General features: G+C 45.3%; 69 protein-coding genes, 14 tRNA genes and 4 rRNA genes (2 of these 87 running past the window's edge). 4 read left to right on the plus strand and 83 right to left on the minus strand.

Features of this window, described 5'->3' with window-relative positions; translation table 11 throughout:
- From MHI32_RS27340 to MHI32_RS27425, 18 genes are all read right to left on the minus strand, one after another.
- Positions 1–209 carry the 5' end (the start) of an XkdW family protein gene (locus MHI32_RS27340; RefSeq protein WP_340011427.1) on the minus strand. 232 nt of this gene lie to the left of the window's left edge, so only the first 209 of its 441 coding nucleotides appear in the window; its start codon is at positions 207–209; its stop codon lies off the left edge, out of view.
- Positions 210–230: 21 nt separating this feature from the next.
- Positions 231–1,754 (minus strand): hypothetical protein, encoded by a 1,524-nt coding sequence (locus MHI32_RS27345; RefSeq protein WP_076186579.1) that lies wholly within the window; start codon positions 1,752–1,754, stop codon positions 231–233.
- 11 nt (positions 1,755–1,765) lie between these two features.
- On the minus strand, positions 1,766–2,377 hold the full coding sequence (locus tag MHI32_RS27350; protein ID WP_076186581.1) for a putative phage tail protein: 612 nt from the start codon (positions 2,375–2,377) through the stop codon (positions 1,766–1,768).
- 3 nt (positions 2,378–2,380) lie between these two features.
- Positions 2,381–2,716 (minus strand): hypothetical protein, encoded by a 336-nt coding sequence (locus MHI32_RS27355; protein WP_076099872.1) that lies wholly within the window; start codon positions 2,714–2,716, stop codon positions 2,381–2,383.
- 11 nt (positions 2,717–2,727) lie between these two features.
- The gene (locus MHI32_RS27360; protein ID WP_076186584.1) at positions 2,728–3,750 is read right to left on the minus strand and encodes a DUF2793 domain-containing protein; all 1,023 of its coding nucleotides are present in this window, start codon (positions 3,748–3,750) and stop codon (positions 2,728–2,730) included.
- A 1-nt stretch (position 3,751) separates the two neighbouring features.
- Positions 3,752–4,165: a hypothetical protein gene (locus tag MHI32_RS27365; protein ID WP_036681259.1), complete on the minus strand. Its 414-nt coding sequence runs from the start codon at positions 4,163–4,165 to the stop codon at positions 3,752–3,754.
- Between the two features lies 1 nt (position 4,166).
- Positions 4,167–5,225, minus strand: coding sequence for a baseplate J/gp47 family protein (locus MHI32_RS27370; protein WP_036681258.1), 1,059 nt, complete (start codon positions 5,223–5,225; stop codon positions 4,167–4,169).
- Complete coding sequence (locus MHI32_RS27375; protein WP_076186586.1) at positions 5,218–5,649, minus strand: DUF2634 domain-containing protein; 432 nt, start codon at positions 5,647–5,649, stop codon at positions 5,218–5,220. Before MHI32_RS27375 ends, MHI32_RS27370 begins: the two co-directional genes overlap by 8 nt.
- On the minus strand, positions 5,646–5,942 hold the full coding sequence (locus MHI32_RS27380) for a DUF2577 domain-containing protein (RefSeq protein ID WP_076099903.1): 297 nt from the start codon (positions 5,940–5,942) through the stop codon (positions 5,646–5,648). The genes MHI32_RS27375 and MHI32_RS27380 overlap by 4 nt, the downstream gene beginning before the upstream one ends.
- 5 nt (positions 5,943–5,947) lie before the next feature.
- A complete protein-coding gene (locus tag MHI32_RS27385) occupies positions 5,948–6,910 on the minus strand; it encodes a hypothetical protein (RefSeq protein ID WP_076099867.1) in 963 nt (320 codons plus the stop codon).
- A 9-nt stretch (positions 6,911–6,919) separates the two neighbouring features.
- Positions 6,920–7,672, minus strand: a complete 753-nt coding sequence (locus MHI32_RS27390; protein WP_076099865.1) for a LysM peptidoglycan-binding domain-containing protein — start codon at positions 7,670–7,672, stop codon at positions 6,920–6,922.
- A gap of 1 nt (position 7,673) precedes the next feature.
- Entirely contained in the window at positions 7,674–9,617 is a 1,944-nt protein-coding gene (locus tag MHI32_RS27395) for a hypothetical protein (RefSeq protein ID WP_076186591.1), read from the minus strand.
- A 194-nt stretch (positions 9,618–9,811) separates the two neighbouring features.
- Positions 9,812–10,234 (minus strand): phage portal protein, encoded by a 423-nt coding sequence (locus tag MHI32_RS27400; protein ID WP_076129761.1) that lies wholly within the window; start codon positions 10,232–10,234, stop codon positions 9,812–9,814.
- A 126-nt stretch (positions 10,235–10,360) separates the two neighbouring features.
- Positions 10,361–10,831 carry a phage tail tube protein gene (locus MHI32_RS27405; RefSeq protein WP_036681245.1) on the minus strand — a complete coding sequence of 157 codons (471 nt, stop codon included), beginning with the start codon at positions 10,829–10,831 and terminating at the stop codon, positions 10,361–10,363.
- Between the two features lies 1 nt (position 10,832).
- Positions 10,833–12,155, minus strand: a complete 1,323-nt coding sequence (locus tag MHI32_RS27410; RefSeq protein WP_340011431.1) for a phage tail sheath family protein — start codon at positions 12,153–12,155, stop codon at positions 10,833–10,835.
- Positions 12,155–12,334, minus strand: coding sequence for a hypothetical protein (locus tag MHI32_RS27415; RefSeq protein ID WP_036681241.1), 180 nt, complete (start codon positions 12,332–12,334; stop codon positions 12,155–12,157). The genes MHI32_RS27410 and MHI32_RS27415 overlap by 1 nt, the downstream gene beginning before the upstream one ends.
- Positions 12,331–12,744: a DUF6838 family protein gene (locus MHI32_RS27420; RefSeq protein ID WP_038573440.1), complete on the minus strand. Its 414-nt coding sequence runs from the start codon at positions 12,742–12,744 to the stop codon at positions 12,331–12,333. The genes MHI32_RS27415 and MHI32_RS27420 overlap by 4 nt, the downstream gene beginning before the upstream one ends.
- A gap of 531 nt (positions 12,745–13,275) precedes the next feature.
- Entirely contained in the window at positions 13,276–13,776 is a 501-nt protein-coding gene (locus MHI32_RS27425; RefSeq protein ID WP_094902361.1) for an ArpU family phage packaging/lysis transcriptional regulator, read from the minus strand.
- Positions 13,777–14,061: 285 nt separating this feature from the next.
- Here MHI32_RS27425 and MHI32_RS27430 point away from each other — a divergent pair, with 285 nt between their 5' ends.
- Positions 14,062–14,493, plus strand: coding sequence for a transcriptional regulator (locus MHI32_RS27430; protein ID WP_076186596.1), 432 nt, complete (start codon positions 14,062–14,064; stop codon positions 14,491–14,493).
- A gap of 28 nt (positions 14,494–14,521) precedes the next feature.
- Complete coding sequence (locus MHI32_RS27435; RefSeq protein WP_036681396.1) at positions 14,522–14,935, plus strand: ImmA/IrrE family metallo-endopeptidase; 414 nt, start codon at positions 14,522–14,524, stop codon at positions 14,933–14,935.
- A gap of 100 nt (positions 14,936–15,035) precedes the next feature.
- Here the strand turns inward: MHI32_RS27435 and MHI32_RS27440 are convergent.
- The 20 genes from MHI32_RS27440 to MHI32_RS27535 all read right to left on the minus strand — a co-directional run bounded on the left by MHI32_RS27440 (position 15,036) and on the right by MHI32_RS27535 (position 22,898).
- Positions 15,036–15,109 (minus strand) — tRNA-Pro (locus MHI32_RS27440).
- A gap of 14 nt (positions 15,110–15,123) precedes the next feature.
- Positions 15,124–15,197: transfer RNA gene (locus MHI32_RS27445), tRNA-Gly, on the minus strand.
- Between the two features lie 11 nt (positions 15,198–15,208).
- Positions 15,209–15,282 (minus strand) — tRNA-Pro (locus MHI32_RS27450).
- Between the two features lie 31 nt (positions 15,283–15,313).
- Positions 15,314–15,390: transfer RNA gene (locus MHI32_RS27455), tRNA-Arg, on the minus strand.
- Between the two features lie 7 nt (positions 15,391–15,397).
- Positions 15,398–15,472: transfer RNA gene (locus MHI32_RS27460), tRNA-Gly, on the minus strand.
- A gap of 6 nt (positions 15,473–15,478) precedes the next feature.
- Positions 15,479–15,562, minus strand: a tRNA-Leu gene (locus MHI32_RS27465).
- A gap of 16 nt (positions 15,563–15,578) precedes the next feature.
- Positions 15,579–15,651, minus strand: a tRNA-Lys gene (locus tag MHI32_RS27470).
- A gap of 5 nt (positions 15,652–15,656) precedes the next feature.
- Positions 15,657–15,731, minus strand: a tRNA-Gln gene (locus MHI32_RS27475).
- 43 nt (positions 15,732–15,774) lie between these two features.
- Positions 15,775–15,850, minus strand: a tRNA-Val gene (locus MHI32_RS27480).
- A gap of 40 nt (positions 15,851–15,890) precedes the next feature.
- Positions 15,891–15,965, minus strand: a tRNA-Glu gene (locus tag MHI32_RS27485).
- 11 nt (positions 15,966–15,976) lie between these two features.
- A tRNA-Thr gene (locus tag MHI32_RS27490) sits at positions 15,977–16,052 on the minus strand.
- Position 16,053: 1 nt separating this feature from the next.
- Positions 16,054–16,129: transfer RNA gene (locus MHI32_RS27495), tRNA-Asn, on the minus strand.
- 6 nt (positions 16,130–16,135) lie between these two features.
- Positions 16,136–16,252, minus strand: a 5S ribosomal RNA gene (gene rrf / locus MHI32_RS27500).
- Between the two features lie 74 nt (positions 16,253–16,326).
- Positions 16,327–19,252, minus strand: a 23S ribosomal RNA gene (locus MHI32_RS27505).
- Between the two features lie 169 nt (positions 19,253–19,421).
- Positions 19,422–19,497, minus strand: a tRNA-Ala gene (locus MHI32_RS27510).
- A gap of 24 nt (positions 19,498–19,521) precedes the next feature.
- Positions 19,522–19,598: transfer RNA gene (locus tag MHI32_RS27515), tRNA-Ile, on the minus strand.
- A gap of 46 nt (positions 19,599–19,644) precedes the next feature.
- A 5S ribosomal RNA gene (rrf, locus tag MHI32_RS27520) occupies positions 19,645–19,761 on the minus strand.
- Between the two features lie 124 nt (positions 19,762–19,885).
- Positions 19,886–21,443, minus strand: a 16S ribosomal RNA gene (locus MHI32_RS27525).
- Together the 16S, 23S and 5S rRNA genes with 14 tRNA genes alongside form the textbook arrangement of a ribosomal RNA operon.
- Positions 21,444–21,802: 359 nt before the next feature.
- Complete coding sequence (locus MHI32_RS27530) at positions 21,803–22,033, minus strand: hypothetical protein (protein WP_036680631.1); 231 nt, start codon at positions 22,031–22,033, stop codon at positions 21,803–21,805.
- Positions 22,034–22,286: 253 nt separating this feature from the next.
- The gene (locus MHI32_RS27535; protein ID WP_076310578.1) at positions 22,287–22,898 is read right to left on the minus strand and encodes a stage II sporulation protein M; all 612 of its coding nucleotides are present in this window, start codon (positions 22,896–22,898) and stop codon (positions 22,287–22,289) included.
- A 108-nt stretch (positions 22,899–23,006) separates the two neighbouring features.
- On the opposite strand from MHI32_RS27535, the gene pdaB reads away from it, so the two are divergent.
- The gene (gene pdaB, locus MHI32_RS27540) at positions 23,007–23,810 is read left to right on the plus strand and encodes a polysaccharide deacetylase family sporulation protein PdaB (RefSeq protein WP_036680629.1); all 804 of its coding nucleotides are present in this window, start codon (positions 23,007–23,009) and stop codon (positions 23,808–23,810) included.
- A 50-nt stretch (positions 23,811–23,860) separates the two neighbouring features.
- Here the strand turns inward: pdaB and MHI32_RS27545 are convergent, their stop codons facing one another.
- Positions 23,861–24,682: a PPK2 family polyphosphate kinase gene (locus MHI32_RS27545; protein WP_052097348.1), complete on the minus strand. Its 822-nt coding sequence runs from the start codon at positions 24,680–24,682 to the stop codon at positions 23,861–23,863.
- Between the two features lie 371 nt (positions 24,683–25,053).
- Positions 25,054–25,644: a KinB-signaling pathway activation protein gene (locus MHI32_RS27550; RefSeq protein ID WP_340012777.1), complete on the minus strand. Its 591-nt coding sequence runs from the start codon at positions 25,642–25,644 to the stop codon at positions 25,054–25,056.
- Positions 25,645–25,775: 131 nt separating this feature from the next.
- On the opposite strand from MHI32_RS27550, the gene gerD reads away from it, so the two are divergent.
- Entirely contained in the window at positions 25,776–26,462 is a 687-nt protein-coding gene (gene gerD, locus MHI32_RS27555) for a spore germination lipoprotein GerD (RefSeq protein WP_340011435.1), read from the plus strand.
- Between the two features lie 59 nt (positions 26,463–26,521).
- Here the strand turns inward: gerD and MHI32_RS27560 are convergent, their stop codons facing one another.
- The 43 genes from MHI32_RS27560 to fusA all read right to left on the minus strand — a co-directional run.
- Entirely contained in the window at positions 26,522–27,631 is a 1,110-nt protein-coding gene (locus tag MHI32_RS27560) for an Mrp/NBP35 family ATP-binding protein (RefSeq protein ID WP_076130012.1), read from the minus strand.
- Positions 27,632–27,721: 90 nt separating this feature from the next.
- The gene (gene cwlD / locus MHI32_RS27565; protein WP_340011437.1) at positions 27,722–28,462 is read right to left on the minus strand and encodes an N-acetylmuramoyl-L-alanine amidase CwlD; all 741 of its coding nucleotides are present in this window, start codon (positions 28,460–28,462) and stop codon (positions 27,722–27,724) included.
- A gap of 78 nt (positions 28,463–28,540) precedes the next feature.
- Positions 28,541–29,710, minus strand: coding sequence for a sulfate adenylyltransferase (gene sat, locus MHI32_RS27570; protein WP_076186611.1), 1,170 nt, complete (start codon positions 29,708–29,710; stop codon positions 28,541–28,543).
- Between the two features lie 37 nt (positions 29,711–29,747).
- Positions 29,748–30,440 (minus strand): phosphoadenylyl-sulfate reductase, encoded by a 693-nt coding sequence (locus MHI32_RS27575; RefSeq protein WP_036680616.1) that lies wholly within the window; start codon positions 30,438–30,440, stop codon positions 29,748–29,750.
- A gap of 228 nt (positions 30,441–30,668) precedes the next feature.
- Positions 30,669–31,307 carry a hypothetical protein gene (locus MHI32_RS27580; protein WP_340011439.1) on the minus strand — a complete coding sequence of 213 codons (639 nt, stop codon included), beginning with the start codon at positions 31,305–31,307 and terminating at the stop codon, positions 30,669–30,671.
- 12 nt (positions 31,308–31,319) lie between these two features.
- On the minus strand, positions 31,320–31,889 hold the full coding sequence (locus MHI32_RS27585; RefSeq protein ID WP_076194820.1) for a matrixin family metalloprotease: 570 nt from the start codon (positions 31,887–31,889) through the stop codon (positions 31,320–31,322).
- 197 nt (positions 31,890–32,086) lie between these two features.
- A complete protein-coding gene (rpsI, locus tag MHI32_RS27590) occupies positions 32,087–32,479 on the minus strand; it encodes a 30S ribosomal protein S9 (RefSeq protein WP_025706574.1) in 393 nt (130 codons plus the stop codon).
- Positions 32,480–32,499: 20 nt separating this feature from the next.
- On the minus strand, positions 32,500–32,937 hold the full coding sequence (gene rplM, locus MHI32_RS27595) for a 50S ribosomal protein L13 (RefSeq protein WP_036680589.1): 438 nt from the start codon (positions 32,935–32,937) through the stop codon (positions 32,500–32,502).
- 229 nt (positions 32,938–33,166) lie between these two features.
- A complete protein-coding gene (gene truA, locus MHI32_RS27600) occupies positions 33,167–33,949 on the minus strand; it encodes a tRNA pseudouridine(38-40) synthase TruA (protein WP_340011441.1) in 783 nt (260 codons plus the stop codon).
- 317 nt (positions 33,950–34,266) lie between these two features.
- Positions 34,267–34,632 carry a 50S ribosomal protein L17 gene (gene rplQ / locus MHI32_RS27605; protein ID WP_019908254.1) on the minus strand — a complete coding sequence of 122 codons (366 nt, stop codon included), beginning with the start codon at positions 34,630–34,632 and terminating at the stop codon, positions 34,267–34,269.
- Positions 34,633–34,666: 34 nt separating this feature from the next.
- The gene (locus tag MHI32_RS27610; RefSeq protein ID WP_036680585.1) at positions 34,667–35,611 is read right to left on the minus strand and encodes a DNA-directed RNA polymerase subunit alpha; all 945 of its coding nucleotides are present in this window, start codon (positions 35,609–35,611) and stop codon (positions 34,667–34,669) included.
- A 130-nt stretch (positions 35,612–35,741) separates the two neighbouring features.
- Positions 35,742–36,137, minus strand: coding sequence for a 30S ribosomal protein S11 (gene rpsK, locus MHI32_RS27615; RefSeq protein ID WP_019908251.1), 396 nt, complete (start codon positions 36,135–36,137; stop codon positions 35,742–35,744).
- A 19-nt stretch (positions 36,138–36,156) separates the two neighbouring features.
- Complete coding sequence (gene rpsM / locus MHI32_RS27620; RefSeq protein WP_036680583.1) at positions 36,157–36,525, minus strand: 30S ribosomal protein S13; 369 nt, start codon at positions 36,523–36,525, stop codon at positions 36,157–36,159.
- 19 nt (positions 36,526–36,544) lie between these two features.
- Positions 36,545–36,658, minus strand: a complete 114-nt coding sequence (gene rpmJ, locus MHI32_RS27625; protein WP_003322638.1) for a 50S ribosomal protein L36 — start codon at positions 36,656–36,658, stop codon at positions 36,545–36,547.
- Positions 36,659–36,711: 53 nt separating this feature from the next.
- Positions 36,712–36,927 carry a translation initiation factor IF-1 gene (gene infA, locus MHI32_RS27630; RefSeq protein WP_036652996.1) on the minus strand — a complete coding sequence of 72 codons (216 nt, stop codon included), beginning with the start codon at positions 36,925–36,927 and terminating at the stop codon, positions 36,712–36,714.
- Between the two features lie 2 nt (positions 36,928–36,929).
- On the minus strand, positions 36,930–37,238 hold the full coding sequence (locus tag MHI32_RS27635) for a KOW domain-containing RNA-binding protein (protein ID WP_036680581.1): 309 nt from the start codon (positions 37,236–37,238) through the stop codon (positions 36,930–36,932).
- An 11-nt stretch (positions 37,239–37,249) separates the two neighbouring features.
- Positions 37,250–38,002, minus strand: coding sequence for a type I methionyl aminopeptidase (map, locus tag MHI32_RS27640; RefSeq protein ID WP_340011444.1), 753 nt, complete (start codon positions 38,000–38,002; stop codon positions 37,250–37,252).
- 4 nt (positions 38,003–38,006) lie between these two features.
- Positions 38,007–38,651, minus strand: a complete 645-nt coding sequence (locus MHI32_RS27645; RefSeq protein ID WP_038573451.1) for an adenylate kinase — start codon at positions 38,649–38,651, stop codon at positions 38,007–38,009.
- 96 nt (positions 38,652–38,747) lie between these two features.
- A complete protein-coding gene (gene secY, locus MHI32_RS27650; protein ID WP_076130016.1) occupies positions 38,748–40,046 on the minus strand; it encodes a preprotein translocase subunit SecY in 1,299 nt (432 codons plus the stop codon).
- Positions 40,046–40,486, minus strand: coding sequence for a 50S ribosomal protein L15 (gene rplO, locus MHI32_RS27655; RefSeq protein ID WP_036680569.1), 441 nt, complete (start codon positions 40,484–40,486; stop codon positions 40,046–40,048). The genes secY and rplO overlap by 1 nt, the downstream gene beginning before the upstream one ends.
- 40 nt (positions 40,487–40,526) lie before the next feature.
- Positions 40,527–40,712 carry a 50S ribosomal protein L30 gene (gene rpmD, locus MHI32_RS27660; RefSeq protein ID WP_036680567.1) on the minus strand — a complete coding sequence of 62 codons (186 nt, stop codon included), beginning with the start codon at positions 40,710–40,712 and terminating at the stop codon, positions 40,527–40,529.
- 14 nt (positions 40,713–40,726) lie between these two features.
- Positions 40,727–41,224: a 30S ribosomal protein S5 gene (rpsE, locus tag MHI32_RS27665; protein ID WP_036652980.1), complete on the minus strand. Its 498-nt coding sequence runs from the start codon at positions 41,222–41,224 to the stop codon at positions 40,727–40,729.
- Between the two features lie 27 nt (positions 41,225–41,251).
- Positions 41,252–41,620, minus strand: a complete 369-nt coding sequence (gene rplR / locus MHI32_RS27670) for a 50S ribosomal protein L18 (RefSeq protein WP_036680564.1) — start codon at positions 41,618–41,620, stop codon at positions 41,252–41,254.
- An 84-nt stretch (positions 41,621–41,704) separates the two neighbouring features.
- A complete protein-coding gene (gene rplF / locus MHI32_RS27675) occupies positions 41,705–42,247 on the minus strand; it encodes a 50S ribosomal protein L6 (protein ID WP_036680562.1) in 543 nt (180 codons plus the stop codon).
- Positions 42,248–42,277: 30 nt separating this feature from the next.
- Entirely contained in the window at positions 42,278–42,676 is a 399-nt protein-coding gene (gene rpsH, locus MHI32_RS27680; protein WP_036680560.1) for a 30S ribosomal protein S8, read from the minus strand.
- 32 nt (positions 42,677–42,708) lie between these two features.
- Positions 42,709–42,894 (minus strand): type Z 30S ribosomal protein S14, encoded by a 186-nt coding sequence (locus MHI32_RS27685; protein ID WP_013312154.1) that lies wholly within the window; start codon positions 42,892–42,894, stop codon positions 42,709–42,711.
- Positions 42,895–42,943: 49 nt separating this feature from the next.
- Positions 42,944–43,486 (minus strand): 50S ribosomal protein L5, encoded by a 543-nt coding sequence (rplE, locus tag MHI32_RS27690; RefSeq protein WP_036680558.1) that lies wholly within the window; start codon positions 43,484–43,486, stop codon positions 42,944–42,946.
- Between the two features lie 31 nt (positions 43,487–43,517).
- Positions 43,518–43,871, minus strand: a complete 354-nt coding sequence (rplX, locus tag MHI32_RS27695) for a 50S ribosomal protein L24 (RefSeq protein ID WP_076099615.1) — start codon at positions 43,869–43,871, stop codon at positions 43,518–43,520.
- A gap of 48 nt (positions 43,872–43,919) precedes the next feature.
- Complete coding sequence (gene rplN / locus MHI32_RS27700; protein ID WP_036680556.1) at positions 43,920–44,288, minus strand: 50S ribosomal protein L14; 369 nt, start codon at positions 44,286–44,288, stop codon at positions 43,920–43,922.
- Positions 44,289–44,326: 38 nt separating this feature from the next.
- The gene (rpsQ, locus tag MHI32_RS27705) at positions 44,327–44,593 is read right to left on the minus strand and encodes a 30S ribosomal protein S17 (RefSeq protein WP_036680554.1); all 267 of its coding nucleotides are present in this window, start codon (positions 44,591–44,593) and stop codon (positions 44,327–44,329) included.
- A gap of 43 nt (positions 44,594–44,636) precedes the next feature.
- Positions 44,637–44,834, minus strand: a complete 198-nt coding sequence (gene rpmC, locus MHI32_RS27710; RefSeq protein WP_019908232.1) for a 50S ribosomal protein L29 — start codon at positions 44,832–44,834, stop codon at positions 44,637–44,639.
- Complete coding sequence (gene rplP, locus MHI32_RS27715; protein ID WP_036680552.1) at positions 44,824–45,258, minus strand: 50S ribosomal protein L16; 435 nt, start codon at positions 45,256–45,258, stop codon at positions 44,824–44,826. The genes rpmC and rplP overlap by 11 nt, the downstream gene beginning before the upstream one ends.
- A gap of 2 nt (positions 45,259–45,260) precedes the next feature.
- Complete coding sequence (gene rpsC, locus MHI32_RS27720) at positions 45,261–45,926, minus strand: 30S ribosomal protein S3 (protein WP_038573452.1); 666 nt, start codon at positions 45,924–45,926, stop codon at positions 45,261–45,263.
- Positions 45,927–45,939: 13 nt separating this feature from the next.
- The gene (rplV, locus tag MHI32_RS27725) at positions 45,940–46,272 is read right to left on the minus strand and encodes a 50S ribosomal protein L22 (protein WP_036680546.1); all 333 of its coding nucleotides are present in this window, start codon (positions 46,270–46,272) and stop codon (positions 45,940–45,942) included.
- Between the two features lie 33 nt (positions 46,273–46,305).
- A complete protein-coding gene (gene rpsS, locus MHI32_RS27730; protein ID WP_036652940.1) occupies positions 46,306–46,584 on the minus strand; it encodes a 30S ribosomal protein S19 in 279 nt (92 codons plus the stop codon).
- 76 nt (positions 46,585–46,660) lie between these two features.
- Positions 46,661–47,491: a 50S ribosomal protein L2 gene (gene rplB, locus MHI32_RS27735; RefSeq protein WP_076186617.1), complete on the minus strand. Its 831-nt coding sequence runs from the start codon at positions 47,489–47,491 to the stop codon at positions 46,661–46,663.
- Between the two features lie 29 nt (positions 47,492–47,520).
- Complete coding sequence (gene rplW, locus MHI32_RS27740; protein ID WP_036680537.1) at positions 47,521–47,814, minus strand: 50S ribosomal protein L23; 294 nt, start codon at positions 47,812–47,814, stop codon at positions 47,521–47,523.
- Complete coding sequence (rplD, locus tag MHI32_RS27745; RefSeq protein WP_036680536.1) at positions 47,814–48,437, minus strand: 50S ribosomal protein L4; 624 nt, start codon at positions 48,435–48,437, stop codon at positions 47,814–47,816. The genes rplW and rplD overlap by 1 nt, the downstream gene beginning before the upstream one ends.
- Before the next feature lie 25 nt (positions 48,438–48,462).
- Complete coding sequence (gene rplC / locus MHI32_RS27750) at positions 48,463–49,086, minus strand: 50S ribosomal protein L3 (protein WP_036680532.1); 624 nt, start codon at positions 49,084–49,086, stop codon at positions 48,463–48,465.
- Positions 49,087–49,128: 42 nt separating this feature from the next.
- The gene (gene rpsJ / locus MHI32_RS27755) at positions 49,129–49,437 is read right to left on the minus strand and encodes a 30S ribosomal protein S10 (RefSeq protein ID WP_017692074.1); all 309 of its coding nucleotides are present in this window, start codon (positions 49,435–49,437) and stop codon (positions 49,129–49,131) included.
- A gap of 227 nt (positions 49,438–49,664) precedes the next feature.
- Positions 49,665–51,014: a globin-coupled sensor protein gene (locus MHI32_RS27760; RefSeq protein WP_340011448.1), complete on the minus strand. Its 1,350-nt coding sequence runs from the start codon at positions 51,012–51,014 to the stop codon at positions 49,665–49,667.
- 261 nt (positions 51,015–51,275) lie between these two features.
- Positions 51,276–52,466 carry an elongation factor Tu gene (gene tuf, locus MHI32_RS27765; protein WP_036680523.1) on the minus strand — a complete coding sequence of 397 codons (1,191 nt, stop codon included), beginning with the start codon at positions 52,464–52,466 and terminating at the stop codon, positions 51,276–51,278.
- 109 nt (positions 52,467–52,575) lie between these two features.
- Positions 52,576–54,558, minus strand: the 3' portion of a protein-coding gene (gene fusA, locus MHI32_RS27770; RefSeq protein ID WP_036680521.1) for an elongation factor G. 96 nt of this gene lie beyond the right edge of the window; 1,983 of the gene's 2,079 nt are visible here — the last part of the coding sequence; its start codon lies off the right edge, out of view — the gene reads right to left on this strand; it ends in the stop codon at positions 52,576–52,578.

Raw genomic sequence — 54,558 nt, forward strand, 5'->3', positions numbered from 1 at the left:
TTTTTCAATCGTTTAAAATCCACGGCATAGTAATAGTGTACTCCCTCTCTATATTCGGTCTCATCTTCGTCTAATGGGCGGATCTCGTGCCGTGTCCGTCCATCTATGCCCTCGCGTAATACTGGCTCGGGTCCGTTATCTTGCACCATAAAGTCCTTCATTGGATTAGCATTTGGGTACAGATACATAATTGCTTGTGCGATATTCATCATTTATCCCCTTTCTTAAATTTATGCTACCTGTACAATATCAACATACTTCCATGAGCTCCCGGCCGCCGCTGTCACATTCATATTAGTGTGAGCGTATATTTCAACAAACATTCCTGCATCCAATTTCAACATAACACTTCCTTGGTAAGATGTGTTGTTAGTGCCTGCGGTTTGAGAATATCCAAAATCCTTGCCTCTTGCACCATTAACATATGCGCACATAGTACATGTTGAGTTAGCACCGGGAGTAATCAAACTGATTGCGGCTGATACTAAATACACCCCAGCTTTTAAGGCTGTGAACCTGTGAGTACTAGTTGAAAACTCGTTCAAGTGATCGAAAACTTCATTCCCAAACGTTATCTTTGTCCATGTATTAGCTACTATTGTATCGTTAACATTCCCCCATGCAGATATAAAACTTCTAGAACTCATTGTGTTATCTCCCCATGGATTAAGTACACCCCAAGTTATGATACCTGCGTCAATCTGTTCATTTATTGCGCCCGCGGGCTGACCGTCTTTTTTTGTTATTGTGCCACCGTCGTATGCTGAAAGCCCAATAGTATTTGAGGTCCCAAAACTATTTCTGGATATTACCGTTGACCCTTGGTTACTGACAATGCCTTCATTACGATTAGCAGCTTCACAGCCGTAAAGTCGCAATCCAGAATGGTTACTGGCCTCGAATCCTCCAACGGAATTTGCCTTACCATCTGCAGATATACGGCAAAATAACATTTGAATAAATATCGAGTTATTAATAAAAAATCCGACTCTCGTTGTAGAAGTTGCTGTGAATCCAGTTACAACTACTTGATTACTAACACCATAAAAGGTCATACTTTTAACCTTGAAGTTTGCGGCCGTCTCGTAGCTTGTCCCGCCGTTAAGCCATACTTCGGTGCCACCACTCACATCTGCGAAAGAGATATCTTCGGCGTACGTACCGGCAGCGACATTGATAGTAGCAATATGAAGAATATGTTTAGGAATACTGTTAATCGCCTTTTGTATAGTCCTAAACGCCCCACCCGCCGTATTCACCAATCCCGTATTATTATCATTCCCATCCGTCCGCACATAGTAAGTAATATCCGCTGTCGTCTGCTGAGGCGTAGTAACCAACGGCGCCTTACCATTCAGCTGCCCCTGAATCCCACTAGTCACCCCATCCAAGTACCCAAACTCTGCATTAGAGACCACTCCCGTTCCAATCTTCGAAGCCTCAATTCCGGCTGAAGCATTAACATCGGCGTTTACAATCACCCCAGCCGCAATTGCGGTCCCCCCGTCACCAGTACTTATAACATCCCCCGTGTGATTAGGATGCACATAATTATTTGCTCCCGTCGCAATCCCCGCCAGCTTTGTTTTCTCAGCTGCGGTGTAGTCATTCGAAGATAGCTGTTTGCCTGTTACTTTATCGACCTTGCCATTCACTGCATTGTCCAAAATGTCCATATTCCCGTTCAAATCGGCAATATCAACGATATCTGTTCCCTCTGGCTTCTTTAAGCCCAAATTTCCTGTGGTTTGCATATGTCACTCTCCTATCTATAAGTTCTTAATTCGTTCCATGTTTTACTGTGAGCACTCTCCCAAGTCAAAGCCTTAACAGAGTCCCACCAGGTATAGCTGAACACAAATTCATAAGCTAAATGCGCAGGTTTAATCTCTTCGATGATTTGAATCAACCCTGCCATATTTGGAGGAATCCCCAGTGTACTCACAAAATGAATCTCAAAACGGTACTCCTCAGGCACTTCCTTTACTTCAACCACTCCACCTGAAAAAGCTGACGCCGTCCGCTGAATCATCTCCGGTGTGGTCGTCCCATTTCCACGCAGCTTTGCCTTAATCATCTCTCGGCGTGTGGCATATGACTTGGATGAATCGATATTTAGTCCAAGCTCAGCTTCCCATCGTCCAAGGCTCACCGTTGCCGTTTCAACAAAAGCCTGATCCAGTACGTCTATAGTGCCCAGCTTCAGTCCACCAATTTCTAGCCCGATGGTCTCCTGAAGCTTCTCCATTTCGCGGACATCCTTATAATAGTCCGGCAAATACTGCATTAGATCAGGCGCCTCGACTTCACCCGGATGGCTCGAATCTTTATCTGCGGAATATTGCAATTCGCTGTATAAAGAGCTGCCGTAACTCATCCTCTACACCCCCTTCAGTTGATTCCAGGTTAGGGGGCCTTTGGGCAAATAATCATGTGTATGCGCCGCCGGAGGAAATACCACTGGTTTACCTGCTACCCCCGCCCAAGCTACACTATCCGCTTGTTGCGCAAAATCCACCTTGCCATTGTTATTCGTATCGTAAATGCTTTTCAGCATATCCCCGGTACTCTGCGCGGCTACCAGCAAGACATTACCAGCGGCAGAACCAATGTACAGCTTGCCACTGTCTGTACAATACCCAAGCTCACCAATAGCCAGCGCTCCAATGGCGCTTTCCAAGCCGCGGCGTATTTGAATCAATGTTTTTAGAGCCATTGTCCCGCCCCCTAGAATGTTCCGCCATCAATACTGGCTACGGTAAGTCTATTGCCATTCGCTGCATCATAAACGATACTGCTTCCATCCACACTTACAGCTATACCAGCTGCATCCACGGTGATTCCTTTTCCAGCGGTAACCGCAATCGCGTCTGCAGTGACTGTGATCCCATTGCCCGCACCAATGTTCAACGTCACAGTATCGGCCTGCCCCCCACCAATCAGCCCGCTCCCGGCTGTAATGGTCTGTAGTGCACCACCGGTACGTACCCATGCGCTGCCGTTCCAGCTGTAAATCTTCTGCTCATCATCGACGTAAGCGGTCCAGCCTACGGTAGGAACATAAAATACCCAAGCAGCAGATTGGTACTCCACGATTTGATTCGTTTTGCCCGCCCATGCCCCGGTTGCCCCTGCTGGAATAATATATCGATCCCCCTCAACCGGACTGGCAGGTGGAGCCAGCAGGTTCTGGTCTTTTACCGACGCTTGCGGTTCGATGTTATGCTTAGCCAGCTCAATTTCATTTTTAATCTTTTGTGCAGACCACAAGTCTGTAATCGTAGTCCCTGTATCATTGATTGTCCGGTGCTTGGCCACATCATCAATGTGAGTCTTGATCTCAGCGGCAGTCTTTACGCTTGTGCCATCCGATACTTTATTGATATGTCCCGCACTAATATCCGCTTTAAGCACCTTCGCATAGGTAGCTCCATCAGCGATATCGTCAATTGTACCTGTCAGATCGGTAAGCTTCTGCACATTCACCCGCCGCCAAGCTGCCCCATCATCAAAATATAAATATCCGCTATTCGAACCCGTAGTCACGTAATACAAACGACCAACGGATCCTGCAACCGGACGCGAAGCTTCTGGCCCTGACAGCGCCCTGCCGACCATGGAATTGGACGTGCCGTCACCAATATAAACTTCCTTAGTATCACTGCAAAAACCAAGCTCGCCTGCCTTCAACACGCCATAACTCGTTAGCTCAGCCTTTGTACCTCGCTTTATTTGTATGGTCTGTGCCATTTTACACCTCTCTTCTAAATGATCCTCCGTCAATCTGGCCCTTGTTCTTATAACGCTCTATTTCAGTCTGGACAGCAGTAAGACTCACCTGCAAACCGTTAATATCCTCTGCTTCAACCGTATCGCCGGGAGTTTCGTAAGTCACATATACCTCAGGCACATCGGCAAAAATCTTAATCAACCGCCGCCAGGGCGCCTCATCCGGAAAAGACACAGTGAAATTGCGTAGCTCGATCCCGGAATACTGTGACCCTGTGTACACCGCAATGGTCTGATTATTAATATTGTCATGCGCTAGAAGACCACTGTAAACGCCATTTACAAGCGGTAATCTCTCTTCGATAACATAGCTGCTACCGTTTGCTTTTTTATTAAGTTTTTCTTGAAAAATATCAATTTGCTCTGGATAACCCATGCTACACCTCCAGTAGAACGTTGCCGAACAACGGTACTTCTTCTTCGTTCAACATCACATTGCCCGCTCCACTGTTCAACTTCAGCTCTGTGTAATCCGCAACTCCTTCAGTAGCAAGCAATAATGCCCCGATGACAGACTGACTGATATAGGTTGCTGAAAAAGCCTTCTCCTTGCGATATTTCTCAAGCATCACCTGAAAGCCTTGGTTTACAGCTTGCAGAGCATAGCCAGAAGCAAGGGTTACCTTGGCGCTTATACTGATGTTTTTGCCCGCAGCCGGTGCCACGGTCACAACAGCCCCTACCGGTGCTTGTCCCTCACCCGCTCCTGAGACCGGATCAATGTATTGCTGCACCTGAGCCGCCAACAGCTCGGATGCTGGTTTTTTTTCGGCGTCCACAATAATCACCTTCACAGTTTTAGGACCTTTCCATAATGGAAAAACACGTGCGCCTCCCACACCCGGAACTTGCAGTGCCCACTCCATATAGTGATATTTATTTCCGCTAGTAGCTGGGCGTCTGGCTGAATCCAAATAACGCTGGCGTAGTGCATCATCCGTTTCAATGTCCTCCCCAGGGATCAGAAGAGAAGCTATTTCTCCGCGCGCTAGGTCTGAGATATAATCCACTGGCAGTAAAGAGCCAAAATATCGATTTCCTTCTTCTCCAGCGGTTTCACTTTCCAAGCGATACACTCCAGGAGATAACTTCTCCACAGCCGTATAATTCAGCATTTCGAGTGAGAAGCGGCTGCCGAGTGGAACATCTAACAATCCTCCATCCGCCTTATAAAAAATCCCTTTCAGCTGCGCCTTGCTGGCTTCACGCCTTACAATGCCTGACCAGGAGATACTTCGCTCTAAGTACTCTCCGGTAGCCGTATCTGCAAAATACAGATTATTATTCACATCCAGCTCAATATACATCTGTGCCAACTCAGCGGCTGCTGGAGCCAACGCGTCATAAATGATGCTGCCCTCGCGTTTATCCAATCCTGATGGAATCCGGTCCAGCATCCGCTCCAAAAGAGCCTCATACGTCTGATCCTCATACATCCTCATTCCACTCCTTTCTCAGCTGAAAATTTCCGTAACGTGTGACGACCTTACAGTCAAAAGTTAGATTATCTCCGGTAAACGAAACAACAATATTCTCTAAACTAAGGATTCGTTCATCCTGAAGTAGTGCCTCACTAACGATACGTCTGATTTCAGCTCTAACCAGCAGCCGGTCCCTACCAAGCACCAACCGCCACTCTGTTCCGTAATCAGAACTGTAAATCAGATGTTCAAACCGATCGGTTCGCAATATTTTAGCCGCCGCCTGTTGAACAGCTTCTAGTCCATCCGTTTGGCCTGTAATCCTTTTTCTCTCCCAATCCATCCGGTACGTAAGACTAGGACTTTCCCCACGCTCAAGGTTGACTTCCCCCTCAAGCAGGGCCGTTATCGGTCCAGCTTTTCCAATCGCAGGGATCATATCGGGCTCACCAGCCGATCCAGAACAATGTAGCTTTGTCCGCCCTGCATTCGAACCATTAATACGCGGTCCCCACTCGCTAGTCCTCGCCGAAGTATTACTTCTTTGCCCTCGATGTCGATCTTGCTTTCCATTACCGATTCAGGCAGCACTAACGCATTCCCCGATAAAATAAACCGCTGATCCACCTGGATCTGCAAAGGAGCTGCCTCCGTTACCGTTCCATAAGAAAAAGCCACGGGATTTGTACTTCCCACGGCTCCTAGACTTGCTTTTTTAATAATATCTAACATCATTTCTACACCACCTTAATATCGAGGGACATGGTATGCTCCCCTCCAGAAATCTTATGGCTGCATTGGTCCACCAGAAACAATTGAGTCTCGAATTCATCCAATAGGACATAAATGAAATTACCTGCTCTTACACGCATATCACCAATCGCCTGTACGGAGAGACTGAGCTTTTCACGGTTGTGCATTTTCAGTAAATTGTTTGCCTTCTCCTGAATTTGGGCAGCATTCGCTTTGTCATCAGCCTTCTGATACAAGTGCAGGATACCCCAGCGTTTCACATTGTCCTTGTCACTAACCGGATAGAAATCGCGTTTGCCCGATGCCTCGTTATCCTTGTACAGAAAAATCGTGTTGTACGTATCGTCATCAATACTTTTTTTGAGCGAATAATCGTACAGATAATGACCCGCTCCGAGCACCAGGTTAAGCAGCATAGAATCCGGTTTACGCAGCGTCAGCTTCCCAAAATCATCGTAAAAAGCCATCAACCGCCCCTTATACTGAAGCTCACTGCCGATGGCTCCCATAATGATGTCCAACAGCTTTTTGTCATCTTCAATTAAAGAAGGAATCCGGTACTCTGTCTCCTCCAGCACACCTGTCTTTAATCCGTAGTCCGTTGTTATTTTCTTGATCACATCACTAGCCGTAACATCCTGCAAAACATAACTACCATTGCCCAGCAAATAACGAATCTGATCATAGGCAGTCAGCTTAATCTCCTGATCCGAGCCCGTATCAATGCTGAACACAAATCCGTAAAATACATCCACATTATCTTTACTGAACTGAATAATATCACCATTGCTGATCCCGAACTTGGGGAGCTGATAGATTCCGCTATCCACAAGCGTTAACTCTAGCGTTGACGGTTTACCTGACCGTGCGGTTTTCCAAGAAATATCTGAGACGATGCCAGAAATATCCCATAGATTCCCTTCTTTATTCTTCACTAGCAGTTCCATAACATCCTCCTACGGCAGCTTGATGACTTTACCGATGGGCAGCTTCTTCAGCTCACTATCCGGAATGCCATTAAGCTTCTGAATGACTTTGTACTTCGAGCCATCTCCTAGGTTTTTTTGAGCGATGCTCCATAGACTGTCTCCAGCTTTTAAGGTATAGGTAGTAGGCTTTGCTTTTTCATTGGCCCGCTTCTGTTCCGCCTTCACTTCACCTTTGACAACCTTCACAGCTACCGCCTGATAGAATACGTATTTTTTGAGAGATAACGAATATTCAATATCCCCTGACGTACCCGCACTAAGCTTCCAAGTGAAACCTTCAATGCTCATAGCCATATTCACAGCAAAATCAATTTCTAAAGATCTATCCTCACTAATTGAAGATTCCTCTAGCCATTTCTGCGGTTTGTTTAACTTCTTTTCATCCTTTTTCGTATCATCGGGATACCTCACACCGGAGAACACAAACCGAATGGGCCGACGACTCGTCATCCATTTCTTAATAAGCTCCACATATTCAAAAGGCCTTTTCAGTCCATCCTCTTGCACCAATACGAACGGATACCTTTGTGCCGGGAAAATACTTTCAATTGTGATCTCCGTAAGCTTTGGATAAGCAATCGTATTGATCTCACCCAGATCGATAATGGTATAGCTTTTTCCATCCCCACTCTCCTTGATTTCCAAGGTCTCTGGATTGACTGGCAGCCGAATTGCATCCTCCTGATTATTAAAACCCAAAAAAATTCCGTACTCTTCCACGTTACGTATACACCCCCTGCGCCGTAGAGACAAACTCCTCGTTCAGCTTTTGCCCGATCTTGTTGATAATCGTATCAATGTCTCCGGCATTGTTAATATTCCCGGTCGTCACCTGCACCGTCGGCGTAAGCTCCACAAAATTCTGGATCGCCTGAATCTCGGCCAGCTCGCGCAGCATTTTCAGATCATCACTGGAGATGTCTACGGTGTCGTTGATGGAGCCGAGCTCGTTCACACGGTTGACGGTGTTCAGATTATTGCCCTGAGTAGCTAGTAGACCTGTTGAATCCAGTGCTTTTGTACTGCTGATCGGATTCAACATATCCTTCACTTTTTCAGTAGCATCGCGCCCTTTGTCCATCAACTTGTTCGTGGCATTCTTTCCTTTTTGACTGGCGCTATTAAAACTATCTTCAAGATTAACGTACTCGATCTTAGCAGTCTTTTGCTCTGGAAAATTATCAGCGGTAGGAGCAAACGCCTTAAAATTTTGCCGGTATTTATCGATCATATCGCTTGCCGCATGAGGAATTTCCGGCTCCTTCCTCTCAACTTTTAGTTCACTTATCCCCAATTCGTCGAAGAATGGAATATGACTTAAAGCCTCAATCATGGAATTGAATTTGTCTAGTACCCAATTGATTGCTTTTGCCATTACCTTCATGAATCCCCCGGCAAAGCCCTCTGCTCCAACTGTCATATTGTAAAGAACATTAAGGGCACCCATACCCAAATCATATAGCAGCTGCTTCATAAAATTGACCGCTTCATGAAATTTATTCACTATATAATCCCATGCAGAGATAGCTGCATTCTGTATAAAAATCCAAATGTTATCCATCACTGCGCTTAACCATCCAAATGCTCCCACTATAGCTCCAACGACATCCCCCGCAGAAATACCTAACATTTGAAAAATATAAATAAGAACAGCTATAACAGCGATAACCACTAAAATAGGCCAGTTTACTACCAACCATGCTGCTGCAAGCTGATAAGCGGCTGCTACAAGTAGAGCCACTTGTACGATCATAGCTACGAGATAGACAATGGCTATCGCTTCAAGAATCGGTTTAATCCAAGACCAGTTCTCCTGCACCACTCCAACCAACCATAATAAGCCATCCACTACCATGCCAATCACATTAGCAATGATCAGAAAGCCGTTAGCCATAGCATCTATAATCGGCATAAATTGGTTTGAAGTCAGCGCCTCGTTCAAAGTATCCATCACTGGCCTCAAGGCTCCCATTGCTTTCTCACCGATTTTCCCAAGTGCAGCATCTGTATTGTCATTCAGCTTATTCCAGTCAGCGATATCTCCTGGTTGTGCCGCAGCTTTTACAGCTTTCTCCCCAAAAGACTTCACGGCATTAAATGGCTTTACCACATCAACTGTCTTGAGAAACTTCATAATTCTCGAGTCAGGAGTTGGTGGGGATGGTGGAACCGGAGGTTCCTTTTTCAGATTAATTTTGGGCTTGGGGACCGGATCAGCCTTAACCTCCGGCTTTTTCTCCTCTTCTTTCTTTTTCTCCTTCGCTTTTAGCCCTTTCCACCACTCTACCTTTTTCGCCTCTTCTTCTTCAGCCTTACCTTTTTGCACACTTGGGGAGCTATTTAATGTTCGAAGCGCTAACTGTTGTGATTGCCCTGCTTGTTGGCTTTGCTCGATAACTATATCTCTAGAAACTATGACCTTAGGAGGAAGTCTCTTAAAGCCTTCAAGTAGCGTATCATTGATATCCTGCAAAGATTGGTTCACTAGATTCAGAGAACGGCTCATCTCATCGCTTGACCGCTTAACAACTACCTGCACTCCCTTGACCAATCGATTAACGATATCCAGATTGCTGTTCACACGAACACATTGTTTATTAACACTCTTCCAAATTCCCAGAGATTTCATCGGTAGCATTACGGCTTTAGATGCGTCTATCTTCATTCTCTCACCCCCTAACTATCTCTTCCTCGCCTTACTCCGTGCCTGATCGCGCTTCTCCTTCTCCACACGAACAGCAATCATCGCATATATTGCGGCGCGTTCGCGGGAAGACAGCTTCATCAGCTCATGGGGTAAAATGTGCAGCTCATGGAGGGCGTAATAAGCAAAATTGGCTTCACTATCGCCCTCGTTGATTAGTTTTTTACTTCATCCACCAGCTCGTTCATGTCCGTGCCAAAACCATTTAAGGCCTGCACCCGCTCACCCAACGCCGCGAATTCACCTGGTAGCAGCATTTTACGCAGCAGTGTCTCAGCGCCAAGTACGCCATAAGAACGCTGCAATTCAGCATTTTTCAGATCCGGATGCACTACACTTGAGGTCATCAGCTTCGCCATATAATCGTTAGGCTCAATTTCGGAGGTATACACTCCGTTTTTACCTTTGACTTTACGGGTTGCGGCCTTGCGGCATTCCTGATTCTCATCCTCAGTCATACTGCGCAGCTTCCAAGCTACCGCATTTCCTTCCTTATCCTTAAAACGCTGGGATACTACAAACTCCTCGGTCGTGTCACATGCTACATTTTGGGCAAAAAACAAACTTAATTCGCTCATTGTCTTCCTCCTAGAATTATTTATTTAGATACTTCTCCTGCTACTAGCTACCAATAGACAGAGAAGAGACCCGTCGCTCATTCTACGTTCGGGTCTTGCTTGCTCCAATCTATCTAGTTGTCTTAATTAAAGCCCGGAACCTGCCGGAGCACCAAAAGCTTGCACAATCTGCACATCTTCAAAGGTAAAGCTAACTTCTTCTTCCAGAGCATCTGACTCTGTATCGAGTGAGGCCATGATGACACTATCAAGGTTCACGCCTTTTAAAATAATACGTTGTGCTCCCACGCTGGACGATGGATCTTCGTTCGTAACCTCAATATCGAAGTACTGATCAACACCCGTATTCATATAATCGAGCATCATCTGGCGGAAACGACTAGTCATATAAAAAATCGTCATCGAACCGCTGCCCGACCATCCAGTCGCTTTATGCTGAACACCCCGGCGACCCAGTGTTTTCACCTCTGCCTTTGTTTTTTCTACTGTAGCTTCAAGAGTTTTCACATAGAACATCTCTTCGGTTTGCGTACCAATCACAGCATAAGCACGGCCCTCCTGGCCGGAAATCGTATCACTAGCTTTTAAAAATGCCATCTTAAACCACCTTCACTTTCATATATACTTTTTCTACGGAATCTACCGGTTTCACAGCCACATCCAGCACGATACTATCACTATCTGCACCAGCCACAACTACAACATCTGTCTGCGCGTTAAAGCCCTCAATCGCACCCATATCCTGCAAATCATTCATATAAGTCGCACACTGTGACCAGAAAAGAGCACGGCCATCTTCATTATTCGCGACCTTACCGATATAGTAGTTCTCAAAAATACGCTTCATATCATTTGCAATTCCATCCAGCACGCGCAGTACACGATTTTTGGAGAATGCTTTGCCTTTGTCCGGTGAAAACGCGGTAAATGTATTGATATCCTGTTCCACCACAGCCCGTCCGCCACTGTAAGTAAAGATAAGCTCTCCTTTTAGCAACGTAGCTGTAGTCTCAGAATGACTAAGTCTTACATCAGCATCCAACGAATCATCATAACCCTGATAAGTCAGCGATTCATTAACAGCAGCTGCTGCTGTAGCACCAGCTACCCAAGCAACGGCATTGACGTTATCAATCGTAGTTCCGTCGCTCAGTACTACCCCATTATTCACGCTAATCACACCTTCATGACCTGCAGCCGCATAATCGGATAGTACAGCCTGTACCTTTTTCCCTTCTGTATCCCGAAGCCGTCTCACAAAGGAACTGTAGAGTGCCTTCAGAGCACTATCCTGCGATACTAGACCCACTGTTTGGAATTCCTGCACCTCAAGAGCAGACAGGAAGTCACTATGTGCTCCATTCGTCACGGTTCCGTTAGCCCCCCCTGTAAGCGGCATGCCTGCAATTAGCTTCAAGCCTTCTGCACCATTTTTCTGGAATTGAACATAATCGTTCGCGACCAACTCTTCAGCCGTTCCGACCGTTTGCTTGTTCAGTTCGGTTCCATTAAGCAACGTCTTTACATCAAAAAGAGCAGCATTCTCTATATTTTTCTCAATCACAATCAAAAGATCATTTCCGCGTACACCGCCATATTTAGCTGTTACCTGAAGGCCGTTATTCGTGACTGCCGCTTTAACGCCTTCATTCAATCGATAGAGCAGCAAGGTTCCCGCCCGTTTCAGCGCTTCACGCACTGGCAGTAGAGTTGGATGTTCCAAATCCACTCCTAGCAGCTTATTCACATCATCCTGCGGGGTAATCTTCATGATTACTCCCGGCTCTCCCCAAGATAGGGCAAGCGCCAATGCCGTAATCCCGCGTTCTCCCATTTTGCCGATGGCACCTTGATTTGATGCTACATTTACGTACACCCCAGGGCGCACCTTATTTTGCGTTGTCCATGTTCCGCCTGCCATTAGTTCATTACCTCCTTATTTTTGAACAATCCCATAGATTGCTTTGCTTCTTCGAGCGTATAGTTCTTGCCATCCTGCAAAATAACGTTCAATATATCCTTTTCCCTCGGCGTAAAAAGTGAGGAATTCACAATCTGTTCCTTACTGAACCCATTCCCGTTACTCCCTTTAGTACTCATTTCAATCGTTCTCCTCCAATCATTTGTCCCATCTTAATGCTGTCAGGCTTGTCGTTTTGCAAATACAACATATAGTCAACTGTAAACAGCGGCCCATGCCCTTCAGTTCCAGCTTCCCAAGCTTGCCTAACTACACGAAAAGCTCCACCATCCTGCTCCATTCCTGCCATCGCCTCACTCAGCTTATCTGCCATTCTCTCAGCTTCCAGCAAATTGCCTTGCTCATAACGGATGCCAAAACGGTAGACCGCTAAATATCTGCCCTCCCGCTGCCGATCCAGTGTTGCTGAGATCAATCCGGGATGAAAATAAGCGGTTTGAGGTTTTTCTCCTTCTACATATACAGGCACATCAGGAAAATACCGTTCAAGTGTACTTGTAATGTGTTCTCGCAATTGTTGTACCGACATCACTCCATTCCTTTCTGATCTGCGACCGTTCGTCGATCCTTGATGGTGTTAACCTTCAACTGCATGAACATTAAGCAGACACCCCCTCAACTAGATTTAAGAAAAAAGGATACTATCCGAGGTTGGATAATATCCCTTCTTCATTAGGCAAATGCGAGAAGAATCTTTCACCGCTAGGTTGTTCTCATCACCCTTAGGGCGGAACTATTAGCAGAGCATTCATGCTCTTGCGGTGTTCTTTTGCTTCATTTGCCATGTTATAATCATACCCCCATATTATCCTTGCGGAGAGGGTAAACGGACGAGGTTTTGGCTAGCTTTGGGATGGTATAGAGCGTTTTTTTGGAGGTACACAATTGAAGACAAGCTAAAGAGCTTTCGACCCTCCTTTTATGGACGGCAAGCATTTGTGCGAGGATTATAAGGATAAAGTACACCCTGAAACTTATACTTTCTTATAATTCAAAAAAAGACCGCATCATCCGCTCGGACGATACAGTCTTCTTTACTAATCAAACTATTCTACTTCTATTAAGTAATACTCATTTTCTCTTTCTTTACCCTAGGCGCTGTTGTTACTAAAGTTTGCAGAGACAGTAAGCCGAGATCCGTTAACGCTAATGCCATCTTGTAAAAAGCCTTCGAGCGTATCTTCACGTAAGTGTCCTTACTTACCGGTGGATCAAACACATGATTGTAAATCGTATAATCGTACATCTCGTCTCTTCTCATATACCTTTCCCGTACCAGCTGCTGTTCTCTCGTATCGAGTCTCTCTACCACAGAGTCTATTGCGGAACAATAAGCTCTCCTTGCGGCGGGGATGTCCACATTATAAGAAGCTATCGCAGCAGTCTGATCAGTTACAGTGTTAGTAGGACCATGAAATCTTTCTGTGTATGAATAAGTTGTGCTTGCTTCCTTAGCTTCAAATGTAACGGTCTTAAAAATACGGTATTTCTCCAACATGCTCTCTATAGCGACCTGGGTTCGGCGACGGTCCAACTCTGGTAAAGTTGATATGTTCATCATTTATGCACTCCTTTTGGGTTTAACTGAATGAGATTTAATTTGCGGAATTTTCCAGCCCAATGTGATAAAATAAATCTTGTTCGTATTCTGTTCGTATTTTTCTATAATATACCACTTCTTTACCAATCTCGTAAAACCCCGTTTTAGGCTGTTTTTATCGAAAAAGAGCGTATATCCCTCCATTATCTTGCCTTTTGGCAATTATATACGCTTTGTTGTTTACCTATTGGCAAAAATGGCTTATATTATTATCATAAGGTTACAGCCAATAAGGAGTGAGTTGAGATGAAACAGGAATTCGGGGATTATATGAAGCATCTTCGGGAAACAAAGGGACTCACCATTAATCAATTAGCAGTAGCTGCCGGAATCAGCGGTTCGCAAATTTCCCGGATTGAGAATGGATTAAGAGGGGTTCCTAAACCAACCACGTTACGCAAAATTGCTGAGGCCACTGGCGTCCCCTACGATGAGCTAATGGATCAAGCAGGGTATTTGCAGGACCAGACTCTTTCAAGCGATGAGGCTGTCCCAGATTGGGCCACAAGCAAAGATAAAAGAGACTTTCGAAAAATGCTAGAGGATGATGGAGAGCTGATGTTTGACGGAATTCCATTAGACAAAGAAGATAAACAGAGGATAAAAGATGTACTAACCGGATTGTTCTGGGAAGCCAAACAGATGAATAAGAGAAAAAAATCCAAAGACACTAAATAACTATACTAACATGCTGCAGGTGAAGAACATGGATGAACTGATCAATAGTCTGATTAAAAAATATAAAACCAACTGCCCGTTCGAGCTTGCCGCAGCACTAGGCATTCAAATTCGTTTCATGAATCTGGGGACTGGCACAAAGGGATTATATTATCGAAAATTAAGAAGAAGGTTTATCGTCATTCATAATGAGTTGCCTGTAGAATGGCAGCGCTTCGTTTGTGCGCATGAATTAGGACATGATCGGCTTCACAAGGGGATCAATCGCTTTTTTCTGGAGGAAAGCTCCTATTTCTCTCCTGGGAAGCTTGAACGTCAAGCTAATGTATTTGCTGTAAAATTATTATCTTCAGGCAGAAGCCCCGAACAAGAGGAATCATGGAGAAACTATTATCTACGGATTGGAATTCCACCGGAAGTCCGATTTTTTTTGGAGGAATAATAGAACATACGTTCTTAGAATGTATTTATATGTATATTCAATTCATAACAAAAAAGCCCTTACCGAAGTAAGAGCATTTGAGCAGCGATTAAGCTGAGTATCGGGATGACACGATTTGAACATGCGACCCCCTGGTCCCAAACCAGGTGCTCTACCAAGCTGAGCTACATCCCGTTACTATAAAATTATGGAGCGGGTGATGGGAATCGAACCCACGCTATCAGCTTGGAAGGCTGAAGTTCTACCATTGAACTACACCCGCAAAGGTGAAAATCGGGATGACACGATTTGAACATGCGACCCCCTGGTCCCAAACCAGGTGCTCTACCAAGCTGAGCTACATCCCGTTATAAATACTATAATTGCTTAATAATAAAATGGCGCGCCCTGAGAGATTCGAACTCCCGGCCTTTTGATTCGTAGTCAAACGCTCTATCCAGCTGAGCTAAGGGCGCAAAATTATGGAGCGGACGACGGGAATCGAACCCGCGACCCTCGCCTTGGCAAGGCGATGCTCTACCGCTGAGCCACGTCCGCAATAAGTGGTGCGCGTGAAGGGACTTGAACCCCCACGTCGTGAAACGCCAGATCCTAAGTCTGGTGCGTCTGCCATTCCGCCACACGCGCATGATAATAATAAAAGTGAGCCATGAAGGACTCGAACCTTCGACACCCTGATTAAAAGTCAGGTGCTCTACCAACTGAGCTAATGGCTCGCACTTGGCTGGGGATATAGGATTCGAACCTATGAGTGACGGAGTCAAAGTCCGTTGCCTTACCGCTTGGCTAATCCCCATTGATGGTACCTCTATGTTGCCCATAATCTCTTAGGAAGATTATGGTGGAGGCTGAGGGGATCGAACCCCCGACCCTCTGCTTGTAAGGCAGATGCTCTCCCAGCTGAGCTAAGCCTCCATATCTATGGGACCCTCTAAGGGTAAGAACAAGTAAAAGTTGGTGACCCGTATGGGATTCGAACCCATGTTACCTCCGTGAAAGGGAGGTGTCTTAACCCCTTGACCAACGGGCCTTGCAAATCTGTGGAGCTCTCAACCGGATTCGAACCGGTGACCTCTTCCTTACCATGGAAGCACTCTACCTGCTGAGCTATGAGAGCATGGCTCCCCGAACAGGACTCGAACCTGTGACAACTCGATTAACAGTCGAGTGCTCTACCAACTGAGCTATCAGGGAATATCCGCTTGGCAACGTCCTACTCTCCCAGGACCCTTCGATCCAAGTACCATCGGCGCTGGAGGGCTTAACGGTCGTGTTCGGGATGGGTACGTGTGGAACCCCTCCGCTATCGCCACCAAACGGGCATTTACAGCGTAAATGCTCAGGCTTAATCGCCTGAAAACTGAATCCGAAACGAATCTGCATTCTACGTATAGGATAAGCCCTCGACCGATTAGTATTGGTCAGCTCCATGCATTGCTGCACTTCCACCTCCAACCTATCTACCTCGTCGTCTTCAAGGGGTCTTACTAATTGGGAAATCTCATCTTGAGGGGGGCTTCACGCTTAGATGCTTTCAGCGCTTATCCCGTCCGTACGTAGCTACCCAGCCATGCTCCTGGCGGAACAACTGGTGCACCAGCGGTACGTCCATCCCGGTCCTCTCGTACTAAGGACAGCTCCTCTCAAATTTCCTGCGCCCACGACAGATAGGGACCGAACTGTCTCACGACGTTCTGAACCCAGCTCGCGTACCGCTTTAATGGGCGAACAGCCCAACCCTTGGGACCTACTTCAGCCCCAGGATGCGATGAGCCGACATCGAGGTGCCAAACCTCCCCGTCGATGTGGACTCTTGGGGGAGATAAGCCTGTTATCCCCAGGGTAGCTTTTATCCGTTGAGCGATGGCCCTTCCATGCGGTACCACCGGATCACTAAGTCCGACTTTCGTCCCTGCTCGACTTGTAGGTCTCGCAGTCAAGCTCCCTTATGCCTTTGCACTCTGCGAATGATTTCCAACCATTCTGAGGGAACCTTGGAACGCCTCCGTTACTCTTTAGGAGGCGACCGCCCCAGTCAAACTGCCCGCCTGACACGGTCCCCGTACCCGGTAAGGGCACTAGGTTAGAACCTAGATACGATCAGGGTGGTATCCCAACGGCGCCTCCACCGAAGCTTGCGCTCCGATTTCTACGGCTCCCACCTATCCTGTACAGATCGTACCCAAATTCAATATCAAGCTGCAGTAAAGCTCCATGGGGTCTTTCCGTCTTGTCGCGGGTAACCTGCATCTTCACAGGTATTAAAATTTCACCGGATCTCTCGTTGAGACAGCGCCCAAGTCGTTACGCCATTCGTGCGGGTCAGAATTTACCTGACAAGGAATTTCGCTACCTTAGGACCGTTATAGTTACGGCCGCCGTTTACTGGGGCTTCGGTTCATAGCTTCGGGTTACCCCTAACCACTCCCCTTAACCTTCCAGCACCGGGCAGGCGTCAGCCCGTATACTTCGCCTTGCGGCTTCGCACAGACCTGTGTTTTTGCTAAACAGTCGCTTGGGCCTTTTCACTGCGGCCCCCTCGTGCTATTCACACTACCGGGGCACCCCTTCTCCCGAAGTTACGGGGTCATTTTGCCGAGTTCCTTAACGAGAGTTCTTCCGCGCGCCTTAGAATTCTCTTCTCGCCTACCTGTGTCGGTTTGCGGTACGGGCACCTTCTCCTGGCTAGAGGCTTTTCTTGGCAGTGTGAGATCATGACCTTCGCTACTACAATTTTCGCTCCCCATCACAGCCCAGCCTTAATGATGTGCGGATTTGCCTACACATCAGCCTCACTGCTTAGACGGACATCCATCAGTCCGCGTCACTACCCTCCTGCGTCACCCCATCGCTCATAGCGGATTACGGTGGTACAGTAATTTCAAACTGTTGTCCTTCGACTACGCCTTTCGGCCTCGCCTTAGGTCCCGACTTACCCTGAGCGGACGAGCCTTCCTCAGGAAACCTTGGGCTTTCGGCGGATCAGATTCTCACTGATCTTTTCGTTACTCATACCGGCATTCTCACTTGTGTAGTGTCCAGCGCTCTTTTCAGTACACCTTCAACCCCTACACAACGCTCCCCTACCCCAGATACATAGTATCTAGCCATAGCTTCGGTGGTGTGTTTAGCCCCGTTACATTTTCGGCGCAGAGTCACTCGACCAGTGAGCTATTACGCACTCTTTCAATGGTGGCTGCTTCTAAGCCAACATCCTGGTTGTCTGTGCAACTCCACATCCTTTCCCACTTAACACACACTTGGGGACCTTAGCTGATGGTCTGGGCTGTTTCCCTTTTGACAATGGATCTTAGCACTCACTGTCTGACTCCCGGCAATAAGTATATGGCATTCGGAGTTTGACTGAGCTTGGTAATCCTTGCGGACCCCGCACCCAATCAGTGCTCTACCTCCACTACTCTTATACCGAGGCTAGCCCTAAAGCTATTTCGGGGAGAACCAGCTATCTCCGAGTTCGATTGGAATTTCTCCGCTACCCCCACCTCATCCCCGCACTTTTCAACGTACGTGGGTTCGGGCCTCCAGTGCGTGTTACCGCACCTTCACCCTGGACAGGGGTAGATCACACGGTTTCGGGTCTACGTCCACATACTAATTCGCCCTATTCAGACTCGCTTTCGCTGCGGCTCCACCTTCTCGGCTTAACCTTGCATGTTAAACGTAACTCGCCGGTTCATTCTACAAAAGGCACGCCATCACCCATTAATAGGGCTCTGACTTTTTGTAAGCACACGGTTTCAGGTTCTATTTCACTCCCCTTCCGGGGTGCTTTTCACCTTTCCCTCACGGTACTGTTTCACTATCGGTCGCCAGGTAGTATTTAGCCTTAGCAGATGGTCCTGCTGGATTCATACGGGGTTTCACGTGCCCCGCACTACTCGGGATCCGTCTCGGAGAGAATACAGTTTAGGTTACAGGGCTTTTACCTCTATCGCGGGCCTTTCCAGACCTCTTCACCTACCATATTCCTTTGTAACTCCATGTGAGACGTCCCACAACCCCTAAGAGCAAGCTCTTAGGTTTAGGCTGTTCCGCGTTCGCTCGCCGCTACTGACGGAATCACTATTGTTTTCTCTTCCTCAGGGTACTTAGATGTTTCAGTTCCCCTGGTCTGCCTCTACATTTCCTATGTATTCAGAAATGAGTAACTGCGAATTACCACAGCTGGGTTTCCCCATTCGGACACCCCCGGATCAAAGCTTGCTTACAGCTCCCCGAGGCAGTTTCGTTGTTCGCCACGTCCTTCGTCGGCTCCTGGCGCCTAGGCATCCTCCGTGTGCTCTTATTAGCTTAACCTTGATTTTTCCGCAGGAAAATATCATACGATGACATTCTCTTTGGAATCATCTCACTAATAACATTTACTTGTTTGCACAAGTTGCTAAAAGATGTTCTAAAACGCAAATTCGTTTCGGTATCCAGTTTTCAAGGATCAAGTTAAAAAAGTTATTCATTTAAAAATTTATGGTGGAGCCAAGCGGGATCGAACCGCTGACCTCCTGCTTGCAAGGCAGGCGCTCTCCCAGCTGAGCTATGGCCCCATAAAATTACTCTATAATGTTATATGGTGGGCCTTGGTGGACTCGAACCACCGACCTCACCCTTATCAGAGGTGCGCTCTAACCAACTGAGCTAAAAGCCCATATAACATATATAACATTGTGAATCAACCAATGAATTGGTTGTCCGCTTGGCAACGTCCTACTCTCCCAGGACCCTTCGGTCCAAGTACCATCGGCGCTGGAGGGCTTAACGGTCGTGTTCGGGATGGGTACGTGTGGAACCCCTCCGCTATCGCCACCAAACGCATACGAAAGAGACTTGCTCTTTCAAAACTGAACACGAGTGAGTGTTCGAACCCGAAGGTTCTATTGTGGAAGCTGAGCTTCCGATTTGAATGTCCTCATTGCAGAGAACGATTCTCCATAGAAAGGAGGTGATCCAGCCGCACCTTCCGATACGGCTACCTTGTTACGACTTCACCCCAATCATCTACCCCACCTTCGGCGGCTGGCTCCCTTGCGGGTTACCCCACCGACTTCGGGTGTTGTAAACTCTCGTGGTGTGACGGGCGGTGTGTACAAGACCCGGGAACGTATTCACCGCGGCATGCTGATCCGCGATTACTAGCAATTCCGACTTCATGCAGGCGAGTTGCAGCCTGCAATCCGAACTGAGACCGGCTTTGATGGGATTGGCTCCACCTCGCGGCTTCGCTTCCCGTTGTACCGGCCATTGTAGTACGTGTGTAGCCCAGGTCATAAGGGGCATGATGATTTGACGTCATCCCCACCTTCCTCCGGTTTGTCACCGGCAGTCACTCTAGAGTGCCCAGCATTACCTGCTGGCAACTAAAGTTAAGGGTTGCGCTCGTTGCGGGACTTAACCCAACATCTCACGACACGAGCTGACGACAACCATGCACCACCTGTCTCCTCTGTCCCGAAGGCCGCCACTATCTCTAGTGGATTCAGAGGGATGTCAAGACCTGGTAAGGTTCTTCGCGTTGCTTCGAATTAAACCACATACTCCACTGCTTGTGCGGGTCCCCGTCAATTCCTTTGAGTTTCAGTCTTGCGACCGTACTCCCCAGGCGGAGTGCTTACTGTGTTAACTTCGGCACCAAGGGTATCGAAACCCCTAACACCTAGCACTCATCGTTTACGGCGTGGACTACCAGGGTATCTAATCCTGTTTGCTCCCCACGCTTTCGCGCCTCAGCGTCAGTTACAGCCCAGAAAGTCGCCTTCGCCACTGGTGTTCCTCCACATATCTACGCATTTCACCGCTACACGTGGAATTCCACTTTCCTCTTCTGTACTCAAGCCACCCAGTTTCCAGTGCGACCTCAGGTTGAGCCCAAGGTTTAAACACCAGACTTAAATAGCCGCCTGCGCGCGCTTTACGCCCAATAATTCCGGACAACGCTTGCCCCCTACGTATTACCGCGGCTGCTGGCACGTAGTTAGCCGGGGCTTTCTTCTCAGGTACCGTCACTCCGGTAGCAGTTACTCTACCGGACGTTCTTCCCTGGCAACAGAGCTTTACGATCCGAAAACCTTCATCACTCACGCGGCGTTGCTCCGTCAGGCTTTCGCCCATTGCGGAAGATTCCCTACTGCTGCCTCCCGTAGGAGTCTGGGCCGTGTCTCAGTCCCAGTGTGGCCGTTCACCCTCTCAGGTCGGCTACGCATCGTCGCCTTGGTGGGCCGTTACCCCACCAACTAGCTAATGCGCCGCAGGCCCATCCCTCAGTGACAGATTGCTCCGTCTTTCATTCTTCTCTCAGGAGAAAAAAGAAATTATCCGGTATTAGCTACCGTTTCCGGTAGTTATCCCAGTCTGAAGGGCAGGTTGCCTACGTGTTACTCACCCGTCCGCCGCTAAGTTACTTTGAAAGCAAGCTTTCAAAGTAACTCCGCTCGACTTGCATGTATTAGGCACGCCGCCAGCGTTCGTCCTGAGCCAGGATCAAACTCTCCAATTAGTATTGAAAAGAGCGATATGCTCATTTTGAAACATCTGACGAGAAAATTAATTCTCTAATTTTGGATTTCACTTGCGTGATTTCCCACTCACTCGTTGTTCAGTTTTCAAAGATCAATATCTCTCGTTTCGTCGTCGTTGTTTATCAGCGGCGACCTTTATAATATATCACAGTGTTAAGCTGTTTGGCAAGTCTTTTTTTTGAAAAATCTTTTTTTCAATTTTTCTTGCCTTCCGCTTTCCTTTTACACAAGCAAAAGGAGCGCGAGATATAATTTATCATGAGCACTCCTTTTTAGTCAAGCTATTTTATTAAATAATCTGAAAACTTTATAAAACTGTAGCAATTCTCGTATATCTTCAGTGTTTATACTGAGAAGAACGCCCACCCCATGCATACTTGGAAAGCTCTTTCTGAGGAGCGAAGCGAGCATACATCCGGAATACAGTCTTATATCTATTAGCGATGGCGTGCCTGATATTTTGGTCCAAGCGCTGATCACTCAAATCTAACAGCATCTCATCTAGTTCTTTTCTCAAAACATAATCCAGTTCCTTGCATTCCTTTTCGTTAAACAACATTCCCAACATATGCTTGGCCTCCTTCATGAAGTTGCAATTAACACCTTCTCTAAACCCCCAAAACCTTTTTTGCATAATCAGTAAGTACATCTCATGGAGAAAGCTGCCTTAAGATCCTCTTACACTAGATTAACCGGAGTCCTCTTTTTATAACCATAATTATTAAAAATTCCCTTTATGGTTTCGTCTAGATTATATACTCCTTACCTTTAGGCAATCCTTGGATGAACGCCCTTAATGTTATGCTCTATTCCCGGAAGTTTTATGATAAAAGTGAAAAAGTAATTGTACTTTCAATAATGGCTGCAACAAATAACAGGATTACAGTCCATATGGAAGCCGTAAGTGTTTGACGCATGAAAGCAGACCAGTCTGCGCTTCTCTCCTCTTTTCTATCTGCAGATCGAAATAAACTTGAAATCACTTTCCCGCCAAAATGCAGTCCAAAGGCACACGCGATAATGATTGCCGGAATCTCTATAATCCCGTGTGGCAGCAATCCTTTTACGATTAAATCGAATAAATCCTGTCCTTGCAGTGCGGATAAATGTATCAAGTAGCCAATTACCGCTCCGTTTATAAATAAGAATATAGCTGGCAATATGCCGAACAACGCTCCCAGGAAAATAATAACCACGCCCTTGATGGCGTTATTCAGAAATATAAATACAAAGAAGTTCCATTGCGGATTAGAGGTATCTCTTAAGTTCCCACTGATCTCACTTAGCCCTTCCAATTGCTGAACCAATAGCTTTTCCAGACTACTTGTCGCTACCCAGCCAACAACCGCTCCTATTACGAAGAGCAGACAGGACAGCAGCAAAGCCTTGCGGATCGATTTAATATCTTTAACAAACGTGAAGAACGACAACATAAATACCTCCTGAAATTGTGATCTCTGTTTCTTAGGTCATAACCGTGCGGTACGAGCATACATTTAGAACAAACAAGCATTTCGCATGGGAGAGGAGCGCTGTCATTAATGAATTCTTTTTATGTATTCAGCGGCAAAAAGATCAAAAGGTTCATCTATATCTTCGCCGCTGTGCTTCTTGCTGCTGGAGTTGTCTATGTCGAGAGGGGTAATATCACCGTTTTTTCTGAGGCTGGACCTTCTGCCATTTACAGTGTGCCAACAGAGAAGAAGCTGATTGCCCTAACCTTCGATATTAGCTGGGGAGAAAAGAGACCCGAACCAATTTTGAAGGTACTTGAAGACAAGAAAGTGGACAAAGCCACCTTCTTCCTATCGTCACCATGGAGTAAGACTCACCCGGATATTGTAACAAGCATTAAAAACGCAGGATTCGAAATTGGCAGCCATGGCCATAAACACGTCAATTACAGCACTCTAAGTAACGAAGAGATTCGCACTCAGATCACAACGGCTCACACTGTGCTTACAGAATTAACCGGTAAAGAACCAAACTTAATTCGTATGCCTAATGGTGATTTTGACAAAAGAGTTCTGCAAGTGGCCAATGATCTTGGTTACAAAGTCATCCAGTGGGACACAGACTCTCTAGACTGGAAGAACATAGGTGTAGACAATATCGTGAAGCGTGTAACGACTAAAGCACATCCTGGTGATATCGTTCTACTACATGCCAGTGATTCCTGCAAACAAACTCACGAAGCTCTTCCGCAAATTATCGATGAGCTCCGCAGACAAGGTTATGAATTCGTTACCGTCTCTGAGCTGATCAGCCAAAGCAATGCAGAGGGTAAAGAGGTTCGCGACTCGGCCTCACTAAATAGTGCCTTAGAGGATGCTGCCGGGCTGTAACGCTCCTCCCAATCTTAGGTACCGCAATAGATGTTGGTCTTATCCAAATATTAATGACGCGGGGAAATGAGCTCCGATATGTCGGGTGTGGGGGTATTCAGCTTCGGATAGCTCAGATCCAGACTCTCCAGTGTCTTTACAACGATGGATAAGGCCAAATAGTTGCGGTACCATTGATGATTGGCTGGTATCCAGTACCAGGGTGCTTTATCAATACTTGACTCCTTAAAAACATCTACATATGCCTCTTGGTAATCATCCCAAAACTCCCGCTCCTGTAGATCACTTGCGTCGAATTTCCAGTGTTTTTTGGGATCTTCAAGCCGTTCTTTTATTTTCTTAAGCTGCTTCTCTTTTGAAATATGCAGAAAAAGCTTGATAATTGTCGTTCCCTCTTCCACCAGCATCTCCTCAAACTGCCGTATGTAACGAAAGCGGCGCTTCAAGTCATCCTTTTTCAGTCCCCCATGTACCCGCGGTACCAATACATCTTCATAGTGTGAGCGGTTAAATGCAGAGATGTAGCCTTTAGGGGGTGTCTTTTGATGCACTCTCCATAAGAAATCGTGAGCTTCTTCCTCCAGAGAAGGTTTCTTGAAGCTGGTCACTATAAAGCCTTGTGGATTAATCCCTGAAAAAATATGTTTAACCGTTCCATCCTTACCGCTGGAATCCATCCCTTGCAGAATTACGAGCAGTGAATGCTTTTTCTGTGCAAAAAGAATATCTTGAAGCTCTGCCAATCGTTCCTTTAACTGCTCTGTTTTGGCTTCTGCTTCTTTTTTTGATTTAAAGTTACCTGTATCGTCCGGGTCCAGCTTGTTAAGCTGGATTTCATTTGTGTCTTTTATCATATAACGCTTGATGTCCATATATTCCCCTCCTAAAAGTTTTGTAAAGCATGTGCATCATTGAAAAACTTCGTACAAAACTCACTTCGGAAGCATCTACTTAGTTTTGTGAGCGTTGCTACGCTTGTATTACTTCGTACAAAACTGCTTCGGAAGCATACGCTTAGTTTTGTGAAGCATATGCATCATTGAAAAACTTCGTACAAAACTCACTTAGGAAGCATCTACTTAGTTTTGTGAGCGTTACTACACACAAAGAATCCGCTCTATTGTTCTTTAAGATTAACCTCCTCCAGCGGATTTTAATCGTTAGGATACATTCTAGAGCAAAAAACCCCGTCTTCTGAAGGCCAGAGCACGGGGTTCATGATTTGCTGAATTCGCCCCAGCCTTTATCCGGCTGCCGGCTTGAGAATACGGTGAAGCATCAAAATTTGGAATGCATTACAGGCGATGAGCGGAACAACAATAAACACTGTCGCACTATCAATACCTATACGGAGCACGCCGATAATTTCCACAATTGAAATAGCTGTCATAAAAAAGAGGGTTGGAATCCAAGCTGAGATGTTTGTACTTTTCACTTTGAAATAAGACACAATAATGGCAGCTAACAAAATAAAGATTCCTAATATTAGATCAGACAAGACACTTCTTTCCCCGCCAACGACGGTACGCAAAAAAATCAGTTCAAGCAATGCGAGCACAGAAAGCACCAGTTGTATGTATTTCCAAATTTTTGGCGGGAAAACACCATTGCCCATGTAATTTAAAATTAGATAAGCAAAAAAACCAAGTTGCGCATAAACACTGACAAGCATACCGTAGCCGAATAGTATCAGCGGGTATAAAAAGAAATCAGCGACACTTTTGAAATCAATTCGACCGTTCACGAATTGCAGTGCCAGACCTGCGATTACTGCTCCGCCCGCTCCTATTAGAAGGGTTGTCCAAAATAAATAAAACCATTTTTTTATACTCAGCCACTTCACCTCCCCTATGTCAGATTTATTTTACCAAGGATACCGACAAAACACCATTACATCAGCAACATAAATGTGTGTTAATGCGGCATAATACAACTGGAGAATCCTAATAAAGGAGGGCAGCGCCAATGAAATGGAGATTTATCGGATCTGTGGGTTTGGCTTTAAGCTTTGTTGTGGCCTTAACGGCTTGCGGAAGTGAGCAGAGCAGTTCTTCTTCTGGTCAGGGCAGTTATAAAGAAATGAAGACCATGGTTATTGATATATTAAAAAGTGAAGATGGAAAAAAAGCAGTTGAGGAATCATTATCAAATTCCAGTTCTGGAGGCACCAGCGGAATGAGTATGAAAATGATGCCACTTCAAACAACAGAGGATATAAAAACCGCTGTTAAAGATACCCTCACTGCACCGGAATATCAAAAGGAAATCGAGAAAATTATGACTGATCCCAAGTTCGCAGGCGATTTTGCTAAAGCCATTCAATCACAAAGCAAAGAATTGCACCTGCAACTAATTAAAGATCCCACCTATCAAAAATCCGTCGAGGAAATCATGAAGTCTCCAGAAATGATGACCATGTTTCTTAATCTCACCAAAACACCTGACTACCGAAAGCAATCCATGAAGACCATCCAGGAATCTATGCAGACTCCATTATTCCGGATGGAGGTATTGAATTTACTTAAAAAGGTCGTTCAGGACGAGCTCGAACCGAAGGAACAGAAAAAGGGCGGCGAAAGCGGCGATAAACAGGAAGGCAGCGGCAGCAGTGGTGAAAGTGGCAGCGGTAGCGGCGATGATTCAAGCACATAACAAAAAAGAGGCCTTATCCCACCTAACAAAGTGGGACGGCCTCTTTTTATGCACAATAATTAGTGCTCATATTTCGCAATCAGCTTATCAGCGATATCAGCAAACAACAACGCAGTAGCTGTGTCTTCCTTGTATACGGAAGGTGAGAAATCCGGTTCAGAAATATGGTTGTCCGGTGCGCCCAATGGAACTTGTGCAAGCAGCTCGGTATGGAGTGTCTCCGCAAGCCGAGCGCCTCCGCCTCTGCCAAAAATATAATCTTTTTTACCGCAGTCTTTACACTCATAATAAGCCATGTTCTCAATGACCCCAATAATCTCATGTTCTGTCTGCAGAGCCATAGAGCCCGCTCTAGCCGCCACAAACGCTGCGGTAGCATGAGGGGTAGTAACAATAATCTCTTTGCTGTGAGGGAGCATCTGATGTACGTCAAGCGCCACATCACCTGTACCTGGAGGAAGATCAAGCAGCATATAATCAAGTTCTCCCCAGCCCACATCACCGAAGAATTGGCGCAGCATTTTGCCAAGCATAGGTCCCCGCCAAATTACCGGACTATTCTCACGGATAAAGAAACCCATAGACATGACCTTCACTCCGAAACGTTCCACAGGAATAATGATTCCCTCTTCTACAACGGGTCCCTCTTCGATTCCCATCATATCAGGGATGCTAAACCCATAAATGTCCGCATCAATCAATCCAACCTTTTTACCTTTTCTAGCCAAAGCTACTGCCAAATTCACAGTAACTGTAGACTTTCCAACACCGCCTTTACCACTGGCAATGGCGATAAAGTTAACACCAGAGTTCTCATTGATTAATTCATGATCGTCAAGGCCAGCTGCATGTCCCTTAAGTTTCCCCGGTTCATCAACCAACGGCTCTTCCCCGGCACTCTCTCCGCGAAGCAGAGCACGTTCATAATCGGTTGCATCACGCAGCCGGATATGCACATTAGTGACTCCACCCGCTTCAAGCAACTCACGAACCCGTTGTTCTAGATCCATGCGACTTTGCTCTTCAGGATCCAGACATACGATTGATAAAGATATACGATCTTCTTTAATCATAATGTCACGGATCAGCTGTAGTTCCACAAGGCTTTTTCCGGTTTCCGGGTCTGTTATTGACTGCAGTATTTCCTGGATATGTTCCCTAGTCAGCATGGAAAGCACCTCTGTTTCCTTTCCGGAGGAGAATTCTTCCGGAGTTTTTGTCTATTATAGCATTACCCATCTCCTGATGAGTAGTCCCGGCTACTCGGAAGCATAACGAAGAATGCCACGATATATGCTAGTCGCTACCTTGCGTTGATAAACATCATCTCCGAGTAGAACTGATTCCTGAGGGTGCGACAAAAAACCGACCTCTACAAGGATCGCAGGTATTTTTAATGCCTTTAGTAGATAAACAGTATTTACAGTCTTAGCTACACGATCAGTATTCTCCAGTGTAGTCTTCAGCTCACTCTGTACAAACTCTGCGATAGCTTTATTATCCTTGTGATTGGGATAGTAAAAGGTCTGCGCCCCGCTCCATCGGTTTGAAGGCACACTGTTCATGTGAACGCTTATAAAAAGATCTGCGCCCTTCTCTTCAATGCTTCTTACTCTTTGCTTAAGATCTTCAGTCTTGCGCTTAGAATAGCCCTTAGTGCCCTCCTGAGCCAAATCATAATCCCCTTCACGGGTCATTACAACAATAGCCCCTGCCTGTTGCAGGTAATCACGTAAATAAAGAGAGACCGCAAGATTAATGTCTTTCTCAATTAGCCCTTCCCGGCTAACTGCCCCTCCATCTGCTCCCCCATGTCCAGCGTCGATAGCGATCACTTTACCAGACAAAGGCAGACTCCAATAATTTAACGTTTTGGCAGTAGGCATGTCATACGCTATAATGCCGATCATTATAGCCAGCAGTGTCGCGCTCAGCATACATTTTTTGATACTGCTCCATGAGATCCAGACCGAGACTTTACTGTGTTTTCGGCCAGACATAACAAAGACCCCCTCGTCCCGATAGATAATACTCATCTATATGGGACAAGAAGGCCAAATAGTACTAGCTAACGATGATTAAGCTGTTACTTCTTGAGTCATGCCTTCAATTAGAATCTGCGCAACCTCAGGTCGCGTAAATTCAGGAGGCGGACATTGACCCTCCCGAAGCAAAGCCCGTACCTTTGTACCCGACAAAGTCATATGATCGTCGCCAGGATGTGGGCAGGTTTTACTGGAAGCCATATTTCCGCATTTTTTACAGAAGAAGCTGTGTTCAAAAAATAATGGAGTAATATCAAGTTCCTCAGCGGTGAAATTCGCGAAAATTTCTTGCGCTTCATAAGTTCCGTAGTAATCACCTACGCCCGCATGGTCACGTCCGACAATAAAATGGGTGCAGCCATAATTTTTGCGAACCATAGCATGAAAAATCGCTTCTCTCGGACCAGCATAACGCATGGCCGCCGGGAAAACACCTAGAAAGGTACGATCCTCAGGATAATAATTCTCCAAAAGCGCCAGGTAGCTCTTCATTCGTACATTTGCCGGTACATCATCAGACTTCGTCTCACCCACTAGCGGGTTTAAGAACAGAGCGTCTACAACCTCCATAGCGCACTTCTGAATATATTCATGTGCACGATGAACAGGGTTACGCGTCTGGAAGCCTACAACTGTTCTCCAGCCCTTGTCTGCAAATATCTTACGTGTAGCTGAAGGGTCAAAATAAAATTCTCCGAACTTTTCTGGCTGTGGTCTATTCAGCACTGTAATTGGTCCTCCTACATAGATAGCCGGGCGGGCCAACAGCTTACTTACTCCTGGATGTTCAGGGTCTGTTGTTTTGAATACATTTTGCGCTTCAAGGTTTTGATCAACCGTATAAATACTCTCAATATCCAATAAACCGTAGATCTCGCCATCCTCTTCACCGATTAGAGATACCTTGTCTCCAATAGCTAAACCAGAGGCCACATCCTCTTCTACAGCAAGTGTTATTGGAATGCTCCACACTGTGCCATCTGCTAAACGCATGTTTTTGACTACGGAGTGATAATCTTGTTCATTCAAAAATCCAGTCAGTGGAGAAAATGCACCTACCGCAATTAGATCCAAATCAGATAAAGTCCAGGTGTTCACGGCAATCGCCTTATAATCACGTGCAAGCTGCAGTAATTCTTCTCTTTCTGTACCCTCTACTACACAGTTAACTAATGTTCCGCCATGCGGACGTATTGAAGTCATTATCGTCTCTCCTTCTGTGTTCTCACGGGGATAGGTCCTACTTGTGTAATCCGCACTCAGTCTTCTCTGATCCAGCCCAACGTCCAGCACGCGGATCTTCACCAGGCATAACCTGACGTGTACATTGCTCACAGCCGATACTTGGATAGTTACGGTCATGTAGAGGGTTATAAATTACATCATTTTCACGAATATAGTTCCATACATCTTCGGTTGTCCAATCCGCAATTGGATTAAACTTAACCAAACCAAATTTATAATCATACTCAACCTTTTTGGCATTAGCACGGGTAGGCGCTTGGTCACGACGAATGCCTGTAATCCAAGCTTCATATTGAGATAGGATGCGAGTCAGCGGCTCTACTTTACGAATCCCACAGCATTGGTTAGGATCTACTGTCCATAACGCATCACCGTGTTGAAGTGCTTGCTCCTGCGGAGTGATTTGTGGAGACACTCGTACGAACTCCAGCCCGTATTTATCTGCCATCAAATCTCTGGTTTCATAGGTTTCCTTAAAATGATAATCTGTATCGAGATAAAAGACGTCTGTAGACGGACTAACTTTGTGAAGCATATCAACTAGCACTACATCTTCGGCACCAAAACTGCAGGCAAAAGTAATGTTAGGAAATGTTTCTACAGCCCAGCGGATAATTTCCTCGGGTGAAGCAGTTTCTAATTCTTCGGCCTTAACTTTGATTAAATCCTCTTTCTCGAGCAGGTTCATTAAGGTATTCCTCCATCCAAAATATTAATCGTATGAATAAATGAGGTAAAAGAAGTAATAAAACCAACTAATTCTATATGAAATAGTATATAACTTTTACTGAGGAAGTCAATGCGTTTCATCCGTTAGAATTAGTAAATAGATGCAAAAAAAGCCCATTTCTTGTGGAAAGAGGCTAAACAACAAAAACCCTTAACCATAAAGGTTAAAGGTTTCTTATGTGCTTTTTTATCTCCCGTATTTTTCTAAGGCTTCTTTAAATATAGTATTTAACGCTTCAGGATACTCACCATAGATTTCTAAATCTTGAGAAGACTCTTCCTCAGACTGTTCCAATATCTTATTCACTTTTGGTTCACTCAAAGGAATTTTACCGTAGTAAACTCCTTTAACAAAATAAACATTAGGATCGGTTAAACTTTTATCTAAGAATAATAAATACTCTTCATTTTCATTCATTAACTGATAACCTTCAATTCCATAGATAAATGTTCCATCTTCTGTTGTTTCGATAGCTCCATTTTCTTGCACTGTAACTTCAGAGCCCTCTACAATATCTTGATTATCAGATTTGAAAATCTGATTAATCTTTATTGCAGATTGCGTATGATAATCAATCGTTTCACCAAATTCATTTTTATCGATAAATGTATTTATGACTTTAGCTTTTGTGCCTTTCAGTATCAATTCAGCCGTGTTGTCTAGCTCATTAAAATCACGATAACCAATAACTTTTGCTTCAGAACTGATAAATGCAGGAGAATTATCTCCCTTTACAGCTTTGTTATTGTTAATGAATCCTGCAGCACCGACAACCAATACGAAAGCCAACACACCTATTGAAAGAAACTTATTTTGTTTTTTCATATATTGACCCCCTTAATCAAATTGGTAAATATGCGCTATACCATCTTTATCATCTTGTACTGGGTAAGTTCCATATAACCAAGCTGGTCCAGAAAGCATAATGGACGGAACTGTATCTTCATGAGTTAAGCCTAGTACATGTCCCATTTCATGAGCAGTGGTTTCTTTTTGTCTATTTCCATCTACTGTCTTGAATCTTACCGTGTTAATTCTAACGATTGATGTAGAGGTTAGTGTACCTGAAGTAGAGGTTTGCGCATAAAATTGTCCAAGATCATTTGTTTCTGACGAAGCGTACCACTTTACGTCAGCAGCAGAGGCTGAAGTTGTTGAAGTAACGTTAATAGACAGTCTACCAGCAGTAAGACCATTCCACGCTGTACTTCCATGTATGGCAGCGGCATTGTAGCCAATTGATGATATAGAGGCATCAAGCCAATATTTAACTTGGTTAGGTCTATCCACTCTGTTTCCGCGAAGTACATAAGCATCTACCTGTGAGATAAAAATCGAAGCAACAACCATTAGAACGATTGAGGACAAAATAAATTTCCTCTTACTCAAAGAACTCTCAATTTCCATAAATTCAACTCCTCCTTTATAACCTTAAACGCCTATAATTGGAAAATGTTGCTATGATTAAATAAAAAAATATTAATAAAAAAACCTATTTCTTTCGGGAATAGGTTTTTTTGGAACACAGTTCTAAATATAATTCTGTTCTGATATAAAAAAATAAAACCCTTGGCCATATGGCCAAGGGTTGAATTCTGTAGATATTAACGTTTCGAGAACTGAGGCGCACGACGTGCAGCCTTCAAGCCGTATTTCTTACGTTCCTTCATACGTGGGTCACGAGTCAGGAAGCCGGCTTTCTTCAATGCACCGCGATATTCAGGGTCAACTTTAAGCAATGCACGGGAGATACCGTGACGAATTGCTCCAGCTTGACCGGAAATGCCGCCACCATGTGCAAGAACGATTACATCGTAGTTGCCCAGTGTTTCAGTCAGGTTCAAAGGTTGTTTTACGATCATTTTCAGTGTTTCCACACCGAAATATTCGTCCATCTCACGTTTGTTAATGACAATGCGTCCTTCACCCGGTACAAGGCGAACACGTGCTACCGAATGTTTACGACGACCTGTCCCATAGTATTGTACTTGTGCCATGAAACTGTCCTCCTCTATTCTTATCCGCGAAGTTCGTAAACTTCAGGTTTTTGTGCTGCATGTGGATGCTCGGCGCCTGCATATACTTTCAATCTCAGCTTCATGTGGTCCCCTTGACGAGTCTTAGGAATCATACCATGAACCGCGAATTCAATTACGCGTTCTGGTTTAGTATTCAGCAGAGTTTCAGCATTAGTAACTTTCAAACCACCTGGGTGCATCGAGTGACGGTAGTATTTTTTGTTTTGCAATTTCTTACCGGTCAAGTGAATTTTCTCAGCGTTGATAACGATAACGAAATCTCCTGTATCAACGTGTGGAGTGAATTGCGGTTTGTGTTTGCCACGGATCAAAGCAGCGGCTTCGCTGGCCAAACGACCGAGTGTTTTGCCTTCGGCATCAATAATGTGCCAATTGCGTTCAACTTCGTTCGGCTTCGCCATATAGGTGGTACGCATGAATGTTTCCTCCTTGTTCTCGTACGAAAATCTTCTGTTTCGTATATCTTGTTTCTCATTGAATTACGATTATGTGAGTTAAGCAAAGCATTTTTTTGGCATTTTCTCGATCGGGGCTGTGGGATAGCCATCAAGAAAACACAACTTTTATATTACAGTATAAACATAACAAGTGCAAGTGATTTTTAAACATTTAGCCTATTAATCAGGAAGAAATTTATAGAAAAAACTATTCACTTTCAATCTCGTCATATTCAACACTCCACAAAGCTAACCCCATGGCCACAGCTGTTGGACCAGCATGTGATCGATCACATGCTGCCAATATTTCAGCAACCTTATCAGCAGGTATTTTACCTTCCCCCACATGGATCAAAGTCCCCATAATAATGCGAACCATGTGCTGAAGAAATCCACTACCCGTTATATAAGTATGGATAACTCCTTGATCTGATAAAGAGGGTCGGCACATACTGCGGTCTACTTCCATATGAGCTTCAAAGATCGTTCGTACATGAGAAGTCTTCGTAGACCGTCGTGATGCAAACGAAGTGAAGTCATGTGTCCCTATAATTTGCGTTAAGCCTTGCTGCATCGCAGGAATATCCAACTTCACTGGATGGTGAAGCTGCCAGCGCCGCTGAAACGGATCTGGAAACCTGTTGCCATTGATCGTGTATCGGTAAGTTTTACGCTTAGCCCCTCTACGAGAGTGAAACGTTAGCGGAACTTCCCTAGCCTCTGTAACCACGATGTCTTGTGGCAGCCGGGCATTAAGCGCTAGACACCAACGTTCAGTTGGGATTCGAGAGGAGGTTGTAAAGTTAAAAGGCTGGCCATAGGCATGTACTCCGGCATCTGTGCGGCCTGAAGCAGTAATCTTAAGCTTCTCACCTGTCAGATGGAGTATGGCTTGCTCCAGCCGATCCTGAATCGTATTGCCCTGAGGCTGGGTCTGAAAGCCATCATAATTCGTTCCGTCATAATTGACCTTCATCAATAGATTACGCATTCCGTTCTCCTTTTTAAACCGGTCAGCAGAACGTCGATCGAAGCACTGTCTGATCTTCTATTTGAAGAAATGGCTTCGCCGTCCCTAGAAGGACGGCATCCATTTTTCATATATAGAACTACAAGTCCTATAGGATCCTTAATTTCAAAAAAAAGAGCCCCTGCGGGAGCTCCTTCAATTGAACCAAGGTGATTCCCACGGTTATTAGTACAGCAGAGTCTTGCGCCTCTGCAGCACAATAACGCTGATATTTCCCCCATCTTTACTCCAAAGAGGGCTGGATGAAAGGGAAGCATCGGAAATCAATACTTGTGATACTACGCGCGGTCTACCAATTCAAGATAAACCATAGGCGCAGCGTCGCCACGACGAGGTCCTAGTTTAAGGATACGAGTGTATCCACCTGGACGCTCAGTGTAACGAGGAGCAATGTCAGAGAACAATTTTTGAATTGCATCTTGTTCACCATCAACAGTCTCGCGGCGAACAAATGCAGCTACTTGACGACGAGCATGAAGATCACCTTTTTTAGCTTTAGTGATCAGCTTTTCAGCGATAGAACGAACTTCTTTCGCTTTAGCTTCCGTTGTTTGGATGCGCTCGTATAAAAACAGATCCGTTACCATGTCGCGAAATAACGCTTTACGCGCACTGGAATCACGGCCCAATTTTTGGTATGCCATTGTGTTTTCCCTCCTTTACTAAAGCAATCTGCAGCTATTCTTCTGTGCGGAGACCCAAACCAAGTTCCTCAAGCTTTTCCTGAACTTCTTCCAAAGATTTGCGACCAAGGTTACGCACCTTCATCATATCTTCTTCAGTCTTCGTGGTAAGCTCTTGTACGGTATTAATACCAGCACGTTTGAGGCAGTTGTAGGAACGAACAGAAAGATCAAGCTCTTCGATTGTCATCTCAAGTACTTTTTCTTTTTTGTCTTCTTCTTTTTCAACCATAATTTCGGCGTCTTTCGCTTCGTCCGTAAGACCTACGAACAGAACGAGGTGCTCGTTCAAAATTTTGGCTCCGAGGCTTACAGCCTCTTCCGGTCTGATACTTCCATCCGTCCAAATTTCAAGCGTCAATTTGTCGTAGTTAGTCACTTGACCAACACGTGTATTGTCTATGCCGTAGTTAACGCGTGAAATTGGAGTGTAGATGGAGTCAACTGGAATAACACCAATTGGCTGATCGTCACGTTTGTTCCGGTCCGCTTGGACATAGCCGCGACCACGGCCTGCAAAAATACGCATATGAAGTCTCGCACCAGGTCCCAGCGTTGCAATGTGAAGATCCGGATTGAGGATCTCAACATCGCTGTCCGCACGGATATCACCTGCGGTAACGATGCCTTCCCCTTCAGCATCAATCTCGAACACTTTTTCCTCGTCTGAATGAATCTTCAGAGACAAGGCTTTAAGGTTCAGAATGATTTCCGTCACATCTTCCATTACGCCTGGAACGGTCGAGAACTCATGCAGAACGCCGTCAATTTGGACCGAAGTCACTGCGGCTCCTGGAAGCGAAGAAAGCAATATCCGGCGAAGCGAGTTCCCCAGAGTCGTGCCATACCCACGTTCCAGCGGTTCAACTACGAATTTCCCATAGGTACCTTCATCATTAGCTTCTACGGTCTCAATCTTCGGCTTTTCGATTTCTATCACGAGTTTACCCCTCCTTCAACGTCGCTCCTATATGAAACTGTCACCCCATCAGGTGCATCATGTAGTATGCCTAAACACCTATTATTAGCAGATGCGTCAGAATTATACCACATTCACAATACTGATTTCACTATACGCGACGACGCTTAGGCGGACGGCATCCATTGTGAGGAACCGGAGTTACGTCTTTAATAAGGTTAACTTCAAGCCCTGCAGCTTGAAGGGAACGGATGGCTGCTTCGCGGCCCGCGCCCGGTCCTTTAACCATAACCTCAACCGACTTCATGCCGTGCTCCATAGCTGCTTTAGCTGCTGATTCAGCTGCCATTTGCGCTGCGAATGGAGTGGACTTACGGGAACCTTTAAATCCTTGGCCGCCGGAGCTTGCCCAGGAAATTGCATTTCCGTGAGGATCCGTGATGGTAACGATGGTGTTGTTGAACGTGGAACGAATATGTGCCACGCCGGATTCGATATTTTTACGGTCGCGACGTTTGGTACGTACGACTTTTTTCGGTTTAGCCATTGTCTCTTATCCCCCCTTATTATTTCTTTTTGTTTGCTACCGTACGACGCGGGCCTTTCCGGGTACGGGCATTCGTTTTAGTACGTTGACCGCGAACAGGCAATCCACGACGGTGGCGAACACCGCGGTAACAGCCGATCTCAGTAAGACGTTTAATATTTAAGGAAATTTCACGACGCAGGTCACCTTCAACCTTAACCGTTTTGTCGATCGTTTCACGCAGTTTGCTGACTTCATCTTCCGTCAAATCACGGACACGTGTATTAGCGCTAATGCCTGTTTCATTAAGAATTTTCTGAGAAGTCGTTTTACCGATTCCGAAAATATAAGTCAAGGCGATCTCAACGCGTTTGTCACGTGGCAAATCCACTCCAGCTATACGAGCCATTTTACGCTACACCCCCTTCTTAACCTTGTTTTTGTTTGTGTTTCGGATTTTCGCAAATCACCATAACAGTCCCTTTGCGGCGGATTACTTTACATTTCTCGCAAATGGGCTTTACAGAAGGTCTTACCTTCATGTTAATTACCTCCTCAAAGTTTTGCGAAGCAAAACTTTTTTCGTAGTTCCCATCTATTTACGGTAAGTTATACGACCTTTTGATAAATCATAAGGCGATAACTGCACGACCACTTTGTCTCCGGTCAAAATACGGATAAAGTGCATCCGCAATTTACCGGATACATGGGCAAGTATTTGATGACCGTTCTCAAGCTCAACCTTAAACGTTGCGTTTGGCAACGGTTCAAGGACAGTACCTTCTACTTCAATGACATCTTCCTTAGCCACAGTTAGTCTCCTTTCTCATCAGCACTTATTCCGGTGGGTCCAGCATACTTCATGACTGCGAATCGCAGCTTTCCGTTTGTTACCCGCCCAGTTTCCTTCAAACTGTCCACAACCTCACTGCTGATGAAGGGTATGAGCTCAAGATGAAGAATATTCTTCTTCTTTGGCCCATCAAACTTACGTTTGTCTCCATCTGCAATGTATACAAATCTGCTATCAACAACTGCGATAACAACGGCTGCCTCTCCGGCATCTTTGCCTTTGAGAATTCTCACTAATTGACCAACCTGCGGGCTGCTCACAGTATTCAAGAGGAGATCACCTACGCATTCAGTTTTGTGAAAATTTCCATGCCGTCCGGAGTAACTGCTACTGTATGCTCGAAGTGAGCACATAGTGAGCCATCAACCGTAACGACAGTCCAGTTATCTTCCAGTGTTCTGACATGTCTCTTTCCTGCGTTTACCATCGGCTCAATCGCGAGCACCATACCCGGTCTCAGACGTGGTCCGCGGTCCGCTATGCCATAATTCGGAATTTGCGGTTCTTCATGCAGTTTTGCCCCAATACCATGACCAACATACTCACGTACGACTGAGAAACCAGCCTCTTCGATGTATTGCTGAATAGCATGGGAGATTGTAAACAAGCGCACATCCGGCTTAACTAACGCCAGTCCCGCGTACAAGGAGCCTTCCGTAACGTCCAGCAAACGCTGAGCCTCTTCGGAAATGCTGCCCACACCGTAGGTCCAGGCGGAATCACCGTGATAACCGCGGTACTCTGCACCGATATCCAGCGTAACAATATCGCCTTCGATCAGTTTACGTTTACCAGGAAATCCATGCACTAATTGTTCGTTGACTGAAGCGCAAATGCTGGCAGGAAAACCGTTGTAGCCTTTGAAAGACAGCACAGCATCTTGACTGCGAATGTATTGATCGGCGATTCTGTCGAGCTCACCCGTTGTAATGCCAGGCTCAATGGCCTGAGCAATAAGACGGTGACTCTCGGCAACAATTCGACCAGCTTCCCTCATAAAGGCAAGTTCCTGTTCGGATTTACAAATGATCATTACATTAACCCCGCATTAAAGACACGATTTCAGAAGTAACGACATTAATTTCGTTTTCCCCGTTTACCTGACGCAAAAGACCTTTATTATCATAAAACGCAAGCAGCGGCGCTGTTTTATTATCATACTCATCCAGGCGCTTGCCTACACTTTCTTCGTTGTCATCCGGACGTTGATATAATTCACCGCCATCAATGTCGCAAATGCCATCTTGCTTCGGCGGGTTGAAGATTAAATGGTAGGATGCTCCGCAAACGCTGCAGATACGACGTCCAGTAAGACGCGCCATTAGCAATCCACGGTCAACATTCAAGTTGATGACATGATCCAAAGAAGTGTTCAAACGGCTAAGAATATCATCCAGCGCTTCCGCTTGCGAAAGAGTTCTTGGAAAACCATCCAATAGAAATCCTTTTTCGCAATCGGACTGCTGCAACCGTTCTTCGACTATCCCAATGGTCACATCATCTGGTACAAGCAAACCTTGATCTATAAATGATTTGGCCTTCAATCCTACCGGAGTTTCCTGTTTGATTGCCAAACGGAAAGCATCTCCTGTCGAAATATGAGGAATACCAAATTCTTTAACGATTTCTGCCGCTTGTGTTCCCTTGCCTGCCCCAGGAGGGCCCATGAATAAAATGTTCACGATTTCTCTCTCCCCCCAAAAGTTCGCCACCAAGCAAGAAACAGCATAATAGGTGCCGGGAAGAATAAAAACTTAAGCTTCACCGGAACCTATCACCTATTTATTGATGAAGCCTTTGTAATGGCGTTTGATCAATTGGCTCTCGATCTGCTTCATAGTATCCAATGCCACACCGATTACGATCAGCAGTGATGTACCGCCAATACGAACTTCTTTAGGCAATCCAGATAAAGCACCGAAGAACATCGGCAGAACAGAGATCAAAGCTAGGAACAAAGCGCCGGACATAGTCAGACGAGACATTACTCTAGTCAGATATTTCTCTGTAGCTTTACCAGGACGGATACCTGGAATGTAACCACCATTCTTCTTCATGTTATCGGCCATCTGCTGAGGATTCATCTGCACGAACGTATAGAAGAACGTGAACCCGATGATCATCACTACATACAGAAGCATACCAAGTGGAGCATCGGTTGCTAAATACTTAGCAATCCATTGAGCCCAGGCATGTGTTGACCAGAAACTGGAGAGAACAACTGGGAACTGAAGCAATGATACGGCGAAGATTACCGGAATTACACCTGCCGCATTAATTTTCAATGGGATATGTGTATTCTGTCCACCGTACATTTTATTGCCGACTACGCGTTTAGCGTATTGAACAGGAATCTTCCGAATACCTTGCTGTACGAAGATAACTGCTGTAATAATCGCTACAATCACAATCAGCACGATAACGACTTTAAGAATATTCAGGAACACCTGATCCGGCTGAATAAAACTTGAGTTAGCCGTACTTGTGATATATCCCGGAATGGCGGCGACGATTCCCGCAAAAATCAGGATCGAAATCCCGTTCCCGATTCCCTTTTCGGTAATCTGTTCACCAAGCCACATCAAGAAAGAAGTACCCGCCGTCAAGATAATGGCAACCAGCAAGTAATCAGCAAATGTCGCATTCGGCATCATTTGAGTATTATATATCCGGTTAAACCCTATCGACGTAGCAAAACCTTGGATCAGGGCTAATATCACTGTACCGTAACGAGTGATTTGCGCCAATTGTTTTTTCCCGTGCTCCCCTTGTTTAGCCCATTCAGCAAACTTAGGAACAACATCCATCGACAGCAATTGCACGATGATGGATGCTGTAATGTACGGGTAAATACTGATCGCAAATATCGAGAAGTTTTTGAGCGCTCCGCCCGAAAAGGTGTTCAAGAGTCCCATCAAAGCGTCACCGCTCTGATTTGCTGTTTGCAGTACATCTTTGTTCACACCAGGAACCGGAACAAACGAACCGATACGGTAGATAATCAGAATGAACAAGGTAAACAGGATCTTTTTGCGCAAATCTTCAACATGCCAGATATTCTTAAGCGTCTTGAACATTAGATCACCTCGGTTTTACCGCCGGCAGCCTCGATTTTCTCTACCGCAGATTGAGAGAACTTATTTGCTTGTACAGTCAATTTTACGGTCAACTCACCGTTGCCGAGAATCTTGATGCCGCTTTTGGAATTCTTGACAACACCAGTTTCAAGCAACAACTGCGGAGTCACTTCAGTTCCTTCTGCAAAGCTATTCAGATCTTCCAGGTTCACAATCGCATACTCTTTACGGGTAGGATTGACGAAACCACGTTTAGGCAGACGACGATAGAGCGGATTTTGTCCACCCTCGAAGCCCGGACGAACACCACCGCCAGAACGTGAGTTTTGACCTTTGTGACCGCGACCGGAAGTTTTACCATTTCCGCTACTAGGACCACGACCAACGCGATTGCGTTCTTTGCGGGAACCAGGAGCTGGAGCAAGTTCATGTAACTTCATCGTTTGCACCTCCTTATGTTTGTTAATTTATGCGAGGCGTTTAGCCTTCAATTTCAGTTACAGATAGCAAGTGACTCACTTTATTGATCATTCCGCGAATTGCAGGACTGTCATTGTGAACCACTGTCGTGTTGAGTTTACGCAGGCCGAGCGTCTTAACAGTAACACGTTGTGTTTCTGGACGTCCGATTACACTACGTACGAGGGTAATTTGCAATTTTGCCATTGACGTTCCCCTCCTTAACCGCGCAATTCTTCGACAGATTTGCCGCGAAGTTTCGCGACCTCTTCAATGCGTTTCAGACGGGAAAGTCCCTCCAAAGTTGCATTGACCATGTTCATGGAATTCGAAGAACCCAGTGATTTTGTCAAAATGTCGCCAACGCCTGCCAATTCCAATACCGCACGAACTGGACCGCCAGCGATAACGCCAGTACCCTCTGATGCTGGTTTCAACAACACGCGTCCTGCGCCGAAGTGTCCAGTAACGAGATGGGGAATCGAAGTTCCTACGATTGGGATGTGAATCAGGTTTTTCTTGGCGTCTTCAATGCCTTTACGGATGGCATCCGGAACTTCGCCGGCTTTACCGATACCAGCACCGACGTAGCCGTTGCCGTCGCCCACAACAACAAGTGCACTAAAGCTGAAACGGCGTCCGCCTTTTACAACTTTTGCAACACGGTTAATGTGTACAACTCTTTCTGTCAGTTCTAAACTGTTCGGATCTACACGCAAGTCGTTAACCTCCTTTTAAGAATTATTCTAGAATTCAAGACCAGCTTCACGAGCTGCATCAGCCAATGCTTGAATCCGTCCATGGTACAAGTAACCTCCGCGGTCGAATACGACCACTGCATATCCTTTTTCTTTGGCACGCTCAGCGACCAATTGGCCAACTTTCGCTGCAGCTTCAACGCTACCGCCATTACCGATATTAGCGCTCAGATCTTTATCAAGTGTAGAAGCGGATACGATAGTAACCCCTTTAACATCATCGATCAGTTGAGCGTAGATGTGTTTCGAAGAACGGAATACGTTCAAACGTGGACGCTCAGTAGTTCCCTGGATCTTCTTACGAACACGCAGGTGTCTTTTGAGACGAGCCTTGTTTTTATCTTCTTTTGTAATCATGACTTCCCTTTCACTCCCTTCAGTTTGCCGTAAACAGCTTCACTTTAAGATGCACGGGGTATCTTACAATTAAGTTTAAACTGGTTATTTCTTCTTACCAGCTTTACCTTCTTTGCGGATGATACGCTCGCCTTCATATTTGATACCTTTACCTTTATACGGTTCTGGTTCACGAACGGAACGGATTTTAGCAGCGTATGCGCCAACGCGTTCTTTATCGATACCTTTAACGATGATCTTCGTGTTCGCAGGAACTTCGAACTCGATACCAGCTTCCGGTGTAATTTCAACCGGGTGGGAATAACCAACGTTCAGAACGATTTTATCTCCGGATTTGCTTGCACGATATCCGACCCCAACCAGTTCCAGAGATTTCGAGAAACCTTCAGTCACACCTGCTACCATGTTGTTGACAACGGAGCGGGTTGTGCCGTGAAGTGAACGATGCAATTTGTTATCCGACGGGCGAACAACGGTAATTTCGTTATTTTCAACTGTAACCTTCATGTCTTTATGAAGCTCACGAGTCAAAGAACCTTTTGGACCTTTTACTGTAATAACGGCGTTGTCCAAAGTGACATCTACACCGCTAGGTACTGCGATTGGTTTGCGACCAATACGAGACATGTGTTGCACCTCCTTATCTTGTGACGTTTATTACCAAATGTAGCAGACAACTTCTCCGCCAGATTTTGATTGACGAGCTTCTTTGTCGGTCATAACTCCCTTAGATGTGGAGATAATCGCGATTCCTAGACCACCGAGTACACGAGGCACTTCATTGCTCTTCGTGTATACGCGAAGGCCTGGTTTACTGATTCTTTTCAAACCAGAAATAACACGCTCTTGGTTAGGGCCGTATTTCAAGAAGATACGGATAATCCCTTGTTTGCTATCTTCAACGAATTCCGCATCGCGGATGAAACCTTCACGCTTCAAAATGTCAGCGATTTGTTTCTTCATAGTAGAAGCAGGCATTTCTACCGTCTCGTGACGCACAATGTTAGCGTTACGAATACGAGTAAGCATATCTGCAATAGGATCAGACATAGTCATGTGTGTAAACCTCCTTCCCGTTTATAAACTTCTTACCAACTTGCTTTTTTCACGCCAGGGATCTGGCCTTTATAAGCTAATTCACGGAAACAAATTCTGCAAATTTTGAACTTTTGCAGTACCGAATGTGGACGACCACAACGTTCGCAACGTGTATATGCACGTACTTTAAACTTAGGCGTACGTTGTTGTTTAACTTTCATCGAAGTTTTTGCCACTTAGCCTGACACCTCCTAAACATTTTCGGAGAAAATGGATTAACCGACTTTATTTTGCGAAAGGCATTCCCAGCTGACCCAGCAGCTCGCGGGATTCCTCGTCCGTCTTAGCAGTCGTTACAATAACGATGTCCATACCGCGGACTTTATCCACTTTGTCATATTCGATCTCGGGGAAGATCAATTGTTCTTTAAGACCAAGTGTGTAGTTACCACGGCCGTCAAAGGCTTTAGTGGAAACACCACGGAAGTCACGTACACGTGGAAGTGTTACGTTGAACAATTTGTCCAAGAAGTAATACATACGCTCTCCGCGCAGTGTTACTTTAACCCCAATCGGCATATTTTCGCGTAGTTTGAAACCAGCGATGGATTTTTTAGCTTTAGTGATTACTGGTTTTTGACCAGCGATCAACTGCATGTCATTAACTGCAGCATCAAGTACTTTGGAGTTTTGAACAGCGTCACCCACACCCATGTTGATGACAACCTTCTCGATCTTAGGCACTTGCATAACAGTTGTATAGTTAAACTTCTGCATCAAAGCAGGTGTAATTTCGTTAAGAAAACGTTCTTTCATTCTTGCTGCCATGAAGATTTAACCTCCTTTCTTAAGGGCTAGATTAGTCGATAATCTCTCCGGATCTTTTAGCAATCCGAACTTTTTTACCATTGTCCAAAACTTTGTAACCGATACGGGTTACTTTGCCGGTCTTCGGATCGATGTGCATTACGTTGGACACATGAATCGAAGCTTCCTGCTCAATAATTCCACCCTGTGGATTCAGCTGGTTCGGCTTTTGGTGTTTTTTCACCATATTGACGCCTTCTACCAGAACGCGGTTTTCACGAGGATAAGCAGCGATGACACGGCCTTTTTTGCCTTTGTCTTTACCACTGATCACAAGCACCACGTCATCTTTCTTCACGTGCAGTTTATTGTTATGGGATTCCAGAACTTTTTTCACTCTAGGCATTTATTACACCTCCTATAACTAACCTTCAACTTATTGGTGCCGTGTTTATTAGATAACTTCCGGTGCCAAGGAAACGATCTTCATGTAGTCTTTATCGCGAAGTTCGCGAGCAACTGGTCCAAAGATACGTGTTCCACGAGGGCTTCTGTCGTCTTTAACAACAACAGCTGCATTTTCGTCGAATGCGATGTAAGATCCATCTTTACGACGAACGGAACGTTTCGTACGAACAACTACCGCTCTAACAACATCACCTTTTTTGACAACGCCGCCTGGTGTTGCTTGTTTAACGGAACAAACGATCAAATCACCGATTGCTGCTGTACGGCGTCCAGTACCACCCAGTACGCGGATACACATCAGTTCCTTCGCACCAGAGTTGTCAGCCACATGCAAACGTGTAAATGGTTGAATCATTATAATTTCCTCCTTCCGGAAAAACTCTCTTGATTATCTTAGATGATAACCGCTGCTTCTACCACTTCAACTAGTCTCCAACGTTTGTCCTTAGACAACGGACGAGTTTCCATGAGTTTTACGGTATCGCCAATCTTTGCAACATTTCCCTCATCATGTGCTTTGAATTTCTTCGTAGACTTGATGCGTTTGTGGTACAAATTGTGTTTCTTATAGGTTTCAACAGCAACTACGATGGTTTTATCCATTTTATCACTGACCACTTTACCGATTAGCACTTTACGTGCATTACGTTCTTCACTCATTAGTTAGCCTCCTTCCTGAATACGGATCTGCGATCCGTCTCACTTAACTAATCCCAAGCACTCTTTGATGGATCACGGTTTTAGCACGAGCTATTTCCTTACGCACGTCACGAATCCGAGTTGGGTTGTCCAATTGGCCAGTTGCCAATTGAAAACGGAGATTAAAAAGTTCCTCTTTGAATCCAGCGATCTTTTGTTCAATCTCAGCAGTGGTTAAGTTGCGAAGTTCATTAGCTTTCATTTGCTTCACCACCCAATTCTTCACGTTTCACAAACTTAGTCTTTACAGGCAGCTTGTGAGCGGCAAGACGCATCGCTTCACGAGCGATTTCTTCCGACACGCCTCCGAGTTCGAACATAATCTTGCCCGGTTTAACTACGGCTACCCATTTCTCAACGTTACCTTTACCACTACCCATACGAACCTCGAGAGGCTTTTGAGTAATAGGTTTATCTGGGAAAATCTTGATCCAAACTTGACCGCCACGTTTGATATAACGTGTCATCGCGATACGAGCAGCTTCGATCTGACGGTTAGTGATCCAAGACGGTTCAAGTGCAACCAGGCCGAATTCGCCGAAGTTCAATTCAGTACCGCCTTTTGCCATACCCTTCATGTGTCCGCGTTGTTGCTTGCGGTGTTTTACGCGTTTTGGTACCAACATGATTAGTTGCCTCCTTCCTGAGCAGCTTGTTTCTTAGCTGGGGGAAGAACTTCTCCACGGTAGATCCATACTTTTACGCCGATAAGACCGTAAGTTGTATGTGCTTCAGCCGTTCCGTAATCGATATCGGCACGAAGCGTATGAAGTGGAACTGTTCCTTCGCTATAACCTTCTGAACGAGCAATCTCAGCTCCGCCAAGACGTCCGCCCACTTGAGTTTTAATCCCTTTTGCGCCAGAACGCATAGTTCTTTGAATCGCTTGTTTGAGGGCACGACGGAACGATACACGACGTTCCAATTGTTGAGCAATGCTCTCAGCTACAAGAATTGCATCCAATTCAGGGTGCTTGATTTCATTGATGTTGATGTGTACTTTTTTGCCACCAGCGATTGCTGTAACTGCGCTGCGAAGTACTTCTACTTCTGCTCCGCCTTTACCAATAACCATACCTGGTTTAGCTGTATGAATTGTAACGTTCACGCGGCTAGCCGCTCTTTCGATCTCGATATGGGAAACAGCGGAATCCTTCAATTTGCCTTTAAGGTATTCCCGGATTTTGACGTCTTCCATCAGAAGAGTACCGAAATCTTTTCCTGCATACCATTTAGATTCCCAATCGCGAATAATACCGATTCGGAGTCCGATTGGATTTACCTTTTGACCCACGTGTTATCCCTCCTTATTTCTCAGATACCACCAGTGTAATGTGGCTCGTGCGTTTATTGATCCGACTTGCGCGGCCCATGGCGCGCGGACGGAAACGTTTCATAGTAGGTCCTTGGTTAACGAAAACCTCGCTAACGAACAAACTGTTCACGTCCAAAGAATAGTTATGCTCAGCATTCGCAATTGCCGAATTAAGCAACTTTTCAACGACCGGAGAAGCGGATTTCGGAGTGTGGCGAAGAATAGCAATTGCTTCCCCCACTTGCTTACCGCGAATCAAGTCAACAACCAGTTTCGCTTTACGAGCGGAAATTCGCACCGATCTTGCATGTGCTTTTGCTTCCATTGTTTAACCTCCTTTCAAACAGAGACCTTATTATTATCTTCTTGTTTTCTTATCGTCACCCGCGTGGCCTTTGTAAGTACGTGTTGGCGCGAACTCGCCCAACTTGTGACCTACCATATCTTCTGTTACGTATACAGGCACGTGTTTACGGCCGTCATATACACCAAACGTATGTCCGATAAACTGAGGGAAAATGGTTGAGCGACGGGACCAAGTTTTAACTACAACCTTTTTCTCAGCCTCGTTCAGTTCCTCAACTTTTTTAAGCAGGTAGCCATCGATAAACGGCCCCTTCTTTAAACTGCGACCCATGTGTGAATCCTCCCTTCATCCGGTTCTTCAAACCGCGAATCGACGCTTCGCGCTTTATTAACTTGCCAGAAGCGTCTTATTTAGTGCGGCGGCGAACGATATATTTATCAGATGCCTTGTTTTTCTTACGCGTTTTGTAACCAAGGGTTGGTTTGCCCCATGGAGACATTGGCGATTTACGTCCGATTGGAGCGCGACCTTCACCACCACCGTGTGGGTGATCGTTAGGGTTCATTACTACCCCGCGAACTTCAGGACGACGGCCGAGCCAGCGACTACGTCCAGCTTTACCGATTTTGATCAATTCGTGATCTTCGTTACCTACGGAACCGATAGTTGCACGGCATACGCTAAGGATCTTACGAACCTCACCGGATGACAAACGAACGGAACAGTATTTTTCTTCTTTACCAAGCAATTGAGCTTCTGTACCAGCTGCACGAACCAATTGTCCGCCTTTACCTGGTTTCAACTCAATGTTGTGGATAACTGTACCTACTGGAATATTCTCCAGTGGAAGACTGTTACCAATTTTGATGTCGGCCGCAGAACCAGACTCTACTTTATCCCCAACTCTTAGACCTTTAGGAGCGATGATATAACGTTTCTCTCCATCAGCATAGTGGATCAAAGCAATATTAGATGTGCGGTTCGGGTCATACTCGATTGTAGCAACGCTACCTGGTATGCCGTCTTTAGTCCGCTTGAAGTCGATAATACGGTATTTACGTTTATGTCCGCCGCCATGGTGACGAACCGTAATTTTACCTTGGTTGTTGCGTCCCGCATGTTTGAACAGCGGAGAAAGCAACGATTTCTCTGGCTGGTTTGTTGTAATTTCTTCAAACGTAGACACGGACATAGCGCGTCTTGCCGGAGAGGTCGGTTTGTACTTTTTGATTGGCACTGTAGTTCCCTCCTTACTTCAACAGAGTATTATTCTACCGCTTCAAAAAATTCAAGCGGTTTGCTGTCCGGGCTAAGCTTAACGATGGCTTTTTTCCACTCTGGAGTGTAACCAGAATATTTACCATAACGTTTCAGTTTGCCAGGTACGCGCATTGTGTTCACATTAGTTACTTTTACTTTGAAAATAGCCTCGACAGCTTTTTTGATTTCGGTTTTGTTAGCACGGATATCCACTTCAAAAGCGTATTTCATTTCGCTCATGTAGTCGGAAGTACGTTCCGTAATCACCGGACGTTTGATAATATCACGAGGATCTTTCATTACGCGAACACCTCCTCTACCTTCAGAACTGCTTCTTTAGTGATGATCAGTTTGTCGTACGTCAGTACGTCAAGAACATTAATGCCGTCAGCCGCTACGAATTTCACCCCAGGGATGTTACGAGCGGAAAGTGCTACGTTATCATCATAGCTAGTAGCTACGATCAACGCTTTACGATCTACTTTCAGGTTGTTCAAGATTGCTGCGAATTCTTTCGTCTTCGGAGCATTCATTGTCAAGCTATCCAATACGATAATGTCATTCTCGAGTACTTTCGAGGACAAAGCGGATTTGATCGCCAAACGACGAACCTTCTTAGGCAGTTTCCAGGAATAGCTACGTGGTGTTGGTCCGAAGACAACGCCGCCGCCTTTCCATTGTGGAGAACGAATGGAGCCTTGACGAGCGCGACCTGTACCTTTTTGTTTCCAAGGTTTACGTCCACCGCCACGAACTTCAGAACGTCCTTTTACTTTGTGTGTACCACGACGTAGGGAAGCTCTTTGCATAAGCGCAGCTTCATGTAGAACGTGCTCATTCGGTTCAATACCGAACACTGTATCGCTCAGTTCCACTTCACCAACTTCGTTGCCACTAATATTAAAAAGTGTTACTTTTGGCATTTCATGTTCCTCCTTTCTTCAATAATTATTTCTTAACGGTTTGTTTAACTTTCACGAAGCTGTTTTTAGGACCTGGGATAGCGCCTTTAACCAGCAATACGTTACGTTCAACATCAACCTTGATAATTTCAAGCTTTTGAACCGTAATAGTCGTGTGACCCATATGTCCTGGAAGGCGTTTGCCCTTAGGAACACGGTTAGCTTGGATAGAACCCATGGAACCCGGTCTTCTGTGGTAACGCGATCCGTGTGCCATTGGTCCGCGGCTTTGTCCCCAACGTTTGATGTTACCTTGGAAACCTTTACCTTTAGATGTACCAGTTACGTCAACAAATTCGCCCTCAGCAAAGATATCAGCCTTCAGCTCTTGTCCAACCTCGAGAGACCCGAGATCAACACCGCGAATTTCACGAACGTAGCGCTTAGGTGTTGCATTTGCCTTTTTGGCGTGACCCTGTTCAGGCTTATTGGAGCGTTTTTCTTTTTTATCAGAAAAGCCCAATTGCACTGCTTCATATCCGTCGATATTCAGGTCTTTCTTTTGCAGTACTACACAAGGTCCTGCTTCGATAACAGTAACAGGAATTACGTTACCTTCTGGAGTAAACACTTGAGTCATACCGAGTTTTTTTCCTAAGATACCTTTCAATGTTGACACCTCTTTTCTTTTCCTAAGTTACTTAAAATAGAATTACAATTTGATTTCGATATCTACACCGGACGGTAGATCCAAGCGCATCAAGGCATCCACAGTTTGTGGTGTTGGGTTCACAATATCGATCAAACGTTTGTGAGTCCGTTGTTCAAACTGTTCACGGGAATCCTTGTACTTGTGTACCGCACGGAGAATAGTAATGATTTGCTTCTCAGTTGGTAACGGAATCGGCCCGGACACACCTGCACCCGAACGTTTTGCTGTTTCAACAATCTTCTCAGCGGATTGATCAAGAATTCTGTGGTCGTATGCTTTCAAGCGAATACGAATTTTTTGCTTTGCCATTTTAGTCCCTCCTTCTATCGCCCAATTTGGTATCGGACATACTCCGTGAAAATTTTCTGACCTCGTCCCCATGGCAAAGGGGCCGGGTGTGTCAGTAACCTCTCACATCATCGCAACGTCTCAGAACAACATTTATTATTATATATAATAGGCAGCAGTATTGCAAGCGAAAATAGAAAAACAACGCATATTTTTTTCATGCGCTGTTCTTCTACTATATATATATGTTAAAGATTCTCTGTGGCAGACTTAAAAAACTCTGCGGAGGAAGCAGTCTGAGCCGTTGCTGTTCCGATCCCCTCAATGGTTTGGATTAAGGTTCTTATTTCTTCTTCCACTATTACAATCTCCTGTGTACTGCTACGCATAGCGTCTACAATATCAGAGAACAAAAGACTAGTCTCGACCGATTGGTGCTTCCCATTCTTAGTTAACTCCTGCACCTTACGAATCTCTTCTACAACCTGCTGAGTGAGTAGACCTGATTTATTTGTTAGCTCTACGATCTGAATTACAGTACTCTTAGTATCCTCTGCAAGCCGGCTAACTTCTTGAGCAACCACATTAAAACCTCTACCATGCTCACCGGCTCTAGCGGCTTCAATCGTTGCATTAAGTGAGAGGATTTTAGTCTGATCGGCAATTTCCCTTACTGAGTTCACAATTTTTTGAATTTGCTTAGAGGAATCGCTTAACTCAATGATCGAGTCTTCCATCTCACTGGTGGTCTGATATATAAGATTAATTTGCTCAGTCAAATCACCCAAGTGTTCATGCCCATCTGTAGCTAATCCCTGTGACTCCAGGGCGGATGCAGCCGTACGTTGGAATGTTCTACTTACTTCATTGCTGCTTGCCACTAGCTGCTTCACAGCAGCATTAGTATCGATGCTATAATCTATCAATTCAACGCTAAACTCTGAAATTTTTTGTTTTAATTCATTTTTCACCAATAGATATTGCTCTTCCTTCTCTTTTATGTTCTCCTTCTCATATTCTTCTAGAACCAGCTGCTGCTCAAGGTTAAGGAGTTTGGTCACGGTCTGAACCACTCGAAGGCGTGTATTATCATCGTTTGTTTCATTATATATAACGCGTATAAATACGTTCTGAAGATTCTGAAAAGCAGATAAGTACCATTTGGGCTCAAGCCCTACTTTTTTATGAATATTAGCGATCATTAGACGCTTTGCTATGTACTCATCATCAACTTTTCCATTAAAAATCTCTAGAATATGCCCACGAAGAGTAGTTTTTAACCTGTCTATACTGCTATGCTCTAAAATAATAGCTTCAAGTTTATTTACGCCTAATACCGAATTGTAAAATTGATCAATGATATAGTCTATATTCTGCTCAACAACAGGTTTCACCCTGCGTAGTAAGTTCAAATCTGCTTCAGTTAGATCAATCATTCTCATCTGCTCGTTAAGCTCACCATGTCCCTCCAGCTTATGAAAAGACCCTGCCACAGAATGATTCTGATCCTTGAAGTCTAAGGAATGAGAGGCAGGAGAATCCGCATTATTATTACGTGCAGTTAACGCATGCATGAAGGAAAAAGGACATTTCCCCATATTACCACTCTCCCACAATTCCTATTATTTTACATTATTATTCCTCCTTCATTTTACTCTATCATTAGTATAATTGTAAACAATTGATTGTTGTAATTTGACGAATTATGTAGAAAAAGATCATATTGTTATGCTTTATTATCAATTGGTGTCGAATAATACATTATTCTCAGAAAAAAAACAAAAAAGCCCCTGATTCTCCGCAAGAAGAATCAGGGGTGTTTGTAATTCGGAATCTACCCGCAGATAGAAGTCGAATTATTATTTTTGGATAGAAGCTACGCTACCAGCACCAACTGTACGGCCACCTTCGCGAATGGAGAATTTAGTACCTTCTTCAATAGCGATTGGGGAGATCAGTTGTACGGTTACGGAGATGTTATCACCAGGCATAACCATTTCAGTACCTTCTGGCAAGTTGATGATACCAGTTACGTCAGTTGTACGGAAGTAGAACTGTGGACGGTATCCAGTGAAGAAAGGCTTGTGACGGCCACCTTCTTCTTTTGTCAGAACGTAAATTTGAGCAGTGAACTCAGTGTGTGGTTTAACGGAGTTCGGCTTAGCCAATACTTGGCCACGCTCGATCATGTTACGGTCAACACCACGAAGCAATGCTCCGATGTTGTCCCCAGCTTGAGCGGAATCCAGCAATTTACGGAACATTTCTACGCCCGTAACTACGGATTTCTTAGTATCTTCGTGAATACCAACGATTTCGATTTCTTCTCCGACTTTAACTGTTCCGCGTTCTACGCGACCAGTTGCCACAGTACCGCGGCCAGTGATGGAGAATACGTCTTCGACAGGCATCAAGAAAGGCTTGTCAGTTTGACGCTCAGGAAGTGGAATGTACTCATCGATTGTTTCAAACATTTCGATGATTTTTTTAGCGTAATCGCCATCTGGGTTTTGCAGAGCTTCACGAGCAGAACCACGGATGATTGGAGTATCGTCGCCTGGGAAGTCATACTCGCTAAGCAAGTCGCGAACTTCCATTTCAACCAATTCCAACAACTCTTCGTCTTCAACCATGTCGCATTTGTTCAAGAAGACAACGATGTAAGGAACGCCTACTTGACGGGACAACAGGATGTGCTCGCGAGTTTGTGGCATTGGGCCATCAGCTGCGGATACAACCAGGATAGCTCCGTCCATTTGCGCTGCGCCAGTGATCATGTTTTTAACATAGTCGGCGTGACCAGGGCAGTCTACGTGAGCGTAGTGACGGTTAGGAGTTTCATATTCAACGTGGGAAGTGGAGATTGTGATACCACGTTCGCGCTCTTCAGGAGCTTTGTCGATTTGATCGAATGCGATAGCTGCGCCACCGTAAGTTTTGGACAATACAGTAGTGATTGCAGCAGTCAGAGTCGTTTTACCATGGTCGACGTGACCAATAGTACCGATGTTAACGTGCGGTTTGTTACGTTCAAACTTTGCCTTTGCCATTTGAACAGTTCCTCCTTAATGTGGGGTTCCTTATATTTGAGCCGCCCGCATACGTGTAATCTTAGATGACTGAGTGTTTATACCCGGGACGGCAAGTTAAAACTGGTAATTATTCAGCGCCTTTGTTCTTTGCAGCGATCTCTTCCGCAATGGATTTAGGAACTTCTTCATAGTGAGAAAGCTCCATTGAGAATACGCCACGTCCTTGTGTACCAGAACGAAGTGTTGTAGAGTATCCGAACATTTCGGAAAGAGGCACCTTAGCACGGATAATTTGCGCTCCACCACGGGAATCCATACCTTCGATACGGCCACGGCGGGAGTTCAGCATACCCATTACATCACCCATATATTCCTCAGGAACAGTTACTTCTACTTTCATGATTGGCTCAAGCAGGACAGGCTTACACTTGTCTTTAGCTGCTTTGAGTGCCATCGAACCGGCAATTTTAAATGCCATTTCGTTGGAATCGACATCATGATAAGAACCATCTACGATGGTAGCTTTAACGTCTACTAGCGGGAAGCCAGCAAGTACGCCGTTTTTCATTTGTTCTTCAATACCCGCAAGTGCAGGAGCGATGTACTCTCTAGGAACCGAGCCACCAACAACTTTACTTTCGAATTTGCTACCAGTACCTGGTTCGAGGGGTTCAAACTCAACCCATACGTGACCGTATTGACCACGACCACCAGATTGGCGTACAAATTTACCTTCGACGCGAGCAGGTGCCTTGAACGTTTCGCGGTAAGCAACCTGTGGTTTACCCACATTGGTTTCTACTTTGAACTCACGACGCATACGGTCGATGATGATGTCCAAGTGAAGTTCACCCATACCAGCCAGGATTGTTTGGCCTGTTTCTTCATCAGTGTGAGCACGAAGAGTTGGATCCTCTTCAGTCAACTTTCCGAGAGCAACGCCCATTTTATCTTGGTCAGCTTTAGTTTTTGGTTCAACAGCGATCTCGATAACTGGATCAGGGAAGTTCATTGATTCCAGAATTACTGGATTCTTCTCATCACACAGTGTATCACCTGTACTGGTATCTTTCAAACCAACAGCAGCTGCGATGTCGCCAGAATACACGATGGAAATTTCTTGACGGCTGTTCGCATGCATTTGAAGGATACGACCAATACGTTCACGCTTGTTCTTAGTTGCATTAACTACGTATGATCCGGACTCAAGTACGCCTGAGTAAACACGGAAGAACGTAAGTTTACCAACATAAGGGTCTGTCATGATTTTAAATGCCAAAGCTGCAAACGGCTCTTCATCCGAAGAGTGACGAACAGCTTCTGTACCGTCATCAAGATGTCCAGTAATAGCTGGAACGTCAAGAGGAGATGGCAAGTAATCAACAACAGCATCCAGCATAAGCTGAATCCCTTTGTTTCGGTAGGAAGATCCAGCAATTACAGGGAACAATTTAACTTCAACTACGCCTTTGCGAATTGCAGCTTTAATTTCCGGAATTGTAATTTCTTCGCCTTCCAAATACTTCATAGTCAGATCCTCATCAAGTTCAGCAACTTTCTCGATCAACTCGAGACGCAGCTCCTCAACTTTGGCCAAATATTCTTCCGGAATATCCGTTACTTCGATGTTTTGGCCCAGATCATCTCTGAACATGTGTGCTTTTTGCTCAACTAGGTCGATAATACCAGTGAAATCACTTTCTGCACCAATTGGCAATTGAATAGCAACTGCATTGGCTTGAAGGCGATCACGCATAGTTTCGATTACGTTAAGGAAATCCGCACCGATAATGTCCATTTTGTTTACATATGCAATCCGGGGAACGTTATAACGGTCAGCCTGTCTCCATACGGTTTCAGACTGAGGCTCAACGCCCTCTTTTGCACTAAATACACCAACTGCCCCATCCAATACACGCAGGGAACGTTCAACTTCAACAGTGAAGTCAACGTGTCCTGGGGTATCAATGATATTGATGCGGTGACCTTTCCACGCAGCAGTCGTAGCAGCGGACGTAATCGTGATTCCGCGCTCTTGTTCTTGCTCCATCCAGTCCATTGTAGCAGCACCCTCGTGAACTTCACCGATTTTGTGCGTACGGCCTGTATA

It is taken from the genome of Paenibacillus sp. FSL H7-0690, assembly GCF_037980415.1.
In the GTDB taxonomy this organism is placed as follows: domain Bacteria; phylum Bacillota; class Bacilli; order Paenibacillales; family Paenibacillaceae; genus Paenibacillus_AQ; species Paenibacillus_AQ odorifer.

What these genes read in the sequence shown, in the direction of transcription:
- secY (WP_076130016.1), bottom strand. Translation starts at nt 40,046, where the DNA reads ATGTTCAAGACGCTTAAGAATATCTGGCATGTTGAAGATTTGCGCAAA.
- MHI32_RS27410 (WP_340011431.1), bottom strand. Translation starts at nt 12,155, where the DNA reads ATGGCAGGCGGAACATGGACAACGCAAAATAAGGTGCGCCCTGGGGTG.
- rpmJ (WP_003322638.1), bottom strand. Translation starts at nt 36,658, where the DNA reads ATGAAGGTAAGACCTTCTGTAAAGCCCATTTGCGAGAAATGTAAAGTA.
- rpsM (WP_036680583.1), bottom strand. Translation starts at nt 36,525, where the DNA reads ATGGCTCGTATAGCTGGAGTGGATTTGCCACGTGACAAACGCGTTGAG.
- rplV (WP_036680546.1), bottom strand. Translation starts at nt 46,272, where the DNA reads ATGGAAGCAAAAGCACATGCAAGATCGGTGCGAATTTCCGCTCGTAAA.
- MHI32_RS27560 (WP_076130012.1), bottom strand. Translation starts at nt 27,631, where the DNA reads ATGCTGACTAGGGAACATATCCAGGAAATACTGCAGTCAATAACAGAC.
- MHI32_RS27405 (WP_036681245.1), bottom strand. Translation starts at nt 10,831, where the DNA reads ATGGCATTTTTAAAAGCTAGTGATACGATTTCCGGCCAGGAGGGCCGT.
- MHI32_RS27530 (WP_036680631.1), bottom strand. Translation starts at nt 22,033, where the DNA reads ATGTTGGGAATGTTGTTTAACGAAAAGGAATGCAAGGAACTGGATTAT.
- MHI32_RS27400 (WP_076129761.1), bottom strand. Translation starts at nt 10,234, where the DNA reads ATGAGCGAATTAAGTTTGTTTTTTGCCCAAAATGTAGCATGTGACACG.
- rpmD (WP_036680567.1), bottom strand. Translation starts at nt 40,712, where the DNA reads ATGGCAAAATTGCAAATTACCCTCGTACGTAGTGTAATCGGACGTCCA.
- cwlD (WP_340011437.1), bottom strand. Translation starts at nt 28,462, where the DNA reads ATGTCTGGCCGAAAACACAGTAAAGTCTCGGTCTGGATCTCATGGAGC.
- rplQ (WP_019908254.1), bottom strand. Translation starts at nt 34,632, where the DNA reads ATGGCATACCAAAAATTGGGCCGTGATTCCAGTGCGCGTAAAGCGTTA.
- map (WP_340011444.1), bottom strand. Translation starts at nt 38,002, where the DNA reads ATGATCATTTGTAAATCCGAACAGGAACTTGCCTTTATGAGGGAAGCT.
- rplF (WP_036680562.1), bottom strand. Translation starts at nt 42,247, where the DNA reads ATGTCTCGTATTGGTCGCAAACCAATCGCAGTACCTAGCGGTGTAGAT.
- MHI32_RS27420 (WP_038573440.1), bottom strand. Translation starts at nt 12,744, where the DNA reads ATGTCGGTACAACAATTGCGAGAACACATTACAAGTACACTTGAACGG.
- MHI32_RS27575 (WP_036680616.1), bottom strand. Translation starts at nt 30,440, where the DNA reads ATGAACCTGCTCGAGAAAGAGGATTTAATCAAAGTTAAGGCCGAAGAA.
- rpsJ (WP_017692074.1), bottom strand. Translation starts at nt 49,437, where the DNA reads ATGGCAAAGCAAAAAATTCGTATTCGCTTGAAAGCATACGACCACAGA.
- rplP (WP_036680552.1), bottom strand. Translation starts at nt 45,258, where the DNA reads ATGTTGGTACCAAAACGCGTAAAACACCGCAAGCAACAACGCGGACAC.
- rpsS (WP_036652940.1), bottom strand. Translation starts at nt 46,584, where the DNA reads ATGGGTCGCAGTTTAAAGAAGGGGCCGTTTATCGATGGCTACCTGCTT.
- rplN (WP_036680556.1), bottom strand. Translation starts at nt 44,288, where the DNA reads ATGATTCAACCATTTACACGTTTGCATGTGGCTGACAACTCTGGTGCG.
- MHI32_RS27360 (WP_076186584.1), bottom strand. Translation starts at nt 3,750, where the DNA reads ATGGCACAGACCATACAAATAAAGCGAGGTACAAAGGCTGAGCTAACG.
- rpsQ (WP_036680554.1), bottom strand. Translation starts at nt 44,593, where the DNA reads ATGAGTGAAGAACGTAATGCACGTAAAGTGCTAATCGGTAAAGTGGTC.
- rplD (WP_036680536.1), bottom strand. Translation starts at nt 48,437, where the DNA reads ATGCCAAAAGTAACACTTTTTAATATTAGTGGCAACGAAGTTGGTGAA.
- rpsI (WP_025706574.1), bottom strand. Translation starts at nt 32,479, where the DNA reads ATGGCACAAGTACAATACTATGGGACAGGTCGTCGTAAACATTCGGTA.
- rplM (WP_036680589.1), bottom strand. Translation starts at nt 32,937, where the DNA reads ATGCGTACCACCTATATGGCGAAGCCGAACGAAGTTGAACGCAATTGG.
- MHI32_RS27370 (WP_036681258.1), bottom strand. Translation starts at nt 5,225, where the DNA reads ATGTATGAGGATCAGACGTATGAGGCTCTTTTGGAGCGGATGCTGGAC.
- MHI32_RS27585 (WP_076194820.1), bottom strand. Translation starts at nt 31,889, where the DNA reads ATGGAAATTGAGAGTTCTTTGAGTAAGAGGAAATTTATTTTGTCCTCA.
- rplX (WP_076099615.1), bottom strand. Translation starts at nt 43,871, where the DNA reads ATGCCTAGAGTGAAAAAAGTTCTGGAATCCCATAACAATAAACTGCAC.
- rplR (WP_036680564.1), bottom strand. Translation starts at nt 41,620, where the DNA reads ATGATTACAAAAGAAGATAAAAACAAGGCTCGTCTCAAAAGACACCTG.
- MHI32_RS27580 (WP_340011439.1), bottom strand. Translation starts at nt 31,307, where the DNA reads ATGAAAAAACAAAATAAGTTTCTTTCAATAGGTGTGTTGGCTTTCGTA.
- MHI32_RS27545 (WP_052097348.1), bottom strand. Translation starts at nt 24,682, where the DNA reads ATGGACATCAAGCGTTATATGATAAAAGACACAAATGAAATCCAGCTT.
- MHI32_RS27760 (WP_340011448.1), bottom strand. Translation starts at nt 51,014, where the DNA reads ATGGGGAAATGTCCTTTTTCCTTCATGCATGCGTTAACTGCACGTAAT.
- MHI32_RS27425 (WP_094902361.1), bottom strand. Translation starts at nt 13,776, where the DNA reads ATGATGAACATATCAACTTTACCAGAGTTGGACCGTCGCCGAACCCAG.
- sat (WP_076186611.1), bottom strand. Translation starts at nt 29,710, where the DNA reads ATGACTTCAATACGTCCGCATGGCGGAACATTAGTTAACTGTGTAGTA.
- truA (WP_340011441.1), bottom strand. Translation starts at nt 33,949, where the DNA reads ATGCGTAATCTATTGATGAAGGTCAATTATGACGGAACGAATTATGAT.
- MHI32_RS27385 (WP_076099867.1), bottom strand. Translation starts at nt 6,910, where the DNA reads ATGGAACTGCTAGTGAAGAATAAAGAAGGGAATCTATGGGATATTTCT.
- pdaB (WP_036680629.1), top strand. Translation starts at nt 23,007, where the DNA reads ATGAATTCTTTTTATGTATTCAGCGGCAAAAAGATCAAAAGGTTCATC.
- MHI32_RS27430 (WP_076186596.1), top strand. Translation starts at nt 14,062, where the DNA reads ATGAAACAGGAATTCGGGGATTATATGAAGCATCTTCGGGAAACAAAG.
- tuf (WP_036680523.1), bottom strand. Translation starts at nt 52,466, where the DNA reads ATGGCAAAGGCAAAGTTTGAACGTAACAAACCGCACGTTAACATCGGT.
- rplO (WP_036680569.1), bottom strand. Translation starts at nt 40,486, where the DNA reads ATGAAGTTACATGAACTTGCTCCAGCTCCTGGTTCCCGCAAAGAACGC.
- MHI32_RS27365 (WP_036681259.1), bottom strand. Translation starts at nt 4,165, where the DNA reads ATGGGTTATCCAGAGCAAATTGATATTTTTCAAGAAAAACTTAATAAA.
- MHI32_RS27345 (WP_076186579.1), bottom strand. Translation starts at nt 1,754, where the DNA reads ATGCAAACCACAGGAAATTTGGGCTTAAAGAAGCCAGAGGGAACAGAT.
- MHI32_RS27535 (WP_076310578.1), bottom strand. Translation starts at nt 22,898, where the DNA reads ATGTTGTCGTTCTTCACGTTTGTTAAAGATATTAAATCGATCCGCAAG.
- MHI32_RS27435 (WP_036681396.1), top strand. Translation starts at nt 14,522, where the DNA reads ATGGATGAACTGATCAATAGTCTGATTAAAAAATATAAAACCAACTGC.
- MHI32_RS27415 (WP_036681241.1), bottom strand. Translation starts at nt 12,334, where the DNA reads ATGAGTACTAAAGGGAGTAACGGGAATGGGTTCAGTAAGGAACAGATT.
- gerD (WP_340011435.1), top strand. Translation starts at nt 25,776, where the DNA reads ATGAAATGGAGATTTATCGGATCTGTGGGTTTGGCTTTAAGCTTTGTT.
- rpmC (WP_019908232.1), bottom strand. Translation starts at nt 44,834, where the DNA reads ATGAAAGCTAATGAACTTCGCAACTTAACCACTGCTGAGATTGAACAA.
- MHI32_RS27350 (WP_076186581.1), bottom strand. Translation starts at nt 2,377, where the DNA reads ATGAGTTACGGCAGCTCTTTATACAGCGAATTGCAATATTCCGCAGAT.
- MHI32_RS27395 (WP_076186591.1), bottom strand. Translation starts at nt 9,617, where the DNA reads ATGAAGATAGACGCATCTAAAGCCGTAATGCTACCGATGAAATCTCTG.
- rpsH (WP_036680560.1), bottom strand. Translation starts at nt 42,676, where the DNA reads ATGACTATGTCTGATCCTATTGCAGATATGCTTACTCGTATTCGTAAC.
- MHI32_RS27375 (WP_076186586.1), bottom strand. Translation starts at nt 5,649, where the DNA reads ATGATCCCTGCGATTGGAAAAGCTGGACCGATAACGGCCCTGCTTGAG.
- MHI32_RS27355 (WP_076099872.1), bottom strand. Translation starts at nt 2,716, where the DNA reads ATGGCTCTAAAAACATTGATTCAAATACGCCGCGGCTTGGAAAGCGCC.
- rpsK (WP_019908251.1), bottom strand. Translation starts at nt 36,137, where the DNA reads ATGGCTAAACCGAAAAAAGTCGTACGTACCAAACGTCGCGACCGTAAA.
- rplW (WP_036680537.1), bottom strand. Translation starts at nt 47,814, where the DNA reads ATGAAAGATCCTCGTGATATTATCAAACGTCCGGTGATTACGGAACGT.
- rplE (WP_036680558.1), bottom strand. Translation starts at nt 43,486, where the DNA reads ATGGCAGCAAGAATGAAAGAACGTTTTCTTAACGAAATTACACCTGCT.
- MHI32_RS27380 (WP_076099903.1), bottom strand. Translation starts at nt 5,942, where the DNA reads ATGTTAGATATTATTAAAAAAGCAAGTCTAGGAGCCGTGGGAAGTACA.